This is a genomic window from Roseomonas sp. GC11, assembly GCF_024437745.1.
GTDB lineage: Bacteria > Pseudomonadota > Alphaproteobacteria > Acetobacterales > Acetobacteraceae > Pseudoroseomonas.
Genome location: NZ_JANFNY010000034.1, coordinates 1 through 50,615, shown reverse-complemented (window position 1 = coordinate 50,615; position 50,615 = coordinate 1). Strand labels below are relative to the sequence as shown.

The 50,615-nt window shown below is 72.0% G+C and carries 53 protein-coding genes; 27 read left to right on the top strand and 26 right to left on the bottom strand.

The features are described 5' to 3' along the window. Positions 1–102 precede the first annotated feature (102 nt). Entirely contained in the window at positions 103–759 is a 657-nt protein-coding gene (nth, locus tag NON00_RS12470) for an endonuclease III (protein WP_256021366.1), read from the bottom strand. A gap of 387 nt (positions 760–1,146) precedes the next feature. Between nth and NON00_RS12465 the strand changes: the two genes are divergently transcribed. From NON00_RS12465 to NON00_RS12455, 3 genes are all read left to right on the top strand, one after another. Next, positions 1,147–1,605, top strand: a complete 459-nt coding sequence (locus NON00_RS12465) for a DUF2244 domain-containing protein (RefSeq protein ID WP_256021351.1) — start codon at positions 1,147–1,149, stop codon at positions 1,603–1,605. Between the two features lie 138 nt (positions 1,606–1,743). Continuing rightward, positions 1,744–2,193 carry a hypothetical protein gene (locus tag NON00_RS12460; protein ID WP_256021349.1) on the top strand — a complete coding sequence of 150 codons (450 nt, stop codon included), beginning with the start codon at positions 1,744–1,746 and terminating at the stop codon, positions 2,191–2,193. 78 nt (positions 2,194–2,271) lie between these two features. Then, complete coding sequence (locus NON00_RS12455; RefSeq protein WP_305123321.1) at positions 2,272–3,285, top strand: helix-turn-helix domain-containing GNAT family N-acetyltransferase; 1,014 nt, start codon at positions 2,272–2,274, stop codon at positions 3,283–3,285. A 222-nt stretch (positions 3,286–3,507) separates the two neighbouring features. Here NON00_RS12455 and NON00_RS12450 read toward each other — a convergent pair whose 3' ends face one another. After that, on the bottom strand, positions 3,508–4,839 hold the full coding sequence (locus tag NON00_RS12450) for an ammonium transporter (RefSeq protein WP_305123324.1): 1,332 nt from the start codon (positions 4,837–4,839) through the stop codon (positions 3,508–3,510). A gap of 41 nt (positions 4,840–4,880) precedes the next feature. Beyond that, positions 4,881–5,219, bottom strand: a complete 339-nt coding sequence (locus tag NON00_RS12445; protein WP_076959675.1) for a P-II family nitrogen regulator — start codon at positions 5,217–5,219, stop codon at positions 4,881–4,883. A gap of 179 nt (positions 5,220–5,398) precedes the next feature. Here NON00_RS12445 and NON00_RS12440 point away from each other — a divergent pair, with 179 nt between their 5' ends. Further along, positions 5,399–6,625 (top strand): UbiH/UbiF/VisC/COQ6 family ubiquinone biosynthesis hydroxylase, encoded by a 1,227-nt coding sequence (locus tag NON00_RS12440; RefSeq protein WP_256021359.1) that lies wholly within the window; start codon positions 5,399–5,401, stop codon positions 6,623–6,625. A gap of 273 nt (positions 6,626–6,898) precedes the next feature. On the opposite strand, the gene NON00_RS12435 is transcribed toward NON00_RS12440, so the two are convergent. Next, a complete protein-coding gene (locus tag NON00_RS12435) occupies positions 6,899–7,819 on the bottom strand; it encodes a hypothetical protein (RefSeq protein WP_256021344.1) in 921 nt (306 codons plus the stop codon). Then, positions 7,816–9,483, bottom strand: a complete 1,668-nt coding sequence (locus NON00_RS12430; RefSeq protein WP_256021342.1) for a hypothetical protein — start codon at positions 9,481–9,483, stop codon at positions 7,816–7,818. The genes NON00_RS12435 and NON00_RS12430 overlap by 4 nt, the downstream gene beginning before the upstream one ends. A gap of 149 nt (positions 9,484–9,632) precedes the next feature. On the opposite strand from NON00_RS12430, the gene NON00_RS12425 reads away from it, so the two are divergent. From NON00_RS12425 to NON00_RS12410, 4 genes are all read left to right on the top strand, one after another. Next, positions 9,633–10,598 (top strand): tripartite tricarboxylate transporter substrate binding protein, encoded by a 966-nt coding sequence (locus tag NON00_RS12425; RefSeq protein WP_256021340.1) that lies wholly within the window; start codon positions 9,633–9,635, stop codon positions 10,596–10,598. Beyond that, a complete protein-coding gene (locus tag NON00_RS12420) occupies positions 10,598–11,104 on the top strand; it encodes a tripartite tricarboxylate transporter TctB family protein (protein ID WP_256021338.1) in 507 nt (168 codons plus the stop codon). The genes NON00_RS12425 and NON00_RS12420 overlap by 1 nt, the downstream gene beginning before the upstream one ends. A 3-nt stretch (positions 11,105–11,107) precedes the next feature. Next, on the top strand, positions 11,108–12,610 hold the full coding sequence (locus NON00_RS12415) for a tripartite tricarboxylate transporter permease (protein WP_256021336.1): 1,503 nt from the start codon (positions 11,108–11,110) through the stop codon (positions 12,608–12,610). Between the two features lie 113 nt (positions 12,611–12,723). Next, entirely contained in the window at positions 12,724–13,707 is a 984-nt protein-coding gene (locus NON00_RS12410; protein ID WP_256021333.1) for a dienelactone hydrolase family protein, read from the top strand. A gap of 78 nt (positions 13,708–13,785) precedes the next feature. Here the strand turns inward: NON00_RS12410 and NON00_RS12405 are convergent, their stop codons facing one another. Further along, entirely contained in the window at positions 13,786–15,468 is a 1,683-nt protein-coding gene (locus NON00_RS12405; protein WP_256021330.1) for a methyl-accepting chemotaxis protein, read from the bottom strand. Positions 15,469–15,643: 175 nt separating this feature from the next. Here NON00_RS12405 and trxA point away from each other — a divergent pair, with 175 nt between their 5' ends. Both trxA and NON00_RS12395 read left to right on the top strand, forming a co-directional pair. Next, positions 15,644–15,976: a thioredoxin TrxA gene (trxA, locus tag NON00_RS12400; RefSeq protein WP_256021327.1), complete on the top strand. Its 333-nt coding sequence runs from the start codon at positions 15,644–15,646 to the stop codon at positions 15,974–15,976. Between the two features lie 116 nt (positions 15,977–16,092). Next, positions 16,093–17,235 carry a PQQ-dependent sugar dehydrogenase gene (locus NON00_RS12395; RefSeq protein WP_256021325.1) on the top strand — a complete coding sequence of 381 codons (1,143 nt, stop codon included), beginning with the start codon at positions 16,093–16,095 and terminating at the stop codon, positions 17,233–17,235. 22 nt (positions 17,236–17,257) lie between these two features. On the opposite strand, the gene NON00_RS12390 is transcribed toward NON00_RS12395, so the two are convergent. Further along, positions 17,258–19,501 carry a YjbH domain-containing protein gene (locus tag NON00_RS12390; protein WP_256021322.1) on the bottom strand — a complete coding sequence of 748 codons (2,244 nt, stop codon included), beginning with the start codon at positions 19,499–19,501 and terminating at the stop codon, positions 17,258–17,260. 122 nt (positions 19,502–19,623) lie between these two features. Between NON00_RS12390 and NON00_RS12385 the strand changes: the two genes are divergently transcribed. Together NON00_RS12385 and NON00_RS12380 are read left to right on the top strand one after the other, a co-directional pair. Beyond that, a complete protein-coding gene (locus NON00_RS12385; protein WP_256021320.1) occupies positions 19,624–20,280 on the top strand; it encodes a DUF1028 domain-containing protein in 657 nt (218 codons plus the stop codon). Positions 20,281–20,460: 180 nt separating this feature from the next. Next, positions 20,461–21,633, top strand: coding sequence for a M20 aminoacylase family protein (locus NON00_RS12380; protein ID WP_256021318.1), 1,173 nt, complete (start codon positions 20,461–20,463; stop codon positions 21,631–21,633). A 294-nt stretch (positions 21,634–21,927) separates the two neighbouring features. On the opposite strand, the gene NON00_RS12375 is transcribed toward NON00_RS12380, so the two are convergent. The 3 genes from NON00_RS12375 to NON00_RS12365 form a co-directional block, all read right to left on the bottom strand. After that, on the bottom strand, positions 21,928–22,734 hold the full coding sequence (locus NON00_RS12375) for a 2OG-Fe dioxygenase family protein (RefSeq protein ID WP_256021356.1): 807 nt from the start codon (positions 22,732–22,734) through the stop codon (positions 21,928–21,930). A 7-nt stretch (positions 22,735–22,741) separates the two neighbouring features. After that, on the bottom strand, positions 22,742–24,058 hold the full coding sequence (locus NON00_RS12370) for a hypothetical protein (protein WP_256021369.1): 1,317 nt from the start codon (positions 24,056–24,058) through the stop codon (positions 22,742–22,744). A gap of 157 nt (positions 24,059–24,215) precedes the next feature. After that, positions 24,216–25,016: a helix-turn-helix transcriptional regulator gene (locus NON00_RS12365; RefSeq protein ID WP_256021316.1), complete on the bottom strand. Its 801-nt coding sequence runs from the start codon at positions 25,014–25,016 to the stop codon at positions 24,216–24,218. A gap of 99 nt (positions 25,017–25,115) precedes the next feature. Here NON00_RS12365 and NON00_RS12360 point away from each other — a divergent pair, with 99 nt between their 5' ends. The 6 genes from NON00_RS12360 to NON00_RS12330 all read left to right on the top strand — a co-directional run bounded on the left by NON00_RS12360 (position 25,116) and on the right by NON00_RS12330 (position 31,556). Next, positions 25,116–26,336, top strand: coding sequence for a nitrate/nitrite transporter (locus NON00_RS12360; protein WP_256021314.1), 1,221 nt, complete (start codon positions 25,116–25,118; stop codon positions 26,334–26,336). A 307-nt stretch (positions 26,337–26,643) separates the two neighbouring features. Next, a complete protein-coding gene (locus NON00_RS12355) occupies positions 26,644–27,288 on the top strand; it encodes a 50S ribosomal protein L25/general stress protein Ctc (RefSeq protein WP_256021311.1) in 645 nt (214 codons plus the stop codon). Between the two features lie 15 nt (positions 27,289–27,303). Beyond that, positions 27,304–27,876, top strand: a complete 573-nt coding sequence (gene pth / locus NON00_RS12350; RefSeq protein ID WP_256021308.1) for an aminoacyl-tRNA hydrolase — start codon at positions 27,304–27,306, stop codon at positions 27,874–27,876. A 3-nt stretch (positions 27,877–27,879) separates the two neighbouring features. Then, positions 27,880–28,296 (top strand): hypothetical protein, encoded by a 417-nt coding sequence (locus NON00_RS12345; protein ID WP_256021306.1) that lies wholly within the window; start codon positions 27,880–27,882, stop codon positions 28,294–28,296. 198 nt (positions 28,297–28,494) lie between these two features. Then, positions 28,495–29,589, top strand: a complete 1,095-nt coding sequence (gene ychF / locus NON00_RS12335) for a redox-regulated ATPase YchF (RefSeq protein ID WP_256021353.1) — start codon at positions 28,495–28,497, stop codon at positions 29,587–29,589. A gap of 122 nt (positions 29,590–29,711) precedes the next feature. Beyond that, positions 29,712–31,556 carry an ATP-binding protein gene (locus tag NON00_RS12330; RefSeq protein WP_256021303.1) on the top strand — a complete coding sequence of 615 codons (1,845 nt, stop codon included), beginning with the start codon at positions 29,712–29,714 and terminating at the stop codon, positions 31,554–31,556. Positions 31,557–31,587: 31 nt separating this feature from the next. Here NON00_RS12330 and NON00_RS12325 read toward each other — a convergent pair whose 3' ends face one another. Beyond that, on the bottom strand, positions 31,588–31,827 hold the full coding sequence (locus NON00_RS12325) for a DUF4169 family protein (protein ID WP_256021301.1): 240 nt from the start codon (positions 31,825–31,827) through the stop codon (positions 31,588–31,590). A gap of 66 nt (positions 31,828–31,893) precedes the next feature. Here NON00_RS12325 and NON00_RS12320 point away from each other — a divergent pair, with 66 nt between their 5' ends. After that, positions 31,894–32,568, top strand: a complete 675-nt coding sequence (locus tag NON00_RS12320) for a dienelactone hydrolase family protein (RefSeq protein WP_256021299.1) — start codon at positions 31,894–31,896, stop codon at positions 32,566–32,568. 13 nt (positions 32,569–32,581) lie between these two features. Next, entirely contained in the window at positions 32,582–32,743 is a 162-nt protein-coding gene (locus NON00_RS12315) for a hypothetical protein (protein ID WP_256021297.1), read from the top strand. A 104-nt stretch (positions 32,744–32,847) separates the two neighbouring features. Here the strand turns inward: NON00_RS12315 and NON00_RS12310 are convergent, their stop codons facing one another. The 4 genes from NON00_RS12310 to NON00_RS12295 form a co-directional block, all read right to left on the bottom strand. After that, complete coding sequence (locus tag NON00_RS12310) at positions 32,848–33,429, bottom strand: histidine phosphatase family protein (RefSeq protein WP_256021295.1); 582 nt, start codon at positions 33,427–33,429, stop codon at positions 32,848–32,850. Next, a complete protein-coding gene (locus NON00_RS12305; RefSeq protein ID WP_256021293.1) occupies positions 33,429–34,049 on the bottom strand; it encodes a glutathione S-transferase family protein in 621 nt (206 codons plus the stop codon). Before NON00_RS12305 ends, NON00_RS12310 begins: the two co-directional genes overlap by 1 nt. A 226-nt stretch (positions 34,050–34,275) precedes the next feature. After that, the gene (locus NON00_RS12300) at positions 34,276–34,746 is read right to left on the bottom strand and encodes a GNAT family N-acetyltransferase (protein WP_256021291.1); all 471 of its coding nucleotides are present in this window, start codon (positions 34,744–34,746) and stop codon (positions 34,276–34,278) included. A 10-nt stretch (positions 34,747–34,756) separates the two neighbouring features. Then, positions 34,757–35,689 carry a ribose-phosphate pyrophosphokinase gene (locus NON00_RS12295; RefSeq protein WP_256021289.1) on the bottom strand — a complete coding sequence of 311 codons (933 nt, stop codon included), beginning with the start codon at positions 35,687–35,689 and terminating at the stop codon, positions 34,757–34,759. 220 nt (positions 35,690–35,909) lie between these two features. On the opposite strand from NON00_RS12295, the gene NON00_RS12290 reads away from it, so the two are divergent. Both NON00_RS12290 and NON00_RS12285 read left to right on the top strand, forming a co-directional pair. Then, entirely contained in the window at positions 35,910–36,545 is a 636-nt protein-coding gene (locus NON00_RS12290) for a DUF1826 domain-containing protein (RefSeq protein ID WP_256021287.1), read from the top strand. Next, complete coding sequence (locus NON00_RS12285) at positions 36,542–37,684, top strand: GTP-binding protein (protein ID WP_256021285.1); 1,143 nt, start codon at positions 36,542–36,544, stop codon at positions 37,682–37,684. Before NON00_RS12290 ends, NON00_RS12285 begins: the two co-directional genes overlap by 4 nt. A 90-nt stretch (positions 37,685–37,774) precedes the next feature. On the opposite strand, the gene NON00_RS12280 is transcribed toward NON00_RS12285, so the two are convergent. The 5 genes from NON00_RS12280 to rfaD all read right to left on the bottom strand — a co-directional run bounded on the left by NON00_RS12280 (position 37,775) and on the right by rfaD (position 42,565). Further along, positions 37,775–38,704 (bottom strand): hypothetical protein, encoded by a 930-nt coding sequence (locus tag NON00_RS12280; RefSeq protein WP_256021282.1) that lies wholly within the window; start codon positions 38,702–38,704, stop codon positions 37,775–37,777. Between the two features lie 217 nt (positions 38,705–38,921). Continuing rightward, positions 38,922–39,695, bottom strand: a complete 774-nt coding sequence (pgeF, locus tag NON00_RS12275) for a peptidoglycan editing factor PgeF (protein WP_256021280.1) — start codon at positions 39,693–39,695, stop codon at positions 38,922–38,924. Beyond that, entirely contained in the window at positions 39,692–40,690 is a 999-nt protein-coding gene (locus NON00_RS12270) for a class I SAM-dependent methyltransferase (RefSeq protein WP_256021278.1), read from the bottom strand. Before NON00_RS12270 ends, pgeF begins: the two co-directional genes overlap by 4 nt. Before the next feature lie 69 nt (positions 40,691–40,759). Then, on the bottom strand, positions 40,760–41,560 hold the full coding sequence (lgt, locus tag NON00_RS12265; protein ID WP_256021276.1) for a prolipoprotein diacylglyceryl transferase: 801 nt from the start codon (positions 41,558–41,560) through the stop codon (positions 40,760–40,762). Between the two features lie 12 nt (positions 41,561–41,572). Then, positions 41,573–42,565 (bottom strand): ADP-glyceromanno-heptose 6-epimerase, encoded by a 993-nt coding sequence (gene rfaD / locus NON00_RS12260; RefSeq protein ID WP_256021275.1) that lies wholly within the window; start codon positions 42,563–42,565, stop codon positions 41,573–41,575. A gap of 115 nt (positions 42,566–42,680) precedes the next feature. On the opposite strand from rfaD, the gene NON00_RS12255 reads away from it, so the two are divergent. After that, positions 42,681–43,022: an accessory factor UbiK family protein gene (locus NON00_RS12255; protein WP_256021273.1), complete on the top strand. Its 342-nt coding sequence runs from the start codon at positions 42,681–42,683 to the stop codon at positions 43,020–43,022. 107 nt (positions 43,023–43,129) lie between these two features. Here NON00_RS12255 and NON00_RS12250 read toward each other — a convergent pair whose 3' ends face one another. After that, entirely contained in the window at positions 43,130–43,393 is a 264-nt protein-coding gene (locus tag NON00_RS12250; RefSeq protein WP_256021272.1) for a hypothetical protein, read from the bottom strand. A 112-nt stretch (positions 43,394–43,505) separates the two neighbouring features. Next, on the bottom strand, positions 43,506–44,843 hold the full coding sequence (gene purB, locus NON00_RS12245) for an adenylosuccinate lyase (RefSeq protein WP_256021270.1): 1,338 nt from the start codon (positions 44,841–44,843) through the stop codon (positions 43,506–43,508). 194 nt (positions 44,844–45,037) lie between these two features. Here purB and NON00_RS12240 point away from each other — a divergent pair, with 194 nt between their 5' ends. From NON00_RS12240 to NON00_RS12230, 3 genes are all read left to right on the top strand, one after another. Then, the gene (locus NON00_RS12240; protein WP_256021266.1) at positions 45,038–45,679 is read left to right on the top strand and encodes a TerC family protein; all 642 of its coding nucleotides are present in this window, start codon (positions 45,038–45,040) and stop codon (positions 45,677–45,679) included. A 373-nt stretch (positions 45,680–46,052) separates the two neighbouring features. After that, on the top strand, positions 46,053–46,682 hold the full coding sequence (locus NON00_RS12235) for a YjbE family putative metal transport protein (protein ID WP_256021265.1): 630 nt from the start codon (positions 46,053–46,055) through the stop codon (positions 46,680–46,682). Beyond that, complete coding sequence (locus NON00_RS12230; RefSeq protein ID WP_256021263.1) at positions 46,679–47,308, top strand: hypothetical protein; 630 nt, start codon at positions 46,679–46,681, stop codon at positions 47,306–47,308. Before NON00_RS12235 ends, NON00_RS12230 begins: the two co-directional genes overlap by 4 nt. Before the next feature lie 121 nt (positions 47,309–47,429). Here the strand turns inward: NON00_RS12230 and NON00_RS12225 are convergent, their stop codons facing one another. The 4 genes from NON00_RS12225 to NON00_RS12210 all read right to left on the bottom strand — a co-directional run bounded on the left by NON00_RS12225 (position 47,430) and on the right by NON00_RS12210 (position 49,963). Continuing rightward, a complete protein-coding gene (locus tag NON00_RS12225) occupies positions 47,430–47,843 on the bottom strand; it encodes a hypothetical protein (RefSeq protein ID WP_256021261.1) in 414 nt (137 codons plus the stop codon). 4 nt (positions 47,844–47,847) lie between these two features. Next, positions 47,848–48,840, bottom strand: coding sequence for a GTP 3',8-cyclase MoaA (gene moaA, locus NON00_RS12220; protein ID WP_256021259.1), 993 nt, complete (start codon positions 48,838–48,840; stop codon positions 47,848–47,850). A 185-nt stretch (positions 48,841–49,025) separates the two neighbouring features. Further along, entirely contained in the window at positions 49,026–49,793 is a 768-nt protein-coding gene (locus tag NON00_RS12215) for a sulfite exporter TauE/SafE family protein (protein WP_256021254.1), read from the bottom strand. Continuing rightward, complete coding sequence (locus NON00_RS12210; protein WP_256021251.1) at positions 49,790–49,963, bottom strand: DUF3553 domain-containing protein; 174 nt, start codon at positions 49,961–49,963, stop codon at positions 49,790–49,792. Before NON00_RS12210 ends, NON00_RS12215 begins: the two co-directional genes overlap by 4 nt. Before the next feature lie 174 nt (positions 49,964–50,137). Here NON00_RS12210 and NON00_RS12205 point away from each other — a divergent pair. Next, positions 50,138–50,615: histidine phosphotransferase family protein (locus tag NON00_RS12205; protein ID WP_256021249.1), on the top strand; the 478-nt coding region annotated here is incomplete at its 3' end.

Below are 50,615 nucleotides of genomic sequence, written 5' to 3'. Positions count from 1 at the left end.
CCCCCCCCCCCCCCCCCCCCCCCCCCCCCCCCCCCCCCCCCCCCCCCCCCCCCCCCCCCCCCCCCCCCCCCGCCGGGATACGCCCTCCGTGCCGTGTCCCGCCTAGGAACGCGACGGCGGCAGCCTGAAAGAAACTTTGTCTTTGTAGTTGCAGTGGGCGGTGGCGACGCAGTGCCAGCATTCGGGCAGCCGCGCCTTGCAGATGTAGCGGCCATGCAGGATCAGCCAGTGATGCGCGTCCCGCAGCAGGTCGGGGGGGATGCGCTTCATCAGCTCATCCTCCACGGCGCGGGGGGTCTTGCCGGGGGCCAGGCCGGTGCGGTTGCCCAGGCGGAAGATGTGCGTGTCCACCGCCATCGCCTCCTCGCCGAAGGCGACGTTCAGCACGACATTCGCCGTCTTGCGGCCGACGCCGGGCAGGGCCTCCAGCGCGGCGCGGTCGGCCGGCACCGCGCCGCCATGCCGCTCGATCAGCAGGCGGGAGAGCGCCACGACATTCTTCGCCTTGGTCTTCCACAGGCCGATGCTGCGGATGTGCTGGCCCACCCCCTCCTCGCCCAGGGCCACCATGGCCTCCGGCGTGCTCGCCGCCGGGAAGAGCGTGGCCGTGGCCTTGTTCACCGAGACATCGGTGGCCTGGGCCGACAGCGCCACCGCCACCAGCAGCGTATAGGGCGAGCTATAGTGCAGCTCCGTCTCCGGCGCGGGGTTGGAGGCGGCCAGGGCGCGGATGAAGGCTTCCGCCTGCGGCGCGGCCATGCGGCGGGCGCGGCGGGGGGCCTCGGCGGTGCCGTGCAGCGGGGCCTTGGGCCGGGCCGGCCTGGCCTTGGGGGCCCCGGCCGTGGGGGTCTTGGGCGCCCTCGGCGCGGTGGCCCTCGGCGTCTTTGGCGTGGTGGCTTTTGGCGCCTCTGGCATGGTGGCCTTGGGCGCCTCTGGCGCGGTGGCCTTGGGCGCCTCTGGCGCGGGGGCCTCGGGCTGGCGGGGCGGCGGAGCCCCGGCCTCGGGGGGGAGCGTCGCGCGGGCGGGGCGCTTCATGCGGGGTTCACCTAAGTCTCATGACACACCGCCCTCTTCGCGGCGGAGCGTCAAAGCCTATGTTAGATGCTGATGGCAGCAAGCCCCGAACCCGTCATCCTTTTTGAAGCGGTGAGCACCCCTCACCGCAGCCTGCATGCGCGCGGCTTCCTGCTGGTGGCGATTCTCGGCCTGGGCTGGGCGGGGGCGGGCGGGGTGGTCTTCGCGCTGATGGGCGCCTGGCCGGTGCTGCCTTTCCTCGGCATCGAGGTGGTGGGGGCGCTGGTGCTGATGCTGCTGCATCACCGCTGGTCCGGCCGCGCGCGGGAGGTGATCGCCCTGCACCCGGACAGGCTGATGGTGCGCCGTGTCGATGGCCTGGGCCGCCGCGAGGAAGCCCGCCTCGATCCTTACTGGACGCGGGTGGAATGGGATGAGCGCCACGGCCTGGCCCTGGTGCAGCGCCGCCGCCGCGTCCCCGTGGGCCGCTTCCTCTCCCCCGAGGAGCAGCAGGACCTGGCGCGGACCCTGCGGGATGTGCTGCGCGCCTACCGCGAACCCGTCTTCGAGAACCCCCAGCTGGCGGAATAAGCGGCGCGCGGTGGAGCAGGGGGAAAAGGCGCGGCCGTGCCGCCCCGCCGCCCAGCCCTGGAGAGCGCGCCCCTTTCCGGGCCGCAAAACTATCGCGGCCCTGCAACGTTCTCCTGGATATCCCCGGAGATTTTGCCCATGCCGTCCCGCTACACCCCCCATGCCCTGACCTTTGGCCGTATCGCTGCCGCCGCGCCCGCCGTGGTGCAGGCCCGCCTCTCCCTGGTGGCCGCGCAGCGGCGCGGCCCCTGGGCCACCGGCCTGGAGATGGCACGGATGGGGCCGGAAAAGGCCCTGGCTTTCTCCGCCGGCGGCGCCGCCCTGGCGGAGGGCGGGGCACGGCTGAGCCGCCTGCTGCTGGAGCATGGCCTGGCCGAGATGGAGGCCGGGCATCGCCTCTGGCTGCGGGCCGCGACGCGGCCGGGGCCGTTCGGCTGGGCGGGGGCCCTGGCCGGGTGGGGCGGCGGCGCCACGCTGCGGAGCGGCCGCCTGGCCCTGGCCCTGGGCGACGCGGCCCTGGCCATGACCGGCGCCGCGCTGGCCCCGGTGCACCGCACCGTCACGGGCAACCAGCGCCGGCTGCGCTGATGCGCTGAGGCCGGGCTGCGCTCAGTCCTTCATCGCGCCGCAGGAAGTTGTATCGTACAACTTCCTGCGGAGGATACCATGACGGACAGCCTGATCGAACCCATCCGCGAGGCCTCGCGCCATCTGGTGCGGGAGCTGGGTTTCCTGCGCCCCACCCTGGCGGGCACGGCGCTGCCGCCCTCGGCGGTGCATGCGCTGATCGAACTGGGCGCGGCGCCGGGGCTGGTGGCCTCGGTGCTGGGCGCGCGGCTGCGGCTGGAGAAATCCAGCGTCAGCCGGATGCTGCGCAAGCTGGCGCAGGCCGGGCTGGTGGCCGGGGTGGTGGATGGCGCCGATGCCCGGCGCCGCCCGCTCTTCCTGACCGCGGCGGGGGAGGCCCTGCTGGCCGAGATCCATGCCTTCGGCCGTGCCCAGGTGGCCGCCGCCCTCGCCCGCCTGCCCGAGGGGGAGGCGGCCCGGCTGCATCGCGGCCTTGCCGCCTATGCGGAGGCTCTGGCGGCGGCGCCGGAGCCGGTGCCGGAGCCTGTGCCGGTGGAGATCGTCCCCGGCTATCGTCCGGGCCTGTTCGGGCGGCTGCTGGAGCTTCAGGCGCGGCATTATGCCGCCACCGCCGGCTTTGGCGCGGCCTTTGAGGCGCGCGTGGCCGCAGGCATGGCCGAGTTCGTCCCGCGCCTCGGGCAGGGTGGCGGCGGGCAGGATGGCGGCCTGGGCCGCAATCAGGTCTGGGCCGCGCTGCGGCAGGGCGAGGTGGTGGGCGGCATCGCCATCGATGGCGAGGATCTGGGCGAGAATCTCGCGCATCTGCGCTGGTTCATCCTGGCGCCCGGCCTGCGCGGCGCGGGGGTGGGCCGCCGCCTGCTGGCCTCGGCCCTGGCCTTCTGCGACGCCGCCGGCTTCCGTGAAACCCGCCTCTGGACCTTCCGGGGCCTCGACGCCGCCCGCCACCTCTACGAGGCGCAGGGCTTCACCCTCCTCTCCGAATACCCCGCCACCACCTGGGGCCCCCCCATCCCCGAACAATTCTTTTCCCGGTTTTCTTTCGGGCTGCCGCCGTCGGGTGGGGAGGCGGGACGCGGCACGTCAGCGGCGTGACGGTTTCGCCGGGGCGCTGCCTGCAGGCCCCTGGCGCCCCCCCCCAGGCCCTTCCCCCTGGCGTCACCCTGGGCCGGAGCGGAGGGGCCGAGTACAGCCCCTCCCGTCCCGGCCCTGACCGGCAGCTGGAAAAAAACCGGCAGCTGGAAAAAAACGCCGGGCATGGGGCCCGGCGTTTTCGGGAGATGGGGCGCCCCGGGGTGACGGGGCGCGGGGATCAGTTCAGCCGATGCGCTCGCCGTGCAGGGAGACGTCGAGGCCCTCGCGCTCTTCTTCCTCGGTGACGCGGAGGCCGACGATCAGGTCCACCACCTTGAGGATGATGAAGGTGCCGATCGCGGTGAAGACGGCGGTGGCGACGACGGCATAGACCTGCAGCAGGAACTGGTCGAAGGAGCCGGCGGTGCCGTCCGGCAGGGCCGGGGTGGCCGAGAGCGGGCCATAGGCGAAGACGCCGGTCAGCAGGGCGCCGACGATGCCGCAGACGCCATGCACGCCGAAGGCGTCGAGGCTGTCGTCATAGCCGCACCAGTGCTTGAGGGCGGTGGCGCCCCAGAAGCCGGCGAGGCCCGCGACGACGCCGATGATCAGCGCCGGCACCGGCAGCACGAAGCCGGCGGCCGGGGTGATGGCGACGAGGCCCGCCACCGCGCCGGAGATGGCGCCGAGGACGGAGGGCTTGCCCTTGGTCATCCACTCGGCGAAGACCCAGGCCATGGCGGCGGCGCCGGCGGCGATCTGCGTCACCAGCATGGCCATGCCCGCGCGGCCACCGGCGGCGCCGGCGGAGCCCGCGTTGAAGCCGAACCAGCCCACCCACAGCAGGGAGGCGCCGATCACGGCGAGGCCCAGGTTGAAGGGGGACATGTTCTCGGTGCCGAGGCCATGGCGCTTGCCCAGCACGATGGCGGCCACCAGGCCGGCGATACCGGCATTGATGTGCACGACCGTGCCGCCGGCGAAGTCGAGCGCGCCGAGGGCGAAGAGCCAGCCATTCGGGTGCCACACCCAGTGGGCGACCGGGCTGTAGATCAGCAGCGACCACAGGATGGTGAACAGCACCAGGGCGCTGAACTTCATGCGGTCCGCCACCGCGCCCGTCGCCAGCGCCGGGGTGATGATGGCGAAGGTCATCTGGAACATCAGGAAGACGGTCTCGGGGATGGTGAAGGCCACCGCGCCGTCGCCGCTGCCCAGGGTGAAGGGCTTGTCCCAGTTCTCGGCGAGGCCGGAGAGGAACAGCTTGGAGAGGTCGCCGATATAGGCGCCACCCTCACCGAAGGCGAGGCTGTAGCCCGCCACCATCCACACCACCGTGGCGGTCGCGGTGATGAAGAAGGACTGCATCATCGTGGCCAGCACGTTCTTCTTGCGGACCATGCCCGCATAGAACAGCGCCAGACCGGGGATCGTCATCATCAGCACCAGGGCGGTGCTGGTCAGCATCCACGCGGTATCGCCCGCGTCGACCTTGGCTTCCTCCTGCGCGAAGGCGGGGACCGCCAGCAGCAGGGTGGGGAGCAGCGCAGCCGCGCCGCGCGCCAGGATTCGCATAGTCCTCGGTTCCATCGTCTTCTGGTTGGCGGGGAGCGGCGTCACAGCGCCGAGGCGTCCGTCTCGCCGGTGCGGATGCGCAGGGCGCGCTCCACATCCAGCACGAAGATCTTGCCGTCGCCGATCTTGCCGGTGCGGGCGGTGGAGGCGATCGCCTCGACCACGGCATCGACCAGGTCAGCGGGAACCGCGACCTCGATCTTCAGCTTCGGCAGGAAGGAGACGTGGTACTCCGCCCCGCGGTAGATCTCGGTCTGGCCCTTCTGGCGGCCAAACCCCTTCACCTCGGTCACGGTCAGCCCCTGGACGCCGAGCGGGGTGAGCGCCTCGCGCACCTCGTCCAGCTTGAAAGGCTTGATGACGGCCATCACCAGCTTCATGCGCTGCGATCCCCTCTATTCTTCCGCGTCGCTGCAAAGCTGATGCGAGCGCCGTGCCAGAGCGTGACCCCCTATGGCGCAACGTTCCGGTTTTTGGTTCTGCCTAAAAAAGTGGCATGGACCGCCCAAGCTCCGCGCGCCTCTTCCGGCATGGCGGCAGCGCCCCCACAATGGGCGGCATGACCCAGACGATCGACGTGGCGGTGTGCATCATCGGCGCCGGCCCGGTGGGGGCGAGCCTCGCCACCGCCCTGGCCGCCGGCGGGCTGCCCACCGCGGTGGTGGACAGCGCCCCGCTGCCGCCCATGGAACTGCCCGAATTCGACGGGCGCGCCTATGCCATCGCCCGCGCCAGCCGCGACCTGCTGGAGGCGGCGGGGGTGTGGCAGCACCTGCCCTGGGCGCCGGGGCCGATCCTGCGCATCCGCTGCGCCGATGGCCTGCCGGGCGAGGCGCCAAGCCCGCTGATGCTGCATTTCGACGCGGCGGAGGCGGAGGCGCCCTCGGCTGGCCCCTTCGGCTGGATGGTGGAGGCGCGGGCGCTGCGCGTGGCGCTGAACGCGCGGATGCGGGAGCTGGCGCATCTGGTGGTGCGCGCCCCCGCCCGCGCCGAGGTCACCCGCACGCCGGAGGGCGCCACGGTGCGGCTTTCCACCGGGGAGGTGGTGCGCGCCCGGCTGGTGGTGGCGGCGGAGGGGCGGCGCAGCCCGCTGCGGCAGCAGGCCGGCATCGGCACGGCGGGGTATGATTACGGGCAGCTCGGCATTGTCGGCGCCATCGCGCATGAAGCGCCGCATGAGGGCATGGCGCTGGAGCAGTTCCTGCCCAATGGCCCCTTCGCGCAGCTGCCGCTGGCGCCGACGCCGGAGCACCCGAACGCCTCGGCCATCGTCTGGTCCGAGAAGCGGGCCATCGCCGAGCGGGCGCTGGCCCTGCCGGATGCCGAATATGGCCGTGAGATCCAGCGCCGCATGGGCAACCACCTGGGCAAGGTGACGCCGATCGGCCGCCGCTGGTCCTACCCGCTGACCGCGATGCACGCGATGCGCTACACCGATACCCGGCTGGCGCTGGTGGGGGATGCGGCGCATGGCATCCACCCGATTGCCGGGCAGGGGCTGAATCTGGGCTTCCGGGACGCGGCGGCGCTGGCCGCGCTGCTGCTGCGGGGGGAGGAGGATCCGGGCAGCCCGGAACTCCTCGCCCGCTACCAGGCGGCGCGGCGGCCGGATGCGCTGCTGATGCTGGGCGCCACCCATGCGCTGGAGCGGCTCTTCGGCAATTCCCTGCCGCCGCTGCGGCTGGCCCGCCGCCTGGGCATGGCCGCGGTGGACCGCATGCCGCGCCTGAAGGCCGCTTTCGCCCGCAGGGCCATGGGATTCGCAGGGCAGGGGCTGCGTTCCTGAGGACCGTTCGGCCAGGCCATGCGGGGCTTTGAGAGGGGCTTTGCCCCTCTCAAACTCTCCCTACCAAAGGCCTGAGGCCTTTGGAAACCCATTGGCTGGCGCCAACGGATGGCGGGGTCCGGGGGGACCCTGTCCCCCCGGCGGAGGGGTCTGGGGAGGCGGAGCCTCCCCAGAGGAAAGTATTTGAGTTTGGGGAGGCGGAGCCTCCCCAGAGAACAATATTTGAGTTTGGGGAGGCGGAGCCTCCCCAGGGGACAGAGCCAAAGCGGCGGATCACTGCCCGAGCAGCATGCCATCCATCAGGCTGCGCAGGAGGGTGACGCCCTCCTGGACGCCTTCCAGCCGCAGGGGGCGCCCCGCCTCGCTGCCCAGGGCGCGGGTGAAGGCGCCGCGATCCTGGCCGAGTTCGGCGGCGGAGAGCTTGCCATCCCCGTCATAATCCAGGCTCTCGACCGCCAGCCGGCCAAGGGCGACACCGGCCAGCAGCCCGCCGCCACCGGCGGCCAGCACCCCTTCTGGCGCCGCGTCTTCCGAGGCGGCGAGCACCCAGGTCATGCCGCGCACCATCCGCGCGATTTCCGCCGCCGAGAGCTTGCCATCGCCCGAGACATCGCCTTCCGCCACCACGGCGCCGGCGCATTGGGCGGGGGTGGCGGCGGGGCCGCCGCAAGCTGCCTCCAGCACCTCCAGCGTGCCGAGGAAGGCCAGGCCCTCGCCATGCAGCGCGGCGAAGCTGGCGGGCGGGGCGGCGCAGCGGTGCCAGGATTGCAGCGGCGTATTGCCGGGCAGGCGGTCATCGCGCAGCTTCGCGTCCGGCTCGGCGGTGTCCAGCGCCTGGGCGTCGCCGCGCAGCAGGATGCGCGGGGCCTCGGCGCCACGGCCGGTGCCGATATGCCATGCCTCCTGCCGCCGCGTCTCGCCGAAGCGGATCAGCCGCGCCGGGCCATCGGCGGGCAGGCGGGCGACGGCGCGGGCCGTCACCTGCAGCATGGCGCGCGGCGCGGCGCATTCCCCGGCGAACCAGGCCCCCCGCAGCGCCGCCGGCACCGGCAGCAGCGCGGGCAGTGGTGCGGGGGTCTGAGCCGGCGCCTGGGCTTGCGGCTGAGCCGGCGCCTGGGCGGGTGCAGGGGTGGCGAGGGCGAGGGCCGCGCCCAGGGTGAGGAAGGCCAGCCGCCCCGCGATGCATCGTGTCATGGCAGCGTCACCTCGTTGCCCGAGCAGAGCGGGAAGTCGGGCCGGTCGAGTTCCAGGCCGTTGCGGAAGACGGCGCGCAGATGGCCGGTGCAGCCGACGCCCTCGGGCGGCTGGAAGTCCAGCGTCTCGCCGCGGCCGAGCACGGTGCTGCCCAGGCGGTCCGGCCCGCGCGGCGCGCCGGGGGCATCGACATAGAGTTCCACCACCGGCGCCGGGCCGGCATTGCGGAAGCGCACGCTGCCCTCGCGCGGCGGGCCCTGCTCGATCGGGCCGGCGCCCTGGTCCAGCCGCTCCGCCAGGGTCCAGCCCGGGCGCAGCACGATCAGCCCGTTGTCGCAGATATTGAGGCCGCGCCGCTCCTCCGCCCCGCCATTGGCGAAGACGATGCGCAGGTCGATCTCGCAGCTGGCGCGCAGCACCACCTCGCTGCGGCCGCCGCGCTCCAGCGGGCCGCCTGGCAGGCGGTCATCGCCCCAGTCGCTGTCATCGATGCCGGAGGCGTAGAGCTCCTGCACCGGGGCGCCGTGGCGGTTCACCACGGTGAAGGCGCGCTCCGGCGGGCGCGGGATGCCGCTGCCGTCGAAGGTGATGTCCTTGCCGGCGCAGAGATCGGCGTCCTGCTTCTCCTCCGCCGTGTCGTCGTCATAGACGACGCGCAGATCCACCTGGCAGGCGCGGCTGCGGATGCGCAGGCGGAAGCTGTTGCCGGCCTCGACCACCGTGGCGCCCAGGCGGTCCGGCCCCCAGCGGTTATCCGCGTCGCGCGGGGTGGCGCCATCCGGCACGGCATGGAGGTTGCGCAGCCCGTGCTGCGTGGCGTTGACGATGCGCGCCTCCCGCCAGGGCAGGGAGGGGTCGCCGAAGACCACGCGGTTGCGCCGGCAGAGATCGACGCGGCGGCGCTCCTCCGTCGAATCATCCTCGAAGACGGCGGTGAGGTCGAAGACGCATTCGCGCGTGCGGCCGAGGCGGAGGGTGAAATTCTCCTCCGGCGCCACGGTATCGGCGCCGAGGCGGTCCGGCCCCCGCCCGGCGCCACTCGGCATGGCGTAGAGCTCGCGCATCATCAGGTCGGTGTCGTTCACCACCACCGCCTCGCGCAGCGGCGCGCTGGGGTCGCCCAGGACGACGCGGGCGGAACGGCACAGATCGACGCCGCGCTTCTCCTCACTGCTGCCATCGGCCAGTACGCCGCGCACATCGAAGAGGCAGAGCCGCTGCCGCCCGAGCGGCACGCGCAGCGAGGCGCCGGTGGGCAGCGAATCCTGCCCCAGCCGGTCCGGCCCCGGCTCCACGCTGCCGGCGGGGGTGATGTAGAGCTCGCGCAGGCCGAGGCCGAGCTCGTTGACAATGAGGGCCTCGCGCTCCTGCTCGCGCGGGGCGGCGCGCTCCTGAGGGCGCTGGGCGGGGCGCGGCTCGGCCGCCCAGGCGGCCCCGCCGCCGAGGGAGAAAATGCCCGGGGAAAGAATGTCCTGGAAAAAAATGCCGCGCGCGGGCCTGGGGGAGAAGGCGGGCGAATCTGCCGCGGCATACGGCCCGCTCACACCGGAGACACCCATCGGGGAGCCCAGGGCCAACCCCCCGGAAACCCCCGGCGGCACCGGCTGGCGACCCGGCCACGGGGCCAGGAGCAGGGCCAGCACCACCCCCACGCGAACACGCATTCAGACCATTCTCCCGCCAATGGCCGCAGCATGAAAGCGCGCCTGCTGCGGCGCAAGCGGGGGCCGCGCGGGCGGTGCAATTTGCGCTTTGCCGTGGCGCGGATATCGCACACCCTGCATCAACTTAACCAAACCGGAGGAATTTAACCATGTTGCGCCGCACCTTGCTGACCGCCGCCGCCGCCGGCCTGGCCATGCCGCTGCTGCCCGGCGCCCTGCGCGCGCAGCAGCGCTTCGCCTCGCTGCATGTCTTCGTCCCCGCCGGGCCGGGGGGCGGGTGGGACGGCCTCGGCCGCGCCATCGAGCAGGTGGCCCGCCAGGCCGGCATGGTCGGCACCTTCCAGTTCGAGAATGTCGGTGGCGCCGGTGGCACGGTCGGGCTGCCGCGCTTCATCTCCCAGCGCCGCGGGCGCGAGGGCAGCATCATGATCGGCGGCGCCGTCATGGTGGGCTCGGTGCTCGCCAACAAATCGGCGGTGGGGCTGAAGGATGTCACCCCCATCGCGCGCATGACAACGGAGCCCGGCATCATCGTCGTCCCCGCCAGCAGCGACATCAAGACGCTGAAGGACTTCCTGGAGGCGCTGAAGGCCAATCCCGGCGCCACCTCGGTGGCGGGCGGCAGCGCCGGCGGCATGGACCACATCCTGCTCGGCCTGCTGCTGAAGTCGCAGGGCCGCTCGGCCAAGGATGGCTCCTATGTCGCCTTCCCCGGTGGCGGGCCGGCCCAGGCCGCCATCCTGGGCGCGCAGGTCAAGGCCGGCATCTCCGGCGTCTCGGAATTCGCCGAGCAGATCAAGGCCGGGCGGATGCGCGCCCTCGCCACCTCGGGCGAGACGCGCAGCCTGCCGGATGTGCCGACGCTGAAGGAAAGCGGCGTCGATGTGGTGCTGGGCAACTGGCGCGGCATTTTCGGCCCGCCGGGCATCAAGCCCGAGACGCGCGCCGAGCTGCTGCGCTTCGTCACCGAGCTGCACGCCACCCCGGCCTGGAAGGAGCTGGTGGAGCGCCAGGGCTGGGAAGACGCCTTCCTCTCCGGCGATGCCTTCGCCGAATTCCTCAAGCGCGACGAGGCCGCGACGGCCGAGGTGCTGCGCGAGGTCGGCCTCATCTGATGGCGGGGCGCGGGGATACCGGGCGCCTGACGCCCGAGGCGGTGCCGGATCTGTTCGTCGGGCTTTTCGTGCTGGTGCTGGGCCTGCTCTGCCTGTGGCAGGCCTGGGCCATCCCGGTCACGCCGATCTATGCGCAGGTGGGGCCGAAATTCGTGCCCTACCTGGTGGGCATGCTGGTGGTGGCGGTGGGCGGCGGGCTGACCGCCGCCGCCCTGCGCGGCGGCTGGTCGCGCGACCTGGAGGAGGTGCAGGAGGCGCCGCCCGTCAACTGGCGGGCGCTCGGCCTGCTCGGGGTGGGGCTGCTGGCCAATCTCGTGCTGATCGACAGCCTGGGCTTCGTCTTCGCCGCCACGGCGCAGTTCGTGCTGGTGGCCGCCGCCTTCGGCAGCCGCCACCCGCTGCGCGATCTCGGCATCGGCGTGGCCGTCACCCTCGGCGCCTATCTCGCCTTCGACAAGCTGCTGGGCGTCAATATCGGCGCCGGCATCCTGGAAGGAATCCTCTGAGCGATGGATGTGTTTTCCGGCCTCGCCTTCGGCTTCGGCAACGCGCTGTCGCTGACCAATCTCGGCTGGGCGCTGCTTGGCTGCTTCCTCGGCACGGCGATCGGCGTGCTGCCGGGCATCGGCCCGGCGCTGACCATCGCGCTGCTGCTGCCGATCACCTTCAAGGTCAGCGCGACGGGCGCCTTCATCCTGTTCTGCGGCGTCTTCTATGGCGCCATGTATGGTGGCTCCACCACCTCGATCCTGCTCAACACGCCGGGTGAGTCGGGCTCCATCATCACCGCGCTGGAAGGCGCGAAGATGGCGAAGAACGGCCGCGCCGGCCCGGCGCTGTTCACCGCCGCCATCGGCAGCTTCGTCGCCGGCACCATCGGCACGCTGGGCATTTCCTTCCTCGGCCCCGTCGTCGTCGAACTGGCGCTGAAGCTCGGCCCGGCGGAGTATTTCGCGCTGATGGTGCTGTGCTTCGTCACCGTCTCCGCCGTGCTCGGCGGCTCGGCGCTGCGCGGGCTCACCTCGCTCGGCCTCGGGCTGCTGATCGGCCTGGTGGGGGTGGACCTGCAAACCGGCCAGCCGCGCCTCACCTTCGGCATCCCTGAGCTGCTCGACGGCATCGACGTCGTGCTGGTGGCCGTCGCCCTCTTCGCCGTGGGCGAGACGCTCTATCTCGCCTGGCGCCATGTCGAGGGCAAGCAGGAGGTGCGCGAGGTCGGCAAACTCATGATGACGAAGGAGGACTGGAAGCGCAGCGTCGGCCCGTGGTTCCGCGGGGCGCTGCTCGGCTTTCCCTTCGGCGTCATGCCCGCCGGCGGCACCGAGATGCCGACGATGCTGAGCTACTATGCCGAGCGCAAGCTGTCGAAGAAGCCGGAGGAATTCGGCACGACGGGTGCCATCGAGGGCGTCGCCGGGCCGGAGGCGGCCAACAACGCCGCCGCCGCCGGCATCCTGGTGCCGATGCTCACCCTCGGCCTGCCGACCTCGGCCACGGCGGCCATCATGCTCTCCGCCTTCCAGTCCTATGGCATCCAGCCGGGGCCGATGCTGTTCACCAGCCAGGCGGAGCTGGTGTGGACGCTGATCGCCTCGCTCTATGTCGCCAACATCATGCTGGTGGTGCTGAACCTGCCGCTGGTGGGCCTCTGGGCGCGCATCCTGAAGATCCCGACGCCGCAGCTCTATGCGGGCATCCTGGTCTTCGCCACCATCGGCACCTATGGCATCAGCAACAGCGTGGTGGACCTGATGCTGCTCTACGGCATCGGCATCCTGGCGATGTTCATGCGCCGCTTCGACTTCCCGACGGCGCCGGTGGTGATCGGCATGATCCTCGGCCCGATGGCGGAGCAGGCGCTGCGCCAGGCGCTGACCATCAGCCAGGGCGACTGGACGACGTTCCTGACCCGCCCCGTCTCCCTGGCGATCCTGCTGATCGCGCTGGTGGCCCTGGTTGGCCCGCGCCTCTGGGCCGTGCTGTCGCAGCGCCGCGCCGCAGTGGCCAACTGATGGTGGGGTCCGGGGTGGCCCTGCCACCCCGGCGGGGGTCAGGGGGCAGCGCCCCCTGTTTTTCTGGAGTTATTTTTCCGGCCGTTAAGAGCCGTCCCTTTGGGAGGAAATCGATGTCCCGCTTCACCCGTCCCCTGGCCCTGGCCTTATCCCTGGCCGGCCTGCTGGCCCTGCCGGCCCAGGCGCAGGACAACCGCAGCATCGCCGCGCGCGTCGAGTTGCACGCCATTCCCTCGCTGACGCTGAGCGATGCCAATTTCCTCACCGGCAATGCCGAGGCCGGCAAGGCCGTGACGGTGACCGGCGAGCTGCGCGTGGCGCAGGGCCAGGGCCGCCTGCCTGTGGCGGTGCTGATGCACGGCTCCGGCGGCATCGGCCCGAATATCGAGATGTGGGCGCGGCTGCTGAACGCCCAGGGCATTTCCACCTTCGCCGTCGATGGCTTCACCGGGCGCGGCATCACCAGCACCTCGGCCGACCAGGCGCAGCTCGGCCGGCTGAACTTCATCATCGACCTTTACCGCTCGCTCGACATCCTGGCGAAGCACCCGCGCGTGGACCCGGCGCGCATCGCGCTGATCGGCTTCTCGCGCGGCGGGCAGGCGGCCTTCTATGCCTCGCTGGCGCGTTTTCACCAGCTGTGGAACCGCTCGGGCGCCGAGTTCGCGGCCTATATTCCGTTCTATCCGGATTGCGCCACCCGCTACATCGACGACACCAGGCCGGTGGCGAAGCCCATCCGCCTGATCCATGGCGAGGCGGATGACTATAACCCGCTGCGCACCTGCGCCGCCCAGGCGGAGCGGCTGAAGGCCGCCGGGGTGGATATCACCGTCACCACCTATCCCGGCGCGCATCACGGCTTCGACACGCCGCTGAGCAACGCGCCGGTGGTGGCGACCAACAGCCAGACGGTGCGTGATTGCAGCATCGAGGAACGCGCGCCGGGGCAACTCATCAACGCCGAGACCGGCGCGGTCTTCACCTACAGGGATGCCTGCGTGAAGCTGAACCCGCAGGTGGGCGGGCAGCCGGAAGGGCGGGCGGCGTCGCAGGCGCGGGTGCTCGAAATCCTGGCGGAAGTGTTTAAGAAGTAAGGAAGAAATCTTCTTTTTCTGAAGAAAAAGAAGCAAAAAGACTTTGTCCGGAAGCCCCGCCCGCTAGGCGGGGCTTTTTCATGCCGCGCGCATATCGGCCACGAAGCCATCGGCGGCGGCGCGCAGGCTCGTGGCGCGCTCGGCAATGCTGCCGGCGGCGCCACGGACGGCTTCGCCAGCATGGCCGGCCTGATCCGCCGCGCCAGTGACGCGGCCGAAGGAGGCACAGACCTCCTGCGTGCCACTCGCCGCGCGCTGCACGCTGGCGACGATCTCGCGCGTCGCGATGCCCTGCTCCTCCACCGCGGCGGAGACGGTGGTGGTCATGGCGGACATCTCCTCGATCTGCTGGCCAATGCCACGGATGGCATCCACCACCACCCGCGTCGCCTGCTGGATCTGCCCGATCTGCTCGCTGATTTCCTCGGTGGCCTTCGCCGTCTGGCTGGCGAGGTTTTTCACCTCCCCCGCCACAACGGCGAAGCCCTTGCCCGCCTCGCCGGCGCGGGCGGCCTCGATCGTGGCATTGAGGGCGAGGAGGTTGGTCTGGGCGGCGATGTCGCCGATCAGCTTCACCACATCGCCGATGCGCACCGCGGCGCCGGAGAGCGCCTCCACCGCCTGGTCCGAGCGGCGTGAGGAATCGGCGACGCTGCGCGCGATGCTGGCCGAGGCGCCAACCTGCCGGTTGATCTCGCCGATCGAGGCGGTGAGCTCCTCGGCGGCGGCGGCCACCGTCTGCACATCCTGCGAGGCGCCCTCCGCCGTGCCCAGCGCCCCCTGCGCCTCGCGCGAGGTGCTGTCCACCGCGCCGGAGATGCTGCGCGCGGCGCCGGCCAGCGTCTCGGCGGCCTGTTGCAGCGCGGCCACCTCCTGGCGCATGCGCTGCTCGAACAGGGCGGTCAGCCGGTCGGCCTCGGTGCGGCGGCTCTGCTCGGCCTGGAGGCGGGCGGCGCGGGCCTCCTCCTCCACCTCCTGGCTGCGCCGGATGGCGCCCTGAAGCTGGTGGACGGCGCGGGCCATGATGCCGATCTGGTCGGCACGCTCCTGCCCGGGCACGGGGGTGGAGCAATCGCCCCCGGCCACGCGCTGCAACACCTCCGCCATGCGCAGCAGCGGGCGCAGCGAGCGGTCCAGCAGCAGCCAGAGCAGAACGCCCCCCAGCAGCGCCATGGTGAGGGCGATCAGCACGCCCATTATCCGCTGCGGGCCCAGCACCGCCTCGATCCGCGCCAGGGAGCGGCCATTGACCAGGGCGCCGACCACCTGCCCCGCCCCGTCCCGCACCGGGTGGAACAGGCCGAGCGAAGGTACCCCGTTGGCGGCGATCACCTCCTGCAGGACATCCTCGCCACGGGCCAGCACCTTCTCCCGCAGGAAGTCGCCGGGGTAGCGGCTGCCCACGGCGCGGCGGCCATCGGGCAGGCGGAAGGTGCTGGCGATCCGCACATCCCCGACGAAGAGGGTGGCGCCGCCGCCCGTCGCCTGCTCGAAGCCGTCCAGCACGTCGTTCAGCTCCTCGAAGCGGCGGCCGCCGGCGAGGACGGCCTCCCCCTCCCGCCGGATCGGCCCCTGGGCGCGCAGCAGGGCCTGTAGCAGGCGGGCCTCGATCCGCACCTGTTCCTCGATCTGCTGGCGCATCGCCTCGCCCGTGTTGCGGAGCGAGAGGTACTGCGCCACCTGGAGGCTGAGAGCCAGCAGCAGGCTCGCCGCCACGACCAGCCGTGCGGTCAACCCGAAGCGGCGCCAGAGAGTGGACAAGCGCGTTCTTCCCTTGCCATGAGCTGCGCCGCCAGCATGGCCCGGGCCAGGTTAACCATGCATGCAGGCCGGTGCCGCCATCCCCGACGCGGCGCTTGACCGCCCGCCCCAGGATTACGACCTTAGGGCCGACAGATGCCCCGCCGCTTCCGGACGGGGTGCGAGGAATTGCCCCATGAGCGAACTGACCAAGGCCGTCAGCGACGAGAGCTTCAAGGAGGAGGTGCTGGGCGCCTCCGGCCCCGTGCTGGTCGATTTCTGGGCCGAGTGGTGCGGCCCCTGCCGCATGGTCGCCCCCATCCTGGACGAGATCGCCCAGGAATATGCCGGCCAGCTCACCGTCGCGAAGGTGAACATCGACGAAAACCCGGTGACGCCGAACGACTACGCCGTGCGCGGCATCCCCACCATGATCCTGTTCAAGGATGGCAAGCCGGTGGAGACCAAGGTCGGCGCCATGCCGCGCAGCCAGATGAAGGACTGGATCGCCGGCGCCCTGGCGCGCTGAGCGGCGGCTTGAAACCAGGGCGCGGCGTCATGAGAGGGGCTTCGCCCCTCTCATACTCTCCCCACCAAAGGCCTGAGGCCTTTGGAAACCCCTCCTTCAGGGCCGCCATCCTCCGGATGGGCGCCGCCCTGGTCCTCATGGCCGCCCTGCCGGCCGCCGCCCAGCCCGTGCAGGAGAGCGCGGCGGCGCGCTTCCGCGCCGTGCCCTTCGCCCATGGGCTGGAACATCCCTGGGGCGGCGCCTTCCTCCCCGATGGCCGCCTGCTGGTGACGGAGCGCCCCGGCCGCCTGCGGCTGGTGGCGCGCGATGGCAGCCTCTCCCCCCCGCTCTCCGGCGTGCCGGCGGTGGCCGCCGCCGGCCAGGGCGGGCTGCTCGACCTCCAGCTGGCCCCCGATTTCGCCGAAACCCGCGAACTCTATTTCTGCCAGGCCGCCACCCTGCCCGGCGGCGCCACGCTGACGCGGCTGGTGCGCGCCCGCCTCGCCGCCGATGCGCGCGGGCTGGACGCGGTGCGCCCCATCCTCGACGCCACCCCCGGCCAGCCGGGCAACGGGCATTACGGCTGCCGCATCGCCTTCGGCGGGGATGGCAAGCTCTACCTCTCCACGGGCGACCGCCAGACCAGCCCCGCCCGCGCCCAGGCGCCGCAGGACCTCGCCGGCAAGCTGCTGCGGCTGGAGCGCGATGGCCGCCCGGCCGAGGGCAATCCTTTTTTCAGTTCTGCTCCAGAGGGGCGGGCGCAGGAGGGCATGCGGCCGGAGATTTTTGCCCTGGGCCTGCGCAACCCCCAGGGGCTGGCCGTCCACCCCGCCACCGGCGCGGTCTGGAGCATCGAGATGGGCCCGCGCGGCGGGGACGAGGTGAACCTGCCCCGGCCCGGCGACAATCTCGGCTGGCCGGAAGTCGGGCATGGCACCGCCTATGGCGGCGCGCCGATCCACGCTTCCCCCTCGCGCCCCGGCCTGCGTGACCCGCTGCGCGTCTGGACGCCCTCCGTCAGCCCCTCCGGCGCCACCTTCTACACGGGGGAGGCGTTTCCCGGCTGGCAGGGCGACCTGTTCCTGGCCGCGCTCAGCGGCGCCGGGCTGCTGCGGCTGACGGTGGACGCGGCGGGCGTGACCGGGGAGGAGCGCCTGCTCTGGGGCCAGCAGCGGCTGCGGCACGTGCTCCAGGGGCCGGACGGGCTGCTCTACCTGCTGACGGACGAGGCGCGCGGCCGCATCCTCCGCCTGGAACCCGTCCCCCCCGCCCCGAACTGAAGACGCCCCGAACTGGAAAAAACTACTGGGAGAAGGCGGGGGCGGTGTGGCGCAGCTCCTCCGCCCGGCCGTCGCGCGTCAGCTCCCAGAGCGGGTTGTCCACCGCCAGGCGCTGCCCGCCATCGCGCTGCACCGGGCGGAACAGCACCGTGCCGCGCCCCCGGCTCTCCAGCCCGGCGAGGTCGAGCGGGATGCGGACATAGATGCCCTTGTCGAAGGAGCCTTCGCCAAAGCGCGCGGCGGAGACATTGGTCAGCGTGGCGAAGCCGCCCACCTCGATGCCCGAGGCGAAGCGCCGGCCCAGCTCGAAGGTGGCGCCCCAGTCCCCGGCCAGGTAGCGCCCGGCGCGCAGCACGCCATAGAGGTTCCACACCGGCAGGTCGGCATAGGCGGAGACATGGCCGGTGGCGACGGAATAGCCGCGGAAGCCCAGCCTCTGGTCGAAGTCGCGCTGCGCCACCCAGTTCAGGTCCAGCCCCAGGGCGAAGCCGCGATCCTGCGGGCGCCAGAGGATTTCCCCCGAGAGGCCGCCGAACATCGGCTCCAGATACCCCGCCGTGGCGCGGGCGAAGACATCCGGCGCGGCGTTCCAGAGGCGCTCGGCATAGAGGGTGGTCAGCGCCGTCCCGCCCTTGCGGGCATATTCGGCATAGTCGCTGCGCACATGCGGCAACTGGCTGTCGGAGGGCAGGCCGCCGGTGAGGTTGCCGAGCAGCCCCTGCAGCACCGAGCCCGCCAGCGCCCAGCCCCCGCCGAGATCGACCCGCGCCGAGGCCGCCGCCCCCGCCTGCCAGCGCAGCGTGCGCGAGGGGTCACCCAGCGCCAGGGTGAGGCGCGGCCCCGCCTCCCAGCCCCAGAAGGGGCCGGGGTTGCGCACCGCATCCGGCGCGAGCGCGCCGGTGGCGGGCAGCATGCGGGCGCTGGCCCAGGCCTCCTCCGGGCTGGCGCGGCGGGTGAGGGTGGCCTCCAGCGTGGCGCGCGGGATCTCCAGCACCGCGACTTCCGCCCCCGCCTGCCACCAGCGCAGGCGCAGCATCTCCACCTCCGGCGGCAGGGCGGGCTGGGCGGCGCGCAGCACCCGCCCGGCGATCTGCGCCAGGCTGCGGGCATTGCCGCCGGCCAGGGCCAGCTCCGCCACCAGCCCCTCCCGCCGGTAGGCGAGGGGGCGGAAGCCCGCCTCCTCCAGCGCGGCGAAGACGGCCTCGGCGGTCAGGGCCTCGGCCTCCGGGTCCGGTGGCGGGGCGGGCAGGGGCAGGCCGCCGCGTGGCAGCGGGCCTGCCGCCAGAGGGCCTGCCGCCTGGGGGCCTGATGCCTGGGGGCCTGCTGCCAGCGTGTCTGCCGCCAGAGGGCCTGCCGCCAGGGAGCGCGGCGCCAGGGGCGGCGGCGCGGGGCGCGGCAGGGCGGGCGGATCATCCGGGTTCAGCCGGAAGGACAGGCGCAGCAGCAGGTCCGTCCCGTGCACCCAGTGCAGCCCGGCATCCATCCAGTCATTCGACCATTGCAGCCCGGCATTCACCGGCGAGGCCGCCTCCCCCCGGCCGCTGCCCTGGCCATTGACGCGGCGCGCGGGGTAGCCGCCGCGCTCGTCGCGCAGCCCGTCCGAACTCCATTCCAGCTTGGCGCGTAGCCCCTCCACTTCGCCCCAGGGGGTGGGCAGGGGCGGGACGGACCATTCCACCCCGGCGAAGGGCGCCATGTCCTCCCCCCGGAACCAGCTGCGCTGCACCGTGCCGCCCCGGCCGACATCGCGCGGGCGGGTGGCGAAGCGCTCGCTCGCCAGGGCCAGGGGGCTGGTCCAGGGGCTGTGGGTGGCCAGCCGGCCCCAGCCCAGCCCGGCCGTCACATCCAGGCCCCAGAAGCGCTTCGAGGCCACCACATATTCCCCGGCGTAAAGCCCGGTGCCGATGAAGTCCTGCAACCCCACCGCCAGGGCCGGGGTGACATCGGATTCCTCCAGCAGCCGCAGCTTCAGGTCGAAGGCGCGGTCGGTGGTCATGCCGGCGCCGGTGGTGGCGTTCAGCCGCTCGGTCAGGCGGAAGGTCGTCTCCAGGAAGGGCAGGGCCTGGAAGTTCACGAACCAGAATCGCCGCTGGTGGCGCAGGGCACTACCGAATTCCAGCGTGCCATCCTCGCGGAAGCGGGCATTGCGCATTTCGATCAGCCCGGCGCCGCCGAAATCGCTGCCGCTGGCCGGCACTTCCTCGGCCCGCGCCAGGGCGGCCGGCAGGGCCAGCAGCAGCGCGGCCAGCGCCCTCCGCCAGCCCATTCCCCGATCTCTCCCGCCGTCACACAACCGTGAAACTCTTGCCATGCCGCGCGCGCAACGGCCAGCCCCGCCGCCGCGTCGCGGATGGACAAGCCGGCGCACGAGTCCTTGAATGCGCGGCCATGACCTTCTCCCTGATCGGCCGCTGCGCCCGCACGGGCCAGTTCGGCGCCGTCGCCACCACCTCGGGCCTGTGCATCGGCTCGCGCGTGCCCTTCCTCGCCGCCGGGGTGGGCGGCGTGCTGACCCAGCACCGCACCGATCCGCGCCTGGGCCCGCGCGGGGTGGAACTGCTGCGCAGCGGCTGCACGGCGGAGGAGACGGTGGCGGCGCTGACCGCCAGCACCCCGCATCACGGCTGGCGGCAATATGCCGCGATCGACGCCGCCGGGCGCACCGCGCATTTCCACGGCGCCCGCGTCAAGCCCGCGCACAATGCCGCGCATGGCGAGGGCTGTGTGGCCATCGGCAACATCCTGGCCAGCGACCAGGTGCCCGCCCGCATGGTGGAGGCCTTCCTGGCCACGCCGGAGGCGCCTCTGGGCGACCGCCTGCTGGCCGCGCTGGAGGCGGGTGAGGCCGCCGGCGGCGAAGGCCGCGCGCTGGTCTCCAGCGTCATGGTCATCGTCGCCACCGAGAGCTTCCCCTACGCGGACCTCCGCATCGACCACGACCCGCAGCCCATCGCCGCGCTGCGCCGGCTGTGGGACGCCTACAAGCCGAACCTGGACGAATATGTCCTCCGCGCCATCACCCCCGACCTCGCCCGCGGCGGCTGATTTTTTTTCGGGCTGCCGCCGTCTCCCGGCGCGGCGTGACGCCACACTGGGACGGAGAGACCCCGGCACGGCGGGACGCCACACTGGGCCGGAGAGACCCCGGCGCAGTGCGGCGGCCGTCGTCTGAGCCATGACCGGCAGCTGATAGAAAAGCAGCTGATAGAAAAAGGAGAGATGAGGATGCCTGTTCCGAACCGGATCGCGGACTTCCACCCTGAGATGACGGCGTGGCGGCGCGATATCCACACCCATCCTGAAATCGGCTTCGAGGAGGTGCGCACCAGCGCCATCGTCGCCGAGAAGCTGGAAAGCTGGGGGATCGAGGTGCATCGCGGCATTGGCCGCACCGGCGTGGTGGGCGTGCTGCGGGGCGCGCGCGAGGGCAAGGGCAGCATCGGCCTGCGCGCCGACATGGACGCCCTGCCGATGACCGAGGTGAACAGCTTCGCCCATCGCAGCCAGATCCCCGGCAAGATGCACGCCTGCGGCCATGACGGCCACACCGCCATGCTGCTCGGCGCCGCGAAGTATCTGGCCGAGACGCGCAATTTCGCCGGCACGGTGAACTTCATCTTCCAGCCCGGCGAGGAGGGCTATGCCGGCGCCGCGGCGATGATCAAGGATGGCCTGTTCGAGCGTTTCCCCTGCGATGCCGTCTATGGCATCCACAACGACCCGACGGCGCCGCTGGGCGTGACGCGGGCGGTGGCCGGGGTGGTGATGGCCAATTCCGACATCCTGGCCATCCGCATCAAGGGCCGTGGCGGCCATGGCGCGCAGCCGCACCGCACGGTGGACCCCATCCTGGTCGGCACGCAGGTGATCGCCGGGCTCCAGGCCATCGTCAGCCGCCGCACCGATCCGCTGGACAGCGCGGTGGTCTCCATCACCCAGTTCCATGCCGGCAGCGCGGACAACGTCATCCCCGGCGAGGCGGAGCTGCGCGGCACCGTGCGCACCCTGACCGCCGCGACGCGGGACGCGGTGGAGCAGGCCATCAAGGACATCGCCACCCTGACCGCCCGCGCCCATGGCGCCGAGGCCGAGGTGGAATACACCCGCCTCTACCCCGCCGCCGTGAACCATGGGGAGGAAACCAACCGCGCCGCCCGCGCCATCGGCGCCGTGGTGGGGGATGACAAGGTGATCCGCAGCGCCCCGCCGGTGATGGGCGGCGAGGACTTCGCCTTCATGCTGGAGCAGCGCCCCGGCGCCTTCCTCTTCGTCGGCCAGGCCGGGCCGGACGGCCAGTGCGGCACCCCGGTGCACCACCCCGCCTACGACTTCAACGACGAGCTTCTTCCCGTCGGCGCCGCCTACTTCGCCCGCCTCGTCGAGCAGGAACTTTCTTAAGCTGCCGGTCATGGCTCAGCCGGCGGCTGCTGCACTGAGCCGGGTTCACTCCGGCCCAGCGTAGCGTCCCGCCGTACCGGGAGACGGCGGCAGCCCGGAAAAAAAGCGGCTGCTGCACTGAGCCGGGTTCACCCCGGCCCAGCGTGGAGGCCCGCCGTACCGGGAGACGGCGGCAGCCCGGAAAAAAAGCGGCCGCTGCACTGAGCCGGGTTCACTCCGGCCCAGCGTAGCGTCCCGCCGTGCCGGGAGACGGCGGCAGCCCGGAAAAAAAACGGCTGCTGCACTGGCCCGGGTTTACTCCGGCCCAGTGTGGCGTCCCGCCGCGCCGGGAGACGGCGGCAGCCTGACAGAAAAAGTCAGGACCAGAACGTCGCGGTAGCCGGGTTGGTCCGGGTCGAGGGGGGCGATGGGGGTGACGCCGTGCCAGACGCGGTGGTCGTCCAGCAGCACGCTGTCGAGCGGCTGTTCCAGGGTGAAGCTTTGTTCCCCCGGCTGGCCGTCGATGCGGATGCCGGTGACCCCGCCAGCCACGTTGTGCCGCCCGACGAGGGTGACCATCACGAAATCCACGCCGTCGCGGTGCATGCCCTCGGGGGTGGGCTTGCCGGCCTCGCCGGTGCGGGCCTGGATGCGGAACTGGTGCATTTCCACCAGCCAGTCGGTGCCGGGCCGCAGCGCGTCGAAGACCGCGCGGGCGCCCTCCAGCAGCGCGGCCAGGGCCGGGCTGGCCTCGGCCTCGGGGGTGACGGGGGCGAACCAGCGCTCGATCCCGCCATTCAGCGGGTTGTGCTCAGTGGTCTGGTAGTGCGGGCGGTGGGGCAGGCGCTGCGGCGCGGTGCCGGGGGCGAGGCGGAAGGCGGCATGGCGGCGCAGGCGGTAGCGGCCGCCATCGGCCATGAAGCGGTCCGGCTCCAGCGCGGCCCAGCTGGCGGCGAAGCTCTCCCAGGCCGGGCCGGCCAGGGCCGTGCCGGCGGCGTCGAAGCGCGCCCGCGCGGCGGGGGCGGGCAGGGCGACATAGCCGGCGGCCTCCAGGCTGGCGGCTTCCGGGAGGGCAGCGGGGCCTTGGCCGGCCGGTGCCGTGCTGGCCTGCAACTCTTGCATCACGCGTTCAGTCCTTCGTCGCCTGTTCCAGGAAGCGCAGCAGCGCCGCGAGATCGTCACCGTCCCCGATGCGCAGCTCCGGCTGGCGGCTGCCGGGGAGCATGGCCTCGGGGCCCCGGGTGAGGAGATCGGCCAGCGTCTCCTTCGTCCAGACGATGTCACCGCGGGACAGACGCTCCGAATAGGCATAGCCGGGCACGCTGCCCATGCGGCGGCCGAACAGCCCGCCCAGATGCGGCCCGGCCTTGAGGTCCGCCTGCCCCGGTGGCGGGGCGGAGAGGCCGTGGCAGGCGCCGCAGGCGCGGAAGACGCGGGCGCCCTCCATGTCCAGCCCGGCCTGGCGCGGGGTGGCGGGCGGGGGCGGCGCGGCGCCCAGGGGGGGGCCGATTGTGGTGCCGCGCGCCATGTCGAAGCCGCGCAGCCGGCCATCCGCCCCGGTGGCGTAGAGCAGGGCGCCATCCGGGCTGAAGCCCAGCGCCCAGAGCGCGGTGCCGCCGGTGGGCAGGCTGTGGCGCAGCCGCCCCTCGGGCAGGGACCAGACGAACAGCCCGCCCCCCGGCCCGGCGGCGGCCAGGAGGCTGCCATCGGCGCTGGCGGCCAGGGCGGCGAGGGGCCGGCGCCCGGCATCCAGGTGGCGCTGCGTGCCGGCCGGGCCGGTGAGATGGAGCATGCCATCGCCGCCGACGCTGGCCATCAGCCCGCCCGGCAGGGTGGCCAGGGCGCTCTGCGGCACGGCGAAGCTGGCCAGGATGCGGGGCTGCCCGTCCTCCCCCCAGAGGCGCAGCGTGCCATCGGCCCCGGCGGTGACGGGCAGGCCATCGCTGCGGAAGGCCGCGGCGGTGATGGGGCCGGGCGCGCCGCGCAGCGCCCGTGGCGGCCCCCCGGCCAGCGGCCCCCCAGCGAGTGGCCCCCCAGCGAGTGGCCCCCCAGCCAGCGGCCAGAGCCAGGCCGTGCCGTCCCAGCCGGCGGAGAGCAGCCAGCCCTCCCGCGCCGCCAGGGCGGTGACGGGGCCGGCATGGGCCTCCAGCACGCGCTCCGGCGCGGTGATGCCGTTGCCCCAGGCGGTGGGCCAGAGGGCGACGCGGCCATCCTCCCCCGCGCTGGCGAAGCCGCCGCCAGGCAGGGCGGCCAGCGCCTGCACCGGGCCCTGGTGCCAGTGCAGCGCCGCCAGGGGCGCGATGAGATCCGCCGGCCAGAGGCGCAGTTCCGGGTTTTCCCCGCCCGTCGCCACACGGCCATCCTCCGCCACGGCCAGGGCACGGGTCTCGGCCAGGGCGGGCAGCGGGGCAAGAGCCAGCAGGAGCAGCAGGACAAGGCAGCGCATCCCCGCCAGATGGCGTTGCGCCAGGGCCAGGGGAAGGCGCGGGCTGGGCGTCTTTTTGAAGGAAAAGAGAAAGGGTTCTTTTTTGGAAAAAAGAACCAAAAAACTTTTCCAGTTTGGCTTCCCGCTGTGACGGGAGACGGCGGCAGCCTGAAAAAAATCAAACGTTCAATCTCGCCTGCCCCGGCGTGACGCCGAACGCCGCGCGATAGGCAGCGCCGAAGGCCGGGGCGCTGGCATAGCCCACCCGCGCCGCCACCTGGGCCGGGGGCAGGCCCTGGGCCAGCAGGGCGGCGGCCTCGGCCAGCCGCCAGTGCTGGCGCCAGGCGCCGAAGCTCATCCCCGTCTCGGCCCGGAAGTGGCGGGCCAGCGTGCGCGGGCTGGCGCCCACCTCGGCGGCCCAGCCCTCCAGCGTCAGCGGGCTGGCGGGGTCTGCCTGCAAGGCCATGGCGAGGCGGCGCAGCCGCGCATCCCGCGGCCAGGGCACGCCGAGCGGCAGGGTGGGGGCGCGGGCGATCTCGTCCAGGATCAGCGCGGCCAGATGGCCGGCGCGGCCGGCAGGGTCCCACTCTGGCGGCTCCTCGCAGGCGGCCAGGATCAGCTCCCGCAGCAGCGGGGAGACGGCCAGCACCGCCACCCCGGAAGGGCCAAGCCGCGCCGCGTCCTCCCGCAGGAAAAGGGCGCGCATGGCCACCATCCCCTGCGTCGCCACGGCATGCGGCAGGCCGGCGGGCACCCAGAGCGCGCGCCCCGGCGGCACGACGAAGGCGGCGGCGTCGGTGGTGATGCGCATCACCCCCTGGCTGGCATAGATGAGCTGGACGCGGCGATGGGCATGGCGCGGCGTGGCGCCGCCATCGCCATAGTCGCGCCGGAAGCCGGCCAGGGGGCGGTCCACCGCATCCTGCGGCAACTGGCTGTCGGGGATGATGAAGAAGGGCTTTTGGCCGCCTGCCGACATGATGTGGCCGGATGTCGTTTCCTGGCCAGGATATCCTGCCCGCCGGGAATGACCAAGGAGGCCGCGCCCGGCGCGGCCCCGCCACCGGATATGCGCGCCATGCCTGTCTCGCCTGCCACACGGCAGATCGTCTTCATCAACGCGGCCCATGGGCTGACCCATTTCTGCCTGCTGATCCTGGCCACCGCCGTGCTCGGCATGGTGCAGCAGGCGGGCGGGCTGTTCGGCACGGAATACGGGCCGATCCTGGCGCTCGGCACGGCGATGTTCGTCCTCTACGGCGTCGGCGCCCTGCCGATGGGCTGGCTGGCGGCGCGCTTCGGCCGGCGCAACCTGATGCTGGCCTTCTTCCTCGGCACGGGGGGCGGCATGGTGCTGGCGGGGCTGGCGGGCTCGGCCCTGGCGCTGGCGCTGGCGCTGGCGGTGATGGGGGGCTTCGCCGCCATCTACCACCCGATCGGCACCGCCATGCTGGTGGAGGCGGCGGGGGACCGGGTGGGCCGCGCCGTCGGGCTGAATGGCGTCTTCGGCAATCTGGGCGTGGCGCTGGCGCCGGTGGCCACGGCCTTCCTGGCCATCGTCCTGGGCTGGCGCTGGGCCTTCCTGGTGCCGGGGCTGCTCTGCATGGCGCTCGGCCTGCTCTATGCGCGGGAGCCGGTGGTGGACATGGCCGCCGCGGCGCGCGGGGCGAAGCCCTTTCCGGCCATTCCGCGCGCCGTGGTGCGCCGGGCGGTGGTGGTGCTGCTGGCCATCGCCGCGGCCTCGGGGCTGGTGTTCAACGCCTTCACCCTGCTGCTGCCGAAGCTGATGGAGGAGCGCCTGGCCGGCAGCCCGGAACTGCTGCCGGTGATCGGCGCCCTGGCCTTCCTGGTGACGCTGTGCGGCGGGCTGACGCAGTTCACCGTGGGCCGGATGATCGACCGCATGACGCTGAAGCGCGTCTTCCTGCCGATGGCGATGGTGCAGGTGCCGGCCATGCTGGCGCTGGCCTGGGCGCCAGGCTGGCTGGTGCTGCCGCTGGCCGCGCTGCTCGCCGCCTCCATCTTCGGGCAGGTGACGGTGAACGAGACGATGACGGCGCGCTACATCGCCCCGGCGCTGCGGGTGAAGCTCTATTCCGTGCGGTTCTTCGTGGGCTTCCTGGGGGCGGCGGCGGCCTCCCCGGTGGTGGGGCTGCTGCACGAGGCCACCGGCACCCTGGCCGCCACGCTGGTGGTGCTGGCGGGCTTTGGTTCCATCACCCTGCTCTGCGCGCTGTTCTTCCCGGACCGGGAGGAAGAGCTGAAGCCGGAAATGTGGGCGGTGGCGCCGGCTGAGTGAAAAGAAGATTATAAGAAAAACGTTCTTTTTTGAAAAAAAAGAACCAAAAAACTTTTTTCAGTCTGGCGTCCCGCTGTGCCGGGAGACGGCGGCAGCCTGAAAGAAAGTCTTTTTGCTTCTTTTTCTTCAGAAAAAGAAGATTCTGTCCTACCCTGCCTCTGGCCGCTTGAAAGCGCGCCCTGGGATGGGCTATGTGGCCGCCCGCACGCCGGCACCCCTGGAGGCCGGCGTGCTCGCGTTCGGGCATGGGCCCGGGCGTGCGGCGGGCGCCCCGGATCGGCGCCCATGGAAGCGGAGCTTTTCAGCAATGGTCCAAACCATTCGGATCGAGGCCGAGGCGCGCGAGCGGGCCGGTAAGGGGGCGGCGCGCGCGACTCGGAAGACGGGGCGTGTTCCCGCCGTCATCTACGGTGCGAAGCAGGAGGCGAGCCTGATCTCGCTCGACCCGCGCGACGTGATGAAGGAAATGCACAAGGGTGGCTGGCAGTCGCACCTCTATGAGGTTGCGGTGGCCGGTGGCGCCACGGTGCGCTGCCTGATGCGCGAGGTGCAGTTCCACCCCGTGAAGGACAGCCCGCTGCATGTGGACTTCCAGCGCCTGGCCCCCGGCCAGCTGATCCGCGTGAAGGTGCCGGTGGTGTTCCTGAACGAGAGCACCAGCCCGGGCGTGAAGGAAGGCGGCACGGTCAACAGCGTGCGCCGTGACCTGGAAGTCTGGTCGGACCCGGATGCGGTGCCCGAGCACTTCGAGGTCGATCTGGCCGAGGCCAAGATCGGCGACACGCTGCGCTGGTCCAACGTGATCGACCACAAGGGCACCAAGCCGGTGATCACCGGCCGTGACTTCGTGGTGGCCACGATCGCCCCGCCGAAGGTCGAGGAAGAGGTGGTCGTCCAGGCCGCCCCGACGCCGGCCCCGGCCAAGGGCAAGGCCGCCGGCAAGAAGAAGTAAGCCGGAGGCGTCGCGGTGCTGCTCTGGGTCGGTCTCGGCAACCCGGAACCGGGTCAGGCGCGGCACCGCCACAATATCGGCTTCATGGCGCTCGACGCCATCGCGCGCCGCCATGGCTTCACGCCGTGGCGGCAACGCTACAAGGGCCTCGTGGCCGAAGGCAGCATCGAGGGGCGCAGGCTCCTGCTGCTGAAGCCGCAGACCTACATGAACCTCTCCGGCGAATCGGTGCAGCCGGCGGCGGCCTTCCACAAGATCGCGCTGGCCGACATCACCGCCTTCCATGACGAGCTGGATCTCGCCCCCGGCAGGATCCGGGTGAAGAAGGGCGGCGGCGCGGCCGGGCATAATGGCCTGCGCGACATGGATCGCCGCCTGGGCGCGCCGGACTACTGGCGTGTGCGGCTGGGCATCGGCCATCCCGGCAGCAAGGAAAAGGTGACGGGCCATGTCCTCGGCAACTTCGCCAAGGTGGACACCTGGCTGGAACCCATGCTGGATGCGGTGGCGGAGGCCGCGCCCCTGCTTGCCCGTGGCGAGCCGGAAGCCTTCATGACCCGCGTGGCCCTGCTGACCCAGGAGAGCTGAGACATGGCGATGGAAGACGCGGCGGCCGATCTCGCCGCCGAGTTCGGCGGCCCCGGTCCCGAGGATATGGCCAATGGTGCCGCCGCGCTGGCCGCCGCCCTGCTCGCCCAGGCGCAGAGCCTGGCCGGCACCGCCGCCGCGCTGGAACGCAGCCGCACCGGCCACAAGAACGCCGTGGAGGCCGCCGCCGCCCGCGCCGCCCTGGCGCTGGCCATGGCGCAGGCCGTCTCCGAGGCCTGCGGCGCCGCCCGGGCCGAGATGATCGCCGCCTCCGCCCGCTCGCTCGAGGTCTCGCTGCCGGCGGCCATCACCCAGCTGCGCGCCGCGGCCCTCGCCCTGCCGACGGATGACGCCTCGGCGCGCATCGCGGCGGCGCAGATCTGCGCCGAGATCGCCGGCACCCTGGCCGGCATCCTGTAAGGCTTCTTCCCCGCCAGGGCTTTTCCCCTCCGGGCCACAAGGCCCGGGTCTGATCCCCCGGGCCTGTGGCCCGTGTCTGATCTCCCGGGCCGCCGGCCCGGGCCTGACCTTCCAGCGGGGGCGCGGCCCCCGCATCCCCGCCCGCCGCGGCGCAGGCTTTCCCCGCCGCGCGGCGCCTTTCTGCTCCGAGGACCGGCCATGGGCTTCAACTGCGGTATCGTCGGGCTGCCGAATGTCGGCAAGTCCACCCTGTTCAACGCGCTGACGCAGACCGCGGCGGCCCAGGCCGCCAATTACCCCTTCTGCACCATCGAACCGAATGTGGGCCGCGTCGCCGTGCCGGACCGCCGCCTCGACACCATCTCCCGGATCGGCAAGAGCCAGAAGATCGTCCCGACCAGCCTGGAATTCGTCGATATCGCCGGGCTGGTGCGCGGCGCCTCGCGCGGGGAGGGGCTGGGCAACCAGTTCCTCGCCAATATCCGCGAGACGGATGCCATCGTGCATGTGCTGCGCTGCTTCGAGGATGGCGACATCACCCATGTCGAGGGCAGCGTGGACCCGATCCGCGATGCCGACACCATCGAGACCGAGCTGATGCTGGCCGATATGGACAGCCTGGAGAAGCGCATCACCGGGCTGCAGAAGCGCGCCCGCGGCGGGGACAAGGAGGCGGCCGGGCAGCTCGCGCTGATCGAGCCCGTCCTGGCCGGGCTGCGCGACGGCAAGCCCGCCCGCGCCTGCATCCCCAAGGGGGAGGAGGAGGCGGCGAAGCGCCTGCAGCTGCTCACCTCCAAGCCCGTGCTCTATGTCTGCAATGTCGAGGAAGGCTCGGCCGCCACCGGCAATGCGCACAGCGCCCGGGTGTTTGAGCGCGCCGCCGCCGAGGGGGCCAAGGCCGTCGTCGTCTCCGCCGCCATCGAGGCGGAGATCAGCCAGATGGACGCGGCCGACCGGGGCGAGTTCCTGGAGGGGCTGGGCCTGGCCGATTCGGGCCTCGACCGCGTCATCGCCGCCGGCTACGGCCTGCTCGGGCTGATCACCTACTTCACCGTGGGGCCGAAGGAGGCGCGCGCCTGGACCATCCTGAAGGGGATGAAGGCGCCGCAGGCGGCGGGCGTCATCCATGGCGATTTCGAGCGCGGCTTCATCGCCGCCGAGACCATCGCCTATGACGACTTCGTGAGCCTGGGCGGCGAGCAGGGCGCCAAGGAAGCCGGCAAGATGCGGGTCGAAGGCAAGGAATACGTCGTCAAGGATGGCGACATCATGCTGTTTCGTTTCAACGTCTGATACATTCGCGGGTAGGGGCGGTGCCGTTTTCGCACTAGGGTTGCGTCCCGCCCGGCGATACAAGGGGGGAGCCTGGGGCGTGGCCCTGGGCTCCCCTTTTCCTTTGCGGGCCGGCCTCCGCCTTGCACCTCGACAGTGCCACCCTGCTGCTGGTCAGTACCTTGCTCAGCATTTTCCTGGGCGCGCTCTGGCTTGGCCTCTCGCTCGACCGGCCCAGCAGTTCCGGGCAGCGGGAATGGGGCATCGCCATCCTGATCCTGGCCGTGGCGGCGATGATGCTGGCCCTGCGCGGGCGGATCGCGGATTTCCTCTCGATCGACATCGCCAATGCGCTGAGCCTGGTCTCGATGGGCCTGTCCTGGTGCGGGGCGCGGCGCTTCGACGGGCGGCCCTGCCACCGCTGGGTGATGATCGCGCCGCCGCTGATCTGGCTGGCCCTGCGCGCCGTGCCGGGGCTGACCGATCTGGTCGAGGTGCGGGTCATCATCATGTCGGTGCTGGGCGGGCCGATCGCCATCGCGATCGGCTGGGAGTTCTGGCGCAACCGGCAGGAGAGCCCGACGCTGCGCGGCCTGCTCGGGCTGGCCTTCGGGCTGCAGGGGCTGTCGCTGCTGGTGGCACGGCCGACGCTGCTGCTCTTCTACGGCCACTGGACGGCGGGCAGCGCCTTCCCGACCGATTCGGCGGTCACCGTCGTGCTGCTGATCAGCATGATGCAGGGCACGGTGTGCAGCTTCGCCCTGCTGGCGCTGTTCCGGGAGCGTGAGGAGCGCCGGGCGGTGGCCGCCGCCGCCGCCGCCCAGGCCGCCGCCGAGCAGGCCAGCGCGGCGAAGTCGCGCTTCCTGGCCAGCATGAGCCATGAGCTGCGCACGCCGCTGAACGGGGTGCTGGGGCTGGCCCAGGTGCTGGCGCTGCGGGACGACCTGCCGGAGGCGGTGCAGGGGCATCTGGCGGTGATCGAGGGGGCGGGCCGCCACCTGCTGGCCCTGGTGAATGACGTGCTGGACCTGGCGCAGGTGGAGGCCGGGCAATTGACGCTGGAGCGCGCGCCGGTGCCGCTGCGCCCGCTGGCGGAGGGGGCGCTGGCGCTGGTCAGCCCGGCGGCGGCGCATAAGCGGCTGGAATTGCGGGTGGAGATCGCGCCCGGCTGCCCGGTGGCGGTGCTGGGCGATGCGCGGCGGCTGAACCAGCTTCTGCTGAACCTGCTGGGCAATGCGGTGAAATTCACCCCGCCCGGCGGGCATGTGGGGCTGTCCTTCCACCCGCTGCCGCGGGGCGGGCTGCGCTGCGAGGTGCTGGATAGCGGCCCCGGCATTCCCGCCGCGCAGCGCGCCCGGCTGTTCCGCGAGTTCCAGCGGCTGGAGGGCGCCAGCGCGGCGGTGGAGGGGCATGGCCTGGGGCTGGCCATCGCGGCGGCGCTGGTGGCGGCCATGGGCGGGCGGATCGGCGTGACCGCCGGGCCGGGCGGGCAGGGCAGCCGCTTCTGGGCGGAACTGCCCCTGCCGCCGGCGGTGCTGCGCCCGCGGCCCGCGGCGCCGGCCGTGCCGCCGGCCTTCGACACGGTGCCGCGCCACGTGCTGGTGGTGGATGATATCGGGGTGAACCGCGTGGTGGCGCAGGCGCTGCTCCAGGCGGATGGGCACCATGTTTCCCTCGCCAGCGGGGGGGAGGATGCGCTGGCCGTGGTCGCCACGGCCGATCCGCCGGTGGAGGTGGTGCTGCTGGACCTGCAGATGCCGGGGCTGGATGGCTGGGAGACGGCGCGGCGCCTGCGCCGCTGGCAGGCCAGCCAGCCCGTGCCGCGCCCGCTGCGCATCCTGGCGCTGAGCGCCGAGGTGGGGGAGGCGGAGCGCCAGGCCTGCCTCGCCGCCGGGATGGACGGCCATGTGGCCAAGCCGGTGGAGCGCATCGCCCTCCAGGCCGCGCTGGGCTGCCAGCGGCAGGCGCTGCCGGTGGCGGGCGGCTAGCGCCGCCTGCCCCGTTCCGGCGCGGCGGCCCTCAGGCGGGGCCGTCCCGTTCCACCGTGCCGCCATCCTGCCCGGCGCCGCTTTCACCCGGCGGGTTGCCCTCCCGCCGGGCGCCGTCGAGCAGGGCATTGCGGCGGGCCTCGGCCTCGGCATCGCGGGCGCGCTCGGCGCGGGTGCGGCCGAATTTCTCGCGGTTGGCGGCGGCTTGCCGGGCTTCCGCCTCACGCGCGGCCTGTTTGCGGCGGCGGTTGAGGTTGACGATCTCTGCCATGCCGCGAGGATAGGCGCCATGACGCCGCCGGGGAATGGCCCCGGCGGGGCCGCATCAGGAGGATGCATGCAGATCGAACTGGTCGCGGCCGACGGGCACCGGCTTTCCGCCTGGCGCACCGGGCCCGCGGACGCCTCCCGCGCCCTGGTGGTGGTGCAGGAGATCTTTGGCGTGAACCGCCATATGCGCCGCGTCTGTGAGCGATTCGCGCAGCAGGGCTATGCCGTGGTCGCCCCGGCCCTGTTCGACCGGGTGCGGCGCGGGGTGGAGCTGGGCTATGCGCCGGAGGATGTGAAGGAAGGCCGGGCGCTGCGCGGCGGCGTGGGCGAGGCGGAGACGCTGCTCGACATCGCGGCGGCGGCGGCGGCCCTGCCGGCGGGGGCGCGGCGGGGCATCATCGGCTATTGCTGGGGCGGCACGGTGGCCTGGCATGGTGCGACGCGGGGGGCGATGGGGGCGCCGGGCTTCGCCGCCGCGGTCGGCTATTACGGTGGCGGCATCGCCGCGGCGCGGGAGGAGGTGCCCGCCTGCCCCGTGCAGCTGCATTTCGGCGCGGTGGACCAGGGCATTCCGCTCAGCGATGTGGAGGCCATCCGGGCGGCGCGGCCGGAGGTGGAGGTCTTCGTCTATCCCGATGCCGGGCATGGCTTCGCCTGCGAGGAGCGCGGTTCCTACAGCCCCGTGGATACGGTGCTGGCGGAGCAGCGCAGCCTGGGCTTCCTGGCGCGCCACCTGGGCTGATGGGTGGGGGCTGATGGGCGGTTATCTTTCCCTGGCCGCGCTGCTGGTGGCCGCGCTGGTGGCGCTGCCGCTGTGGCGGACCCAGGGTTTTGGCAGCATGCCTTACGGCGTGCTGGCCTTCCTGGTCCTGGCCGCGCTGATCGTCGCCATCAAGGGCAGGGGCCGCGAGGACTGAGGGGGGCTTCCCTGAAGGCAGGGTTCCCCCCAAGGAAAATTTGGGGTGGCCCTGCCACCCCGGCGGAGGGGCCTGGGGAGGCGGCGCCTCCCCAGAAACTCCTGTCACGCCGCCAGTTCGAGCGGATCGAAGCGCCACGCGGTTTCGCCCGGCGCCGGCGGTGTCACCCACATGGGCAGGGCGTTGGGGGTGCGGACATTGGCCGGCAGCCCGGCCTCGGCGCGGAAGGCGCGCCACAGCGCGCCATGCGCCACCACCAGCACCGGCCCCGGCGCCTCCAGGCAGTGGTTGATGGCGGCCACGGTGCGGGCGCGCAACTGAGAAAAACTTTCAGCGCCCTCGGGCGTGAAGCGGCCTTCCACCCAGTCATCGAACCAGCCGGCCATGGGCTGGCCTTCCTGCACGCCGAAGGAAACCTCCCGCAGCGCGTCATGGATGGCGATGTCACGCCCGAGGACGCGGCCCACCGCCTCCGCCGTGTGGCGGGCGCGGCTGAGCGGGGAGGCGATGATGGTCGCGATCTCCTTCCCCGCCAGGGCCTTGGCCGCCCGCTCGGCCTGGGCGATGCCGACGCTGTTCAGCGGGATATCGACATTGCCCTGGGAGAGGCCGTGCGCGTTCCAGTCCGTCTCGCCGTGGCGGAGGAACCAGAAGGGCTTGCGGGTGAGCGGGGCGGCCCCGGCCATCAGGCCAGGCCCTCGGTGGCCAGGGCGCGCTGCACGGCCGGGCGGGCCATCATCCGCTCGAAATGCGCCTGCAGGCGGGCGGGCAGGGTGATGTTCATGCGCTTCACCGCCCAGAACTCGGTGAAGAACAGCGCCGAGTCGGCGATGGAGTAGCCGGAGGGCAGCACCCAGTCCGTGCCGGCCCAGAGCTTGTCCGCATTGGCGAAGCCCTTGGTGGCGAGGTCGAGGCCCTGGGCCTTCACCGCCGGGTGGTCGGCCTCGCTGGGGGCGAAGCGCGCCTGGTTGAACAGGCGGGAGAAGCCCTGCGGGTGGATGGTGCCGGTGGCGAAGTCCACCATCTCCAGCGCGCGGGCCTGGCCCTCGGCATCGGCGGGGAGCAGGCCGGCGGCGGGGTTGGTGGCGGCCAGCCAGAAGGCGATGGCGGTGTATTGCGTCAGCACCGAGCCATCGTCACGCACCAGGGTCGGCACCTTGCCCTTGGGGTTGAGCGCCTGGAATTCCGGCGTCAGCAGCGCGCCATCCTTGATGGGGGAGCGCACGGCCTCGAAGGGCTTGCCGATTTCTTCCAGGACAACATGAATGCCGAGCGAGCAGGCGCCAGGGGAGTAATACAGCTTCATCGCGTGGATCCCAATCTCCGGGCCGTGTGGCCGTCGGGCGCGAGGATCATCCGGCTGTGGGGAGGGCGCAAGCCCCCCGGGATTTCAAAGGGAAGTCGTTCTTTTTTGGAAAAAAGAACCAAAAAACTTTTATCCGTTGGCGTCCCGCCGTGCCGGGAGACGGCGGCAGCCTGAAAGAAAGTCTTTTTGCTTCTTTTTCTTCAGAAAAAGAAGATCTTTCGAGATATTATAATCTCTTGATCAATTCCCGCGTGTAGGGCGCGAAGCCGAAGCGGCGATAGGCTTCCTCCGCCCGGTCATTGCCGGCGACGACGCCGATGAGCAGGCGCTTCAGGCCACGGGCGCGGGTGAGGCGCTCGGCCTCGGCGAGCAGGGCGCGGCCGATGCCCTGGCCACGCCAGGGCTCGCGCACGTAGAGATCCGCCACATAGCCATGCGCGCGCTCCGCCACGAAGGGGAGGTGGTGGCCGAAGGTGAGGAAAAGATGGGCGATGACGGCGCCCTCCTGCTCCGCCACCAGGGCGTGGCCCTGGCTTTCGGCGATGCGGGCGAGGACGGCATCAAGGGTCTCCCGCGCGCCCTCCGCATCGGTGCGGCGGTCGCCGGTGATGGCGTGCTCGAAGCGGTTGAGGCCGAGCGTCTGCGCCAGCAGGGTCTCGCGGTCATCGTCCCGGGCGGGGCGGATCACGAGGCCCATGCGGTGTTCCTCAGTTGAAGAGAGTAGAGACCGAGCTTTCCTCGGAGATGCGGCGCACCGCCTCGGCCAGCAGCGGGGCGATGGTGAGCTGGCGGATGTTGGAGGAGACGCGCACGGCCTCGGTGGCCTGGATGCTGTCCGTCACCACCATCTGCTCGATCGGCGCGGCGCCGATGCGGGCGACGGCGCCGCCCGAGAAGACGCCATGCGTCACATAGACCGAAGCCGAGCGGGCGCCGTTCTTCAGCAGTGCCTCGGCGGCGTTGCAGAGGGTGCCGCCGGAGTCGACGATGTCGTCCACCAGGATGCAGTCGCGGCCCTCGACATCACCGATGACGTTCATCACCTCGGAGACGCCGGCGCGGGGGCGGCGCTTGTCGATGATGGCGAGATCGGTGTGCAGGCGGGCGGCGATGGCGCGGGCGCGCACCACGCCGCCGACATCGGGGGAGACCACCATCAGGTCGCGGCCCTTGTAGCGCTCCAGGATGTCGCGCGCGAAGAGCGGGGCGGCGTAGAGGTTATCGACCGGGATGTCGAAGAAGCCCTGGATCTGGCCGGCATGGAGGTCGAGCGTCAGCACGCGGTCGGCGCCGGCCTCGGTGATCAGGTTGGCCACGAGCTTGGCCGAGATCGGCGTGCGGGGGCCGGACTTCCGGTCCTGCCGGGCATAGCCGAAATAGGGAATGACCGCGGTGATGCGCCGCGCCGAGCTGCGCTTCAGCGCATCCAGCGTGATCAGCAGCTCCATCAGGTTGTCATTGGCCGGGTAGGAGGTGGACTGCACCACGAACACGTCCTCGCCGCGGATGTTCTCGTGGATTTCCACGAAGACTTCCATATCGGCGAAGCGGCGGATGGAGGCCTGCGTCAGCGGCAGGTTGAGGGCAGCGGCCACCGCCTCGGCGAGGGGACGGTTGCTGTTGCAGGCGACGATCTTCATGGAGGCGGCATCTCCGGGCAGCGGGACCCTGGGCGAAGTCGGGCTGGGCAGTAGGCCGCCCGGCGGGGACGCGCGCGTGGTAGCAACGTGACGAAGTGATGTCCATCGCCGAGCGGCGCCACCGCCATGCGGGGGGTGCGATTCCGGGCTGCGTCGCCCCGCCGCGGCCCTGGGGGCCAGGCGGCTTGCCTTGAATGATACTTTATAACATAACATCTGCATGACCCTGCTCAGCGAAGCCTGGCTCGCGCCGCCGCCGCTTGGCCCCACCGTCATCGCCGGCGCGGGGCCGGAGGCGCTGATGGAAATCCTCCGCCCCGAGGCCAGCCTGGCGCTCTGGGCGCGGCCCCTGCCGCCGCCGCTGCGGGGGCAGGCCGCCGCCCTGGCCGCCCGCCCCTTCGAGGCCGTGGCGGAAGGCCCGCCGGAGGCGGCGCTGGCGTCGCTGTCCTGCGCGCTGCCCCTGGCCCTGCGGCATGACATGCTGGCGCTGTCGCTGTTGTTCTGCGGCATCGCCGGGCGGGAGGGGCTGCGCATCCGGCTGGAGGCGCTGGCGGGCGATGGCTGCCGGTTTTTCCATGCCGATGCGGTGGGGCTGCGGCTGCTCTGCACCTATCACGGCGCCGGCACGCAATGGCTGCCGCTGCCCGGTGGCGCGCGGGCGGCGCGCGCGCTGGACCCCGCCACCTGCCCCGCCCCCGAGCAGGCGGCGCCCGGCACCGTGCTGCTGATGAAGGGCGAGGGCCATCCCGGCCATGCCGGGCGCGGCCTCATCCACCGCTCGCCGCCGGCGCCGCCTGGGGCCGGGGCGCGGCTGCTGCTCTGCCTCGACGAACCCGGAAGGATCCCCCTGCCATGACCGATACCCGCCTGCCGGTGACCGTGCTCTCCGGCTTTCTCGGCGCCGGCAAGACGACGCTGCTCAACCACATCCTGGCCAACCGCGAGGGGCGGCGGGTGGCGGTGATCGTCAACGACATGTCGGAGGTGAATATCGACGCCGCCCTGGTGGCGCAGGGCGGCCAGCTTTCCCGCACCGAGGAGAAGCTGGTGGAGATGACCAATGGCTGCATCTGCTGCACCCTGCGCGAGGATCTGATGCGGGAGGTGGCGCGGCTGGCCGGGGAGGGGCGCTTCGATGCGCTGCTGATCGAGAGCACGGGCATCGCCGAGCCGATGCCGGTGGCCGCCACCTTCGATTTCCGGGATGAGGCGGGGCATTCGCTCTCCGACCTCGCGCGGCTGGACACGATGGTGACGGTGGTCGATGCCGCCGCCTTCCCGCGCGACTATGCCAGTGCCGAGACGCTGCGCCAGCGCGGCGAGGTGGCGGGGGAGGAGGATGGCCGCCTGCTGGTGGACCTGCTGGTGGAGCAGGCCGAATTCGCCGATGTGATCGTGCTGAACAAATGGGACCTCGTGCCGCCCGCGGAGCGCGGCACGGTGGTGGCCTTGCTGCGCGCGCTGAACCCCACGGCCGAGATCCTCCCCGCCGAGCAGGGCCGGGTGCCGCTGGGCAAGGTGCTGGGCACTGGCCTTTTCGACTTCGCGCGGGCGGGCCAGGCGGCGGGCTGGGCGCAGGCGCTGGCTGGCGGCCACCTGCCGGAATCCGAGGAATTCGGCCTGTCGAGCTTCGTCTGGCGGGCGCGGCGGCCGCTGGACCCGGAGCGTTTCCAGGCGCTGACCGCCAGCGACCTGCCCGGCGTGGTGCGCGCCAAGGGTTTTTTTTGGGTGGCGTCGCAGCCCGACGATGCCTTCAGCTGGCAACTGGCCGGCCGCATCGGCCGCCGCGAGCGGGTGGGCCGCTGGTGGAGCGCCGTCAGCCCCGAGCAGTGGCCTGACGACCCCGCCTGGCGCGCCCAGCTCCGCCAGCATTGGGAAGAACCCTGGGGCGACCGCCGCCAGGAGATCGTCTTCATCGGCATCGGCATGGATGAGCGCGCCCTCCGCGCCCAGCTTGATGCCTGTCTTTCTGTCAGGCTGCCGCCGTCTCGTTGAGAGGCGGGACTCTTTACGGATGGCGGGGTCCGGGGGGACCCTGTCCCCCCGGCGGGAGGGGTTTGGGGAGGGCGGAGCCCTCCCCATGGCTCATGGCCTCGGCGCGGCGGTGGCCGGCGCGGCCGCCGGTTCCGGTGCTTCCGGTGGCTGGACGGCGTTCTGGATCACGTCCTGCACGCCATGGGCGACCTGCTGGGCCACCACATAGGCCACATCGCCCCACAGCCCGTTGAGCGTGCCTTTCGGCACCTCGTTGATCTGCACGATGCGGCCCAGTTCGAAGCCATCGCGCCGGGTGACGATCCATTGCAGCTCGATGCGCTGGAGGTTGTTGGGCAGGTTGACCGCCTCCACCACCCCCTGCACCGCGTAGGTCGCGCCTTCCGCCTGATCCTGCGGCAGGTAGCCGAGGCGGTTGAGGAAATCGCGCAGCCGTTCGTTCAGGCTGGCATTGCCGTCGCCCGGCGCGCCCTTCACCCCGGCGAGGCGGATGCGCAGCGGGCCCTGCCCGGCCAGGGCGCGCGGGTCGCTGGCCTTGCGGGCGGCTTCCACCTGTTCCAGCAGCTTCGCCACCAGTGGGGCATCGCGGTTGGCGACCTCGCGGAACAGCGCATCCCCCTCCTGCCCCCAGCTGGCGAGGGGCACGGGCTGGCCTTCCGCCGCGCCCAGGCTGGCGCCATCGGCATCGCGCAGCTCGTAGCGGGGCACCAGCCTGTCCCCCCGCCGCGTGGTGGTGACGGAGAGGGGCCAGTCCAGCGGCCAGGGCGCGGGCAGGGCGGTGGCGGGGAGTTCGGCGCCGCGCAGCGCCTCGGCCAGGGTGGTGGCGAAGCGTTCCGCCCCCTGGTCGGTCAGCATGGCCTCGGCCGGGTAGGGCACGGCGATGCGGTAGGCGGGCGGGCGGATGAGGCGCGGCGCGTCGCCCCCCGGATTGCCCCAGAAGGGGTAGGGGCCGACGCAGGCCGAGAGCAGCAGCAGCGCCAGGGCCGGCAGCAGCCGGCGCACGCGGTCAGAGAAGGGCAAAACAGGACACCAGCATGCTCAGCATCATCAGGGCGATCAGCATCACCATATAGGGCATGGGCTCCTCCCCACCGGGTGGTCGTGTTGAAGAATTGCGGGGCGTGGAGGGAAAAGGAGGAGGCGGGCCGCGCCCCGGCATTTTGCATCCTGGGCATTTTGTACCCCGGGCGTTTTACACCCTGGGTGTTTTGTTTCCCCGGCGCCGTTGCGCTGGCCCTCAGGCCGGCGGCAGGGCGATGGCGGAAAGCTGGTGGCCGATCGGCCCTTCCCCCGCCAGGGTGCGGCGGCGGTGGCTGAAGAAGCGGCCGGCATCGGCGCAGGTATCGGCCGGCAGCACGCCCACCTTGCCCGCCCCGGCCTTGACCAGCCGGACGGCGCAATAGCCCGGCAGGTCGAACTGCCAGCGCCCTTCGCGCTTCCCCTCGCGGAAGAAGCGGGCATCCCCGGCCTCGCGCGCCAGCACGGCGTCGCGCAGGTCGGGGCCGACCTCGTAGGAATCCTGGCGGATGCAGGGGCCGACCACGGCGGCGATGCCGGCCCGGCTGGCGCCCAGCGCCTCCATGGCCTTCAGCGTCTCCTCCAGCACCCCGGCCACGGCGCCGCGCCAGCCGGCATGGGCCGCGCCCACCACCCCCGCCGCGGCATCGGCGAAGAGCACCGGCGCGCAGTCGGCGGTGACGATGCCCAGCGCCAGGCCCGGCCGGTTGGTCACCAGCGCATCGGCCTCCGGCCGCGCCTCGGGCGGGATGGCCTCGGTGACGGTGGCGACGGCCACGCCATGCACCTGGAAGGCGCCGCACAGCGCGCCGGCCGGCAGGCCGAGCGCCGCCATGGCGCGGGCGCGGTTGGTGGCCACGGCCTCCGCCGCGTCATGCCCGGCGAGGGAGCAGTTCAGCGTGGCGAAATTCCCCCGCGACACGCCGCCGCGGCGGGTGAAGAAGCCATGCGGCAGGGGGATCAGCGGGGCGGCGGAGAGAAATTCAGCGGTCATGCGGTCTCGAACCCCGGCAGGGTGGGCAGGGCAGGGTGGCAAAGCGCCAGCGCCTTGAACAGACGCCCCATTCCCTCCGGGGCGATCAGGCGCTGCGCGGCGGAAAGCTGCATCCCGGCGCTGGCCGGCGCGGCGCGGGCCAGCATGGCGGCGCGCGTCACAAGACCCAGCGATTGCAGGAAGATACCTTGCGGCACCGGGCCTTGGGCGGCGGCGCCGGCGGCGGTGGCGGCCTCGGCCACCGCCTGGAAATCGACATGGGCCGTGAGGTCCGCCCGGCCCGGATCGGCCAGCGGGTCCACCGCGCCATGGGCGGAAAGGGCCTGGAGCGATTCGCCGAATCCGCGATTCGCCGGGCCGTAGTCGAGGAAGAGGGCAGCGCCGCCCTGGGCCAGGAGCCGCGCGCCGAGATGGGCGGCCACGGCGCGGGCGGCCTCGCTCACCTCCTGGATGGCGCCCTCGGGCGCATCCTCCGGCAGGGGCGGGGCGGCCTCGGCCGGGCATTCGGTGAAGGCGCCGTTCTCCACGAAGCGCTCGCGCCATGTATCGCCGCGCCGGACGAACTGGCGGATCGGCAGGGCGTCGAGGAATTCATTGGCCAGGATCAGGGCGGGGCCAGGCGGGAGGTCCTCCACCCGGTCGTGCCAGAGGGGGGCGGCATCGGCCAGGGCGCGGGCCTGGGCGGCGCGCAGCAGCGGGCTCTGCTCCACCAGATGCAGCCGCAGCGCGGCGCGGAAGCCCGGCATCACCTGGGCGATGGCGCGCAGCGCATCGGCCATCAGCGTGCCGCGGCCAGGGCCAAGCTCGACCAGCAGGACCGGGTCGGGGCGGCCCATCGCCTGCCACGCCACCGCCGCCCAGAGGCCCAGGCATTCGCCGAAAGCCTGGGAGATCTCGGGGGCCGTCGTGAAATCGCCCCGCGCGCCGAAAGGGTCGCGGGCCGCGTAATAGGCCGCCACGGCGCGGGACATGAAATGGTCGAGGCGCTCGGGCATCTCTCTTCCCCCCTGTGGGAAAGAAAAAGGGCGGGGGAAAAGTGTTCCCCCGCACCCCCTTCCTTTCTGTCAGTTGCGCGGCGCCGGGCGGGCCAGCGCCATCAGCGCGAGACCAGCCAGCAGCATGGGGATGGACAGCAGCTGGCCCATGGTGGCGCCGCCCCAGAGGAAGCCCAGCTGCGCATCCGGCTGGCGGAAGAACTCGCCGATGATGCGCGCCACGCCATAACCCGCCAGGAAGGCGCCGGAGACGAAGCCTTCCCGCGCGCGCAGGGCCGGGACGCGGATCAGCAGCTGCAGGATCACGAAGAGGCAGAGGCCTTCCAGCGCCGCCTGATAGAGCTGGCTGGGGTGGCGCGGCTCGGGGCCGCCATGCGGGAAGACCATGGCCCAGGGCACATCCGTCACCCGGCCCCACAGCTCGCCATTGATGAAATTGGCCAGCCGGCCGAAGAACAGGCCGATCGGCACCACCGCCGTCACCCGGTCGCCGAAGCGGCGGATGCCGAGGCCGTATTTGCGGCAGAACAGCACCAGCGCCACGATCACCCCGGTGGCGCCGCCATGGAAGGACATGCCGCCCTTCCAGAGATACAGCGCCTCCCACGGGGCAGTCAGGTAGTGGTCGGGCTGGTAGAACAGCACATAGCCGAGCCGCCCGCCCAGGATGACGCCGAGCACCGCCCAGGTGACGAAATCATCCACCTGCTGCGCGGTGGCGGAGACGGGGGGCAGCGCCATCAGCCGCCGCGCCAGCCGCCAGCCCAGCAGGATGCCGGCGATATAGGCCAGCGCATACCAGCGGATGGCCAGCGGCCCGATCTCGATCAGCACCGGGTCGATGGCGGGGAAGGGAAGGGCGAGGAGCATGATCCGCCCGCCTTACCGGTAGGGGTCCGCCTGGGTCAGGAAGTCCTGCACATAGCGGCGGACCCCCTCTTCCAGGCTGGTGGCCGCGCCGGTGAAGCCGGCGGCGCGCAGCCGGTCCATCCGCGCCTGGGTGAAGTACTGGTACTTGCCCACGAGATCGGCCGGCATCTCGACGAACTGGATCTCCGGCGCCTTGCCCAGCGCGGCGTAAAGGGCGCGCGTCAGGTCGAGGAAGCTGCGCGCCGTGCCGGTGCCCACATTGAACAGCCCGCTCGCCTGCGGGTTGTCCAGCAGCCACAGCATGATGGCCACGCAGTCATCGACATGGACGAAGTCGCGCAGCTGCTCGCCATCGGCGATGCCCTCGCGGTCGGAGCGGAACAGCGTGGCCGGGGCGCCGGACAGGATCTGGCGGAATTTGTGCAGCACCACGCTGCTCATGCGGCCCTTGTGCTGCTCATTGGGGCCATAGACGTTGAAGAACTTCAGCCCCGCCCATTGCGGCGGCGCCGCCCGGCCGCGCGCCTGCAGGTCGGCGATGCGGCGGTCCGTCGCGTGCTTCGACCAGCCATAGAGGTTGAGCGGGCGCAGCTTCGCCAGCGCGGCGGGGCTGGCATCGTCGTCGAAGCCCTCCGCCCCGTCGCCATAGGTGGCGGCGGAGGAGGCATAGATCAGCCGCACCCCCTCCCGCGCGCACCATTCATAGAGGCCGAGGGTGAGGGCCAGGTTGTTCTCCGCCACCAGGTCGCCATCGCGCACCGTGGTGTCGCTGATGGCGCCGAGGTGGAAGATGGCCTCGGGGCGCGGCTGGCTCTCCAGCCAGCCCCACAGCTTCTCGGGCGGCAGCACCCCGGCGATGGGGTGGTGGGCGAGGTTGCGCCACTTCTCCCGCCCCGGGTCGCCGGCGCGCAACCGGTCGCACACCATCACTTCCGCGCCGCGCCCGCACAACGCGGCGACGAGGTTGGAGCCGATGAAACCGGCGCCGCCAGTGACCAGATACATGCGTGAGACCTTCCGCGGCATCGCGGGCGGGAGGGATGGCCGCCCGCCGGGCGGGCCGGGTATAGGCGGCGGGCGCGGCGGCCGGCAAGTTACGCCGCTTTTGGAGGGTGAACCGATGAGCTTCGGGTCTGAGGGCGGCAGCGGCCGCCGTGGGCGTATCTTCGACGATCTGGCCGGCATGGCCGGCGGGGCCTTCTCGGTGATGGCCGGGCTGCGCGCCGAGGTCGAGTCGCTGGCCAAGTCGCAGGTCGAGATCATGGCCCAGCGCCTGGAACTGGTGCGGCGGGAAGACCTGGACGCCGCGCTGGAGGTGGCCCGCCGGGCCCGCGAGGAAAGCGCCGCCCTGGCCGCCCGCGTCGCCGCGCTGGAGGCGAAGCTGGCCCCCGCCGCCGAGCCGCCCGCTGCCGAGGCGCCGGAAAGCGAGGGCGAAGAGGCGCATCCGGCCAAGCCGGTCTGAGGAAAAGCAGGGGGCTCCGCCCCCTGGCCCCCGCGAACAGAAGGCGGGGTCCGGGGGGACCCTGTCCCCCCGGCGGAGGGGTATGGGGAGGCAGCGCCTCCCCATTCTTAATATCGGTAATAATACCCCGGCGGCGGCCCGTAATAGCGCGGCGGCGGCGGGGGCGGCGGGCGGTAGTAACGCGGCGGCGGCGCGTAATAGGCGCGCGGCGGCGGCCCGTAGTAGTAGCGCGGCGGGGGCGGCGGCGGCGCGTACCAGCCATGGCGGCGCCAGTGGTCATGCGCCTCGGCGGGCGCGGGGGCGGCCGCCATGCCCAGCATCAGGCCCGCGGCGGCCAGCCCGATCGCGGCAAGTTTGCGAAAGCCGGGCATGGGTTGGTTCCTCCTCGACATGTCCCCAAAGATGGAGAACGCGTAAGGCGGAACCGTGGCACCGGGTGGGCGGCTTCATGGCCGCGCCCCCGGCGCCGGTCACGGCTTCGTGTCAGCCCTCGCTGAAGACGCGGGCGAAGATGGTGTCCACGTTGCGGAAATCGCGGCGCGGGTCGATCGCCGCGTCCAGCCCGGCGGCGTCGAGCCTGCCGGCCACTTCCTCATCGGCCAGCAGGTTGTCGCGGAAGGTCATGGCATCGGGCTTGCCGAGCTTCGTCCAGGTGGCCATGGCGGCGCGCTGCACGGCGCGGTAGGCGCCCTCGCGCGAGAGGCCGGCCTGGGTCAGCGCCAGCAGCACCTTCTGGCTGTGCACCACGCCGCCCAGGCTCTCCAGGTTCTCCGTCATCCGCTCGGGGTAGATGGTCAGCTTCTCCATCATCCCGGCGGCGCGGATCAGTGCGAAGTCGAGGGCGATGGTGGCATCCGGGCCGATGACGCGCTCCACCGAGGAGTGGCTGATGTCGCGCTCATGCCACAGCGCCACATTCTCCAGCGCCGGCATGGCATAGCCGCGCACCAGCCGGGCGAGGCCGGTGAGGTTCTCGGAGAGCACCGGGTTGCGCTTGTGCGGCATGGCGGAGGACCCCTTCTGGCCGGGGTGGAAATATTCCTCCGCCTCGCGCACCTCGCTGCGCTGCAGGTGGCGCACCTCGGTGGCCAGCCGCTCGATGGCCGAGGCGACGACGGCGAGGGCGCAGAAATAGGCCGCGTGGCGGTCGCGCGGGATGACCTGGGTGGAGACCGGCTCCACCGCCAGGCCGAGCTTGCCGGCCACGAATTCCTCGACGCGCGGATCGACGCTGGCAAAGGTGCCGACGGGGCCGGAGATGGCGCAGGTGGCGACCTCGGCGCGGGCGGCGACGAGGCGGGCGCGGCAGCGGGCGAACTCGGCATAATGCCCGGCCAGCTTCAGGCCGAAGGTCGTCGGCTCGGCATGGATGCCGTGGCTGCGGCCGATGGTGGGGGTGAACTTGTGCTCCAGCGCCCGCGCCTTCAGCGCCGCCAGCAGGCGGTCGAGATCGGCGATCAGCAGGTCGGCCGCGCGCACCATCTGGACGGAGAGGCAGGTGTCCAGCACGTCGGAGCTGGTCATGCCCTGGTGCATGAAGCGGGCCTCGGGGCCGATGCCCTCGCCCAGCCAGGTGAGGAAGGCGATGACGTCGTGGCGCGTCTCGCGCTCGATCTCGTCGATGCGGTCGAGATCGGCCTGGGTGATGCCGGCGGCGCGCGGCGCGCCCTTCTCACGGATCACGCGGGCGGCCTCGGCGGGGATGGTGCCGAGCTGGCCCATCGCCTCGGCCGCCAGGGCCTCGATCTCGAACCAGATGCGGAAGCGGGATTCGGGGGACCAGATGGCCGCCATCTCGGGGCGGCTGTAGCGCGGCACCATGCCGATTCTCCTGCGCAGGGGCGGGGGGAGGCCGGCTCGCGGACGGCCCGGATGGGCGGGGGAATGGCGGTGGCGGCGGCCCCCGTCAACCATGCGCCGGGGGGCAAAATGAACATGTCCGACATATGACTGTTGTGCAATGCGTGGGGCCGCTTTATGCGCCGGAAGCTCAGACCGGGAAGGGACACGGTTTCATGGATTTGTCGGCTTTCGTGCCGGAACTGATCGCGCTGGGGCAGGTGTTGCTGATCGACCTGGTGCTGGCGGGTGACAATGCCATCGTGGTGGGCATGGCGGCCGCCGGCCTGCCGACGGAGCAGCGGCGCAAGGCCATCTTCTGGGGCATTGCCGCCGCGACGCTGATGCGTATCGGCTTCGCCGCCATCACCACGCAGCTCCTGGCCATTGTCGGGCTGACCCTGGCGGGCGGCGTGCTGCTGCTCTGGGTCTGCTACAAGATGTTCCGCGAATTGCAGCGCGGTCATGCGGCGGAGGGCGAGGTGGAGGCGGCCGAGCACGCCGCCCCGGCCGATGGCAAGACGCTGCGCGGCGCCATCATCCAGATCCTGGTCGCTGACGTCTCCATGAGCCTGGACAATGTCCTGGCCGTGGCCGGCGCGGCGAAGGAGCATCTGTGGGTGCTGGTGCTGGGCCTTGGCATCTCGGTGGTGCTGATGGGCGTGGCGGCGACCTTCATCGCCAAGCTGCTGGAACGCCACCGCTGGATCGCCTGGGTCGGCCTGCTGGTCATCCTCTATGTGGCGGCGGACATGATCTGGACCGGGGGTGGCGAGGTGCTGCCCTATCTCGGCCTGGGCGGGCCCCGCGCCGGCTGACACGCAGGCACCGCAGGGGGGGGCACCGCAAGGGGCCCCGGCCCCGCGGAGCGCTGGCTTGAGCAAAGGCCCCGGCCCCGTGCCGGGGCCTTTCTGTTTGGGGGGCGACCTTCTCCCCAAGGCGTGAAAAAAGATGAATCCGCTGTCATGCGCTGGACAGGGCGGCCCGGCCCCGGCGGGCGGCGGCGCCTTGACGCTTCGCCCCCTACCCCTGAGCGTGCCGCGGCGCCCCCGGGCGCTGCTCCCCCTGTGAACGCGCCCCGCGGCCCTGGCCGCGCGGCGGGCGCTCCGGGGCCGTGCCCAGGGCCGCCCGCGCGGTGGGGCCGGGCCGGGCGGCACCGGGGCAGAGATTGTCACATGGGGTAGGAATCTGATGGAAAACCTGACCGGCATGCTCGGGCCGCTGGCCGAGATCATCTGGCTGAATGTCATCCTCTCGGGCGACAATGCGGTGGTGATCGGCCTGGCGGCCGCCGGGCTGCCCGCGCATCAGCGCGGGCGTGCCGTGCTGTTCGGCGTGGTGGCGGCGGCGGTGCTGCGCATCGTCTTCTCGATCTTCGCCACGCTGCTGCTGTCGCTCTGGTGGGTCGATCTCGTGGGCGGCGCGGCGCTGCTCTACATCGCCTGGAGCTTCCTGAGGGAGCTGCGCCACGGCGGTGGCGAGGAAGGCGGCGAGTCCGCCCATGCCGAGGACAAGACGCTGCTCCAGGCGCTGTGGCAGATCATCCTGGCCGATGTCTCGATGAGCCTGGACAATGTGCTGGCGGTGGCGGGCGTGGCGCGCTCCAACCTGTCGCTGCTGGTGGTGGGCCTGGCGATCTCGATCGTCATGATGGGCCTGGCCGGCGGGCTGCTGGCGAAGCTGCTGGATCGGTACAAGATCATCGCCTATGTCGGCGTGGCTCTGATTGCCTATATCGGCTTCGAGCTGCTCTGGGAGGGCCTGATCATGGCGAACACCACTCTGCACCTTGGCCTGCCGCTGCCGGGGGCTGCGCATTGAAGGCCGCCGGGCTCGGCCTGTGGCTGGTTCTGGGCGCGGGCGGCCTGCTGGCCGGCTGCGCGGTGGATCCGGAGGGGCAGGCCGCGACCGGCGCCGCGAGGGCCGCGCCGCGGCCCAGCCTGGATGCCACGCTGGCCCGATTGCCGGAGCAGGCGGCCGGCTTCAGCCGTGGCATGACCACCGATATGGAAGCCACCCAGCCCGGCCAGGGCCGGGCGGTGGACTATGCCACCCCGGCACGGCCGGGGCTGGCGGCGCGGGCGGCGATCGCCTCGGTCATGATCTATGACCATGGCCACCCGCCGCTTGGCGCGGAGACCCCGGCGGCGCTGATCACCACCAAGCTGGATGAAGGCATCGCCGAGGCCACCAGCCCGGCCCCCGGCCGCCGTATGAACGAGGCCGGGCGCCATACCCTCACCGTGCCAGGCGGCGCCGTGCCGCTGCAATGCGCGGTGCTGGAGGGTAATTATGGCCGTACGGCGATGTGGCAGCAGATCTGCGTCGGCGTGGCCGCCGGGCGGTTCCTGAAGGTCTTCGTCGCCGTGCCGACCCGCCAGAAGGCCCTGCTGGGCGAGGCGGATGCGGATGCCTTCGCGCAGGCCATCGCGCAGGGGCTGTCGTGAAGGCCAAGCGATAAGAATTCTACCAGGCCGCCGCCGTCTCCCGGCGCAGCGGGACGCTTAGCTGGAAAAAGTTTTTTGGTTCTTTTTTTCAAAAAAGAACCCTTTGTTTTTTCTGAAAATATTATCGCTGTCTGGGCCAGTCGAGGCGCGGCTCGGCACGGCGCGGCTGGGCCTGGGCCCAGGTGGGCGGCGGCGGCACGGGCGGGGTGATGCGGGGGGCCTCGCGTTCCACCGGCGTGGCGCCGCGCTGGGCGGAGAGCGAGGGCGGCTCGGCCCATTCATCGGTGGGCGGGGCGGCGGCGCGGCGGGCCAGGGCCGGCTCCTGGAGCATCAGGGCGAGGTCGCGCAGCTCGGCCTGGATTTCGTCCAGCTGGACCTCCATGGCGTCCAGCCGCGCCTTCAGGCCGAAGACGCTGAAGGGCATCAGCAGGAAGGCGGCGGCGCAGAGCAGCCCGAGCAGGAGCAGCAGCAGCCCCGTCCACTCCGGCATGCCCGGAATGGAGAGGGAAGCCACGATGTTGCGCACGCCGTCCATGCCGTCAGCCGCCTGTCACGCTCATGTGGCGCGCCACCGCGGGGCGGTTGCTGCGCCGGTCGATGACGAAATCATGCCCCTTCGGCTTGCGGGCGATGGCCGCCTCGATCGCCGCGCGCAACCCCGCCTCGTCCACTGAGGGGTCGCGGAGGATGGCGCGCAGATCCGCCGCATCCTCCTGGCCCAGGCACATATACAACGTTCCGGTGCAGGTGAGGCGCACCCGGTTGCAGCTTTCACAGAAATTGTGGGTCATGGGCGTGATGAAGCCCAGCCGCCGCCCCGTCTCGCGGATGGTCATGTAGCGCGCCGGGCCGCCGGTGGCGTAGTCCGTCTCCTCCAGCGTCCAGGTCTCGCGCAGGCGGCGGCGGACCAGGGAGAGGGGGAGGTACTGGTCCGTCCGGTCCTCGTTGATCTCGCCGAGCGGCATGGTCTCGATCAGGGTGAGGTCGAAGCCATGCTCGCCGCACCAGGCGATGAGGCGGTCGAACTCGTCCTCGTTGACGCCCTTCATGGCCACGGCGTTGATCTTGATGGCGAGGCCGGCGGCCTTGGCGGCGAAGATGCCGTCCAGCGTCTTCTCGATATCGCCCCAGCGGGTCAGCGCCTTGAAGCGGCCGGGGTCGAGCGAGTCGAGCGAGACGTTGATGCGCCGCACGCCGGCGGCATGGAGCCCCTCGGCATGCTTCGCCAGCTGGGTGCCGTTGGTGGTCAGCGTCAGTTCGCGCAGGCCCTGCGGGCCGATGCGGGCGCCGAGATTCTTCACCAGCGACATGACATCGCGCCGCACCAGCGGCTCACCCCCCGTCAGGCGGATGCGCTCGACGCCGAGGCCGATGAAGGCGCCACAGAGGCGGTCCAGCTCCTCCAGGGTGAGAAGCTGGGCCTTGGGGAGGAAGGTCATGTCCTCCGCCATGCAGTAGACGCAGCGGAGATCACACCGGTCGGTCACGGAGACACGGAGATAGCTGATCCGCCGGCCGAACGGGTCGATCATGCGGGAAAGGTCCTGTTCGTGGAGCTCACGTGTATTTGGGCCGCCTCCCCCAGGGGGCGCAAGGGGGCATGGGGGGCGCCATGCAGGGGGAGGAGAAAGGGTTCTTTTTTGAAAAAAAGAACCAAAAAACTTTTATCAGTTTGGCGTCCCGCCGTGCCGGGAAACGGCGGCAGCCTGAAAAAAAACTAACCCAGCAGAGCGAAGCCGCCAGCGGCGAGCAGGGCCACCAGCGCCATCCGGCGATACCAGGCGACGGGGATGACGTGGAAGAGCCTGGCCCCGACCGGCACGGCGCCGAGCAGGACGGGCAGCATCAGCGCCACCAGCAGCAGCACCGGCAGGCCCATCAGCCCGCCCCAGAGGGGGGGAATGACGGCGGCGATGCCGATCACCCCGAAATAGAGGATGAGGTTGGCACGGTGCTGGGCGGCGGCCTCGGGGCCGGAGAGCAGGTAGAGGATGACCGGCGGGCCGGACATGCCGGTGGCCCCCTTCATCAGGCCGGAGACGGTGCCGATGGCGAGGTTGAGGGCGAGCGGCCGGCTGCCGTGGTAGCGCCAGGGCGACATCAGCAGCAGGCCGAAGCCGAGGACGAGGGCGCCGATCGCCTGCCGCAGCACCGCGCCATCGGCGGCGAAGAGGATGATGGCGCCAACCGGCGTGGCCAGCACCGCCGCCGCGCTCATGGAGAAAATGACGCGCTGGTTGGCCTGGGCGATGGCGCGCGGCAGCAGATAGGCGGAGACGGCGAGTTCCATCAGCAGCATCACCGGCACGCCGGTGCGCGGCCCCCAGAGGGTGGAATAGACCGGGGCGAGCAGGATGGCGGTGCCGAAGCCGGAATAGCCGCGCATCAGCCCGGCGATGGCGGTGGCCAGGGCGGCGACCAGCAGCGGCCCCGGCTGGAGCAGGGCCAGGGCGGCCTCCCAGGCCGCCTCCCAACCGGCGCTCATGGCGCGTCCAGGATGTCGAGCGTGACCGTGGCGGTGTTGATGAGGAGCTTTCCGGCGTGCTCGAAATTCACGGTCACGCGCGGGCCGGCGACGGATTGCACCTGCCCCACCCCCCATTCGGGACGGTCGGGGTGGCGGACCAGGAGGCCGGGTTCAAGAGGCATGGACATGCCGCCAGGGTGCCGGGTGCTGGCGGAGCGGGCGAGGGGGTGGCATCATGGTGAATGATCACGGAATCGTGAGATTAACCGGCTGGGCAGGCCGGCTGTCCTAGAGCCTGCCCGCCCCTGCGTCCGCCCGTGGCCTTGCGGCCGGGCCGCGGGCCATGCGGAAGGAGAGCGGCGATGGAAGCCGAGGCAGCGCTGGCGCAGGATCTCTGCGCGCGTCTGTGCCACGACCTGGTGGGGCCCCTGGGCACCGTGGCCGGGGCGATCGACCTGCTGGCGGAGGATCCTGAGGCGGCGGAGCTGGCGCGCGATGCGGCGGCGGTGCTGCGGCGCCGGCTGAAATTCTGGCGCGCCGCCTGTGGCGCGGGGACGGGCCCGCTCTCCCTGCAGGAGGTGCAGGCGCTGCTGGAGGGGATGCTGGCCGGCGGCCGCGCCACGCTCCAGCCCGAGTCGCTGCCGGAGTCGGAGGTGCTGGGCGCGGCCGAGGCGCAGCTTCTGCTGTCGGGCGCCATGCTGGCGGGGGAGGCGCTGCCGCGCGGCGGGGTGGTGCGGCTGCGGCGCGGCGGGGGCGGCAGCCTGGTGCTGCAGCCGGAGGGGCGGAGCGCGGCCTGGCCGCCGGTGCTGGCGGCGCTGCTGGCGGCCCCGGAGGAGGAGG

Coding starts and splice junctions, on each gene's coding strand:
- NON00_RS12285 (WP_256021285.1), top strand. CDS start 36,542: ATGACCGATACCCGCCTGCCGGTGACCGTGCTCTCCGGCTTTCTCGGC.
- NON00_RS12295 (WP_256021289.1), bottom strand. CDS start 35,689: ATGAAGATCGTCGCCTGCAACAGCAACCGTCCCCTCGCCGAGGCGGTG.
- NON00_RS12455 (WP_305123321.1), top strand. CDS start 2,272: ATGACGGACAGCCTGATCGAACCCATCCGCGAGGCCTCGCGCCATCTG.
- NON00_RS12355 (WP_256021311.1), top strand. CDS start 26,644: ATGGTCCAAACCATTCGGATCGAGGCCGAGGCGCGCGAGCGGGCCGGT.
- NON00_RS12415 (WP_256021336.1), top strand. CDS start 11,108: ATGGATGTGTTTTCCGGCCTCGCCTTCGGCTTCGGCAACGCGCTGTCG.
- NON00_RS12305 (WP_256021293.1), bottom strand. CDS start 34,049: ATGAAGCTGTATTACTCCCCTGGCGCCTGCTCGCTCGGCATTCATGTT.
- NON00_RS12310 (WP_256021295.1), bottom strand. CDS start 33,429: ATGGCCGGGGCCGCCCCGCTCACCCGCAAGCCCTTCTGGTTCCTCCGC.
- NON00_RS12380 (WP_256021318.1), top strand. CDS start 20,461: ATGCCTGTTCCGAACCGGATCGCGGACTTCCACCCTGAGATGACGGCG.
- NON00_RS12395 (WP_256021325.1), top strand. CDS start 16,093: ATGGGCGCCGCCCTGGTCCTCATGGCCGCCCTGCCGGCCGCCGCCCAG.
- purB (WP_256021270.1), bottom strand. CDS start 44,843: ATGGTGCCGCGCTACAGCCGCCCCGAGATGGCGGCCATCTGGTCCCCC.
- NON00_RS12385 (WP_256021320.1), top strand. CDS start 19,624: ATGACCTTCTCCCTGATCGGCCGCTGCGCCCGCACGGGCCAGTTCGGC.
- NON00_RS12435 (WP_256021344.1), bottom strand. CDS start 7,819: ATGACACGATGCATCGCGGGGCGGCTGGCCTTCCTCACCCTGGGCGCG.
- NON00_RS12235 (WP_256021265.1), top strand. CDS start 46,053: ATGGAAAACCTGACCGGCATGCTCGGGCCGCTGGCCGAGATCATCTGG.
- NON00_RS12345 (WP_256021306.1), top strand. CDS start 27,880: ATGGCGATGGAAGACGCGGCGGCCGATCTCGCCGCCGAGTTCGGCGGC.
- pgeF (WP_256021280.1), bottom strand. CDS start 39,695: ATGACCGCTGAATTTCTCTCCGCCGCCCCGCTGATCCCCCTGCCGCAT.
- NON00_RS12250 (WP_256021272.1), bottom strand. CDS start 43,393: ATGCCCGGCTTTCGCAAACTTGCCGCGATCGGGCTGGCCGCCGCGGGC.
- NON00_RS12240 (WP_256021266.1), top strand. CDS start 45,038: ATGGATTTGTCGGCTTTCGTGCCGGAACTGATCGCGCTGGGGCAGGTG.
- nth (WP_256021366.1), bottom strand. CDS start 759: ATGGCCGCGCCGCAGGCGGAAGCCTTCATCCGCGCCCTGGCCGCCTCC.
- NON00_RS12325 (WP_256021301.1), bottom strand. CDS start 31,827: ATGGCAGAGATCGTCAACCTCAACCGCCGCCGCAAACAGGCCGCGCGT.
- NON00_RS12315 (WP_256021297.1), top strand. CDS start 32,582: ATGGGCGGTTATCTTTCCCTGGCCGCGCTGCTGGTGGCCGCGCTGGTG.
- NON00_RS12365 (WP_256021316.1), bottom strand. CDS start 25,016: ATGTCGGCAGGCGGCCAAAAGCCCTTCTTCATCATCCCCGACAGCCAG.
- NON00_RS12390 (WP_256021322.1), bottom strand. CDS start 19,501: ATGGGCTGGCGGAGGGCGCTGGCCGCGCTGCTGCTGGCCCTGCCGGCC.
- NON00_RS12420 (WP_256021338.1), top strand. CDS start 10,598: ATGGCGGGGCGCGGGGATACCGGGCGCCTGACGCCCGAGGCGGTGCCG.
- NON00_RS12290 (WP_256021287.1), top strand. CDS start 35,910: ATGACCCTGCTCAGCGAAGCCTGGCTCGCGCCGCCGCCGCTTGGCCCC.
- trxA (WP_256021327.1), top strand. CDS start 15,644: ATGAGCGAACTGACCAAGGCCGTCAGCGACGAGAGCTTCAAGGAGGAG.
- NON00_RS12450 (WP_305123324.1), bottom strand. CDS start 4,839: ATGCGAATCCTGGCGCGCGGCGCGGCTGCGCTGCTCCCCACCCTGCTG.
- NON00_RS12210 (WP_256021251.1), bottom strand. CDS start 49,963: ATGTCCATGCCTCTTGAACCCGGCCTCCTGGTCCGCCACCCCGACCGT.
- NON00_RS12320 (WP_256021299.1), top strand. CDS start 31,894: ATGCAGATCGAACTGGTCGCGGCCGACGGGCACCGGCTTTCCGCCTGG.
- NON00_RS12425 (WP_256021340.1), top strand. CDS start 9,633: ATGTTGCGCCGCACCTTGCTGACCGCCGCCGCCGCCGGCCTGGCCATG.
- NON00_RS12360 (WP_256021314.1), top strand. CDS start 25,116: ATGCCTGTCTCGCCTGCCACACGGCAGATCGTCTTCATCAACGCGGCC.
- NON00_RS12410 (WP_256021333.1), top strand. CDS start 12,724: ATGTCCCGCTTCACCCGTCCCCTGGCCCTGGCCTTATCCCTGGCCGGC.
- NON00_RS12255 (WP_256021273.1), top strand. CDS start 42,681: ATGAGCTTCGGGTCTGAGGGCGGCAGCGGCCGCCGTGGGCGTATCTTC.
- NON00_RS12225 (WP_256021261.1), bottom strand. CDS start 47,843: ATGGACGGCGTGCGCAACATCGTGGCTTCCCTCTCCATTCCGGGCATG.
- ychF (WP_256021353.1), top strand. CDS start 28,495: ATGGGCTTCAACTGCGGTATCGTCGGGCTGCCGAATGTCGGCAAGTCC.
- NON00_RS12270 (WP_256021278.1), bottom strand. CDS start 40,690: ATGCCCGAGCGCCTCGACCATTTCATGTCCCGCGCCGTGGCGGCCTAT.
- NON00_RS12430 (WP_256021342.1), bottom strand. CDS start 9,483: ATGCGTGTTCGCGTGGGGGTGGTGCTGGCCCTGCTCCTGGCCCCGTGG.
- NON00_RS12440 (WP_256021359.1), top strand. CDS start 5,399: ATGACCCAGACGATCGACGTGGCGGTGTGCATCATCGGCGCCGGCCCG.
- lgt (WP_256021276.1), bottom strand. CDS start 41,560: ATGCTCCTCGCCCTTCCCTTCCCCGCCATCGACCCGGTGCTGATCGAG.
- rfaD (WP_256021275.1), bottom strand. CDS start 42,565: ATGTATCTGGTCACTGGCGGCGCCGGTTTCATCGGCTCCAACCTCGTC.
- NON00_RS12445 (WP_076959675.1), bottom strand. CDS start 5,219: ATGAAGCTGGTGATGGCCGTCATCAAGCCTTTCAAGCTGGACGAGGTG.
- NON00_RS12215 (WP_256021254.1), bottom strand. CDS start 49,793: ATGAGCGCCGGTTGGGAGGCGGCCTGGGAGGCCGCCCTGGCCCTGCTC.
- NON00_RS12370 (WP_256021369.1), bottom strand. CDS start 24,058: ATGCGCTGCCTTGTCCTGCTGCTCCTGCTGGCTCTTGCCCCGCTGCCC.
- NON00_RS12300 (WP_256021291.1), bottom strand. CDS start 34,746: ATGGGCCTCGTGATCCGCCCCGCCCGGGACGATGACCGCGAGACCCTG.
- NON00_RS12375 (WP_256021356.1), bottom strand. CDS start 22,734: ATGCAAGAGTTGCAGGCCAGCACGGCACCGGCCGGCCAAGGCCCCGCT.
- moaA (WP_256021259.1), bottom strand. CDS start 48,840: ATGATCGACCCGTTCGGCCGGCGGATCAGCTATCTCCGTGTCTCCGTG.
- NON00_RS12460 (WP_256021349.1), top strand. CDS start 1,744: ATGCCGTCCCGCTACACCCCCCATGCCCTGACCTTTGGCCGTATCGCT.